The organism is Belnapia arida (genome assembly GCF_016773205.1).
Taxonomy (GTDB): Bacteria; Pseudomonadota; Alphaproteobacteria; order Acetobacterales; family Acetobacteraceae; genus Belnapia; species Belnapia arida.
This window is the reverse complement of record NZ_JAETWB010000013.1, coordinates 1-53,387: the sequence shown is the minus strand read 5'-3', so window position 1 is coordinate 53,387 and position 53,387 is coordinate 1. Positions and strand designations below refer to the sequence as shown.

At 70.4% G+C, this 53,387-nt stretch carries 57 protein-coding genes and 2 tRNA genes (1 of these 59 running past the window's edge); 26 read left to right on the top strand and 33 right to left on the bottom strand.

The window, feature by feature from the left end:
• From JMJ56_RS20410 to JMJ56_RS20400, 3 genes are all read right to left on the bottom strand, one after another.
• Positions 1–227, bottom strand: partial view of an MFS transporter gene (locus JMJ56_RS20410; protein WP_202833618.1) — the 5' portion only. The gene continues 1,375 nt to the left of window position 1, outside the view; 227 of the gene's 1,602 nt are visible here — the first part of the coding sequence; it begins with the start codon at positions 225–227; its stop codon lies off the left edge, out of view.
• 123 nt (positions 228–350) lie between these two features.
• Complete coding sequence (locus JMJ56_RS20405) at positions 351–2,432, bottom strand: HWE histidine kinase domain-containing protein (protein WP_202833617.1); 2,082 nt, start codon at positions 2,430–2,432, stop codon at positions 351–353.
• A 120-nt stretch (positions 2,433–2,552) separates the two neighbouring features.
• Entirely contained in the window at positions 2,553–3,263 is a 711-nt protein-coding gene (locus tag JMJ56_RS20400) for a glutathione S-transferase (protein ID WP_202833616.1), read from the bottom strand.
• Positions 3,264–3,372: 109 nt separating this feature from the next.
• On the opposite strand from JMJ56_RS20400, the gene JMJ56_RS20395 reads away from it, so the two are divergent.
• The 4 genes from JMJ56_RS20395 to JMJ56_RS20380 are packed head-to-tail and all read left to right on the top strand — an operon-like array spanning position 3,373 to position 7,488.
• Positions 3,373–4,593 (top strand): polyhydroxyalkanoate depolymerase, encoded by a 1,221-nt coding sequence (locus JMJ56_RS20395; RefSeq protein WP_202833615.1) that lies wholly within the window; start codon positions 3,373–3,375, stop codon positions 4,591–4,593.
• Between the two features lie 2 nt (positions 4,594–4,595).
• Positions 4,596–5,885, top strand: coding sequence for an NCS2 family permease (locus tag JMJ56_RS20390; RefSeq protein WP_202833614.1), 1,290 nt, complete (start codon positions 4,596–4,598; stop codon positions 5,883–5,885).
• 2 nt (positions 5,886–5,887) lie between these two features.
• Positions 5,888–6,541: a polysaccharide deacetylase family protein gene (locus JMJ56_RS20385; RefSeq protein ID WP_202833613.1), complete on the top strand. Its 654-nt coding sequence runs from the start codon at positions 5,888–5,890 to the stop codon at positions 6,539–6,541.
• Positions 6,538–7,488, top strand: a complete 951-nt coding sequence (locus tag JMJ56_RS20380) for a Bug family tripartite tricarboxylate transporter substrate binding protein (protein ID WP_202833612.1) — start codon at positions 6,538–6,540, stop codon at positions 7,486–7,488. Before JMJ56_RS20385 ends, JMJ56_RS20380 begins: the two co-directional genes overlap by 4 nt.
• On the opposite strand, the gene JMJ56_RS20375 is transcribed toward JMJ56_RS20380, so the two are convergent.
• The 5 genes from JMJ56_RS20375 to JMJ56_RS20355 form a co-directional block, all read right to left on the bottom strand.
• The gene (locus JMJ56_RS20375) at positions 7,489–7,908 is read right to left on the bottom strand and encodes a hypothetical protein (RefSeq protein WP_202833611.1); all 420 of its coding nucleotides are present in this window, start codon (positions 7,906–7,908) and stop codon (positions 7,489–7,491) included.
• A gap of 77 nt (positions 7,909–7,985) precedes the next feature.
• Entirely contained in the window at positions 7,986–9,158 is a 1,173-nt protein-coding gene (locus JMJ56_RS20370) for an aminotransferase (RefSeq protein ID WP_202833610.1), read from the bottom strand.
• Entirely contained in the window at positions 9,155–10,366 is a 1,212-nt protein-coding gene (locus JMJ56_RS20365; RefSeq protein WP_202833609.1) for a CaiB/BaiF CoA transferase family protein, read from the bottom strand. Before JMJ56_RS20365 ends, JMJ56_RS20370 begins: the two co-directional genes overlap by 4 nt.
• A gap of 93 nt (positions 10,367–10,459) precedes the next feature.
• Positions 10,460–11,881 carry a type I glutamate--ammonia ligase gene (gene glnA, locus JMJ56_RS20360; protein WP_202833608.1) on the bottom strand — a complete coding sequence of 474 codons (1,422 nt, stop codon included), beginning with the start codon at positions 11,879–11,881 and terminating at the stop codon, positions 10,460–10,462.
• 216 nt (positions 11,882–12,097) lie between these two features.
• Positions 12,098–12,436 (bottom strand): P-II family nitrogen regulator, encoded by a 339-nt coding sequence (locus JMJ56_RS20355; RefSeq protein WP_043334525.1) that lies wholly within the window; start codon positions 12,434–12,436, stop codon positions 12,098–12,100.
• Between the two features lie 569 nt (positions 12,437–13,005).
• On the opposite strand from JMJ56_RS20355, the gene JMJ56_RS20350 reads away from it, so the two are divergent.
• From JMJ56_RS20350 to JMJ56_RS20340, 3 genes are all read left to right on the top strand, one after another.
• Entirely contained in the window at positions 13,006–14,214 is a 1,209-nt protein-coding gene (locus JMJ56_RS20350; protein ID WP_202833607.1) for an aminotransferase, read from the top strand.
• Positions 14,215–14,261: 47 nt separating this feature from the next.
• Positions 14,262–14,334: transfer RNA gene (locus JMJ56_RS20345), tRNA-His, on the top strand.
• Between the two features lie 66 nt (positions 14,335–14,400).
• Positions 14,401–15,186 carry an SDR family oxidoreductase gene (locus tag JMJ56_RS20340; RefSeq protein ID WP_202833606.1) on the top strand — a complete coding sequence of 262 codons (786 nt, stop codon included), beginning with the start codon at positions 14,401–14,403 and terminating at the stop codon, positions 15,184–15,186.
• A gap of 19 nt (positions 15,187–15,205) precedes the next feature.
• Here JMJ56_RS20340 and JMJ56_RS20335 read toward each other — a convergent pair whose 3' ends face one another.
• Positions 15,206–15,562, bottom strand: a complete 357-nt coding sequence (locus JMJ56_RS20335) for a hypothetical protein (protein WP_202833605.1) — start codon at positions 15,560–15,562, stop codon at positions 15,206–15,208.
• A gap of 115 nt (positions 15,563–15,677) precedes the next feature.
• Here JMJ56_RS20335 and JMJ56_RS20330 point away from each other — a divergent pair, with 115 nt between their 5' ends.
• A complete protein-coding gene (locus tag JMJ56_RS20330; RefSeq protein WP_236038103.1) occupies positions 15,678–16,490 on the top strand; it encodes an aspartate dehydrogenase in 813 nt (270 codons plus the stop codon).
• Here the strand turns inward: JMJ56_RS20330 and yddG are convergent, their stop codons facing one another.
• On the bottom strand, positions 16,491–17,330 hold the full coding sequence (gene yddG / locus JMJ56_RS20325; RefSeq protein WP_236038101.1) for an aromatic amino acid exporter YddG: 840 nt from the start codon (positions 17,328–17,330) through the stop codon (positions 16,491–16,493).
• A 66-nt stretch (positions 17,331–17,396) separates the two neighbouring features.
• On the opposite strand from yddG, the gene JMJ56_RS20320 reads away from it, so the two are divergent.
• On the top strand, positions 17,397–17,738 hold the full coding sequence (locus tag JMJ56_RS20320; RefSeq protein WP_202833602.1) for a phage holin family protein: 342 nt from the start codon (positions 17,397–17,399) through the stop codon (positions 17,736–17,738).
• Here JMJ56_RS20320 and JMJ56_RS20315 read toward each other — a convergent pair.
• From JMJ56_RS20315 to phbB, 6 genes are all read right to left on the bottom strand, one after another.
• Positions 17,735–18,664, bottom strand: a complete 930-nt coding sequence (locus JMJ56_RS20315) for an aminotransferase class IV (protein ID WP_202833601.1) — start codon at positions 18,662–18,664, stop codon at positions 17,735–17,737. The two genes, JMJ56_RS20320 and JMJ56_RS20315, sit on opposite strands and share 4 nt — an antisense overlap.
• Positions 18,665–18,823: 159 nt before the next feature.
• Entirely contained in the window at positions 18,824–19,777 is a 954-nt protein-coding gene (locus tag JMJ56_RS20310; RefSeq protein WP_202833600.1) for a glycosyltransferase, read from the bottom strand.
• A 138-nt stretch (positions 19,778–19,915) separates the two neighbouring features.
• Positions 19,916–20,527, bottom strand: a complete 612-nt coding sequence (locus JMJ56_RS20305; protein WP_202833599.1) for a GDSL-type esterase/lipase family protein — start codon at positions 20,525–20,527, stop codon at positions 19,916–19,918.
• Complete coding sequence (locus tag JMJ56_RS20300; RefSeq protein WP_202833598.1) at positions 20,524–21,174, bottom strand: YciI family protein; 651 nt, start codon at positions 21,172–21,174, stop codon at positions 20,524–20,526. Before JMJ56_RS20300 ends, JMJ56_RS20305 begins: the two co-directional genes overlap by 4 nt.
• Before the next feature lie 54 nt (positions 21,175–21,228).
• Positions 21,229–21,471, bottom strand: coding sequence for a hypothetical protein (locus tag JMJ56_RS20295; RefSeq protein WP_202833597.1), 243 nt, complete (start codon positions 21,469–21,471; stop codon positions 21,229–21,231).
• A gap of 76 nt (positions 21,472–21,547) precedes the next feature.
• Complete coding sequence (gene phbB, locus JMJ56_RS20290) at positions 21,548–22,270, bottom strand: acetoacetyl-CoA reductase (RefSeq protein ID WP_043362177.1); 723 nt, start codon at positions 22,268–22,270, stop codon at positions 21,548–21,550.
• 147 nt (positions 22,271–22,417) lie between these two features.
• Between phbB and JMJ56_RS20285 the strand changes: the two genes are divergently transcribed.
• Complete coding sequence (locus JMJ56_RS20285; RefSeq protein WP_202833596.1) at positions 22,418–23,407, top strand: Bug family tripartite tricarboxylate transporter substrate binding protein; 990 nt, start codon at positions 22,418–22,420, stop codon at positions 23,405–23,407.
• A 4-nt stretch (positions 23,408–23,411) separates the two neighbouring features.
• On the opposite strand, the gene JMJ56_RS20280 is transcribed toward JMJ56_RS20285, so the two are convergent.
• Positions 23,412–24,014, bottom strand: coding sequence for a glycine zipper family protein (locus JMJ56_RS20280; protein WP_202833595.1), 603 nt, complete (start codon positions 24,012–24,014; stop codon positions 23,412–23,414).
• 88 nt (positions 24,015–24,102) lie between these two features.
• Complete coding sequence (locus tag JMJ56_RS20275; RefSeq protein WP_236038098.1) at positions 24,103–25,200, bottom strand: M20/M25/M40 family metallo-hydrolase; 1,098 nt, start codon at positions 25,198–25,200, stop codon at positions 24,103–24,105.
• 46 nt (positions 25,201–25,246) lie between these two features.
• Between JMJ56_RS20275 and JMJ56_RS20270 the strand changes: the two genes are divergently transcribed.
• From JMJ56_RS20270 to JMJ56_RS20250, 5 genes are read left to right on the top strand one after another with little or no spacing between them, the layout of a single operon-like run.
• The gene (locus tag JMJ56_RS20270; RefSeq protein WP_202833593.1) at positions 25,247–26,383 is read left to right on the top strand and encodes a pyridoxal-phosphate dependent enzyme; all 1,137 of its coding nucleotides are present in this window, start codon (positions 25,247–25,249) and stop codon (positions 26,381–26,383) included.
• Complete coding sequence (locus tag JMJ56_RS20265) at positions 26,380–27,480, top strand: alanine racemase (RefSeq protein WP_328702438.1); 1,101 nt, start codon at positions 26,380–26,382, stop codon at positions 27,478–27,480. The genes JMJ56_RS20270 and JMJ56_RS20265 overlap by 4 nt, the downstream gene beginning before the upstream one ends.
• An 11-nt stretch (positions 27,481–27,491) precedes the next feature.
• Positions 27,492–28,799, top strand: a complete 1,308-nt coding sequence (locus tag JMJ56_RS20260) for a dicarboxylate/amino acid:cation symporter (protein WP_202833592.1) — start codon at positions 27,492–27,494, stop codon at positions 28,797–28,799.
• Between the two features lie 49 nt (positions 28,800–28,848).
• The gene (locus tag JMJ56_RS20255; protein ID WP_202833591.1) at positions 28,849–29,256 is read left to right on the top strand and encodes a hypothetical protein; all 408 of its coding nucleotides are present in this window, start codon (positions 28,849–28,851) and stop codon (positions 29,254–29,256) included.
• Positions 29,247–30,143, top strand: a complete 897-nt coding sequence (locus JMJ56_RS20250) for a (Fe-S)-binding protein (RefSeq protein WP_268885050.1) — start codon at positions 29,247–29,249, stop codon at positions 30,141–30,143. The genes JMJ56_RS20255 and JMJ56_RS20250 overlap by 10 nt, the downstream gene beginning before the upstream one ends.
• Before the next feature lie 4 nt (positions 30,144–30,147).
• Here JMJ56_RS20250 and JMJ56_RS20245 read toward each other — a convergent pair whose 3' ends face one another.
• From JMJ56_RS20245 to JMJ56_RS20225, 5 genes are read right to left on the bottom strand one after another with little or no spacing between them, the layout of a single operon-like run.
• Positions 30,148–31,128, bottom strand: coding sequence for a Bug family tripartite tricarboxylate transporter substrate binding protein (locus JMJ56_RS20245; protein WP_202833589.1), 981 nt, complete (start codon positions 31,126–31,128; stop codon positions 30,148–30,150).
• 30 nt (positions 31,129–31,158) lie between these two features.
• Positions 31,159–32,124 carry a Bug family tripartite tricarboxylate transporter substrate binding protein gene (locus JMJ56_RS20240; RefSeq protein ID WP_202833588.1) on the bottom strand — a complete coding sequence of 322 codons (966 nt, stop codon included), beginning with the start codon at positions 32,122–32,124 and terminating at the stop codon, positions 31,159–31,161.
• A gap of 1 nt (position 32,125) precedes the next feature.
• Positions 32,126–33,088: a Bug family tripartite tricarboxylate transporter substrate binding protein gene (locus JMJ56_RS20235; protein ID WP_202833587.1), complete on the bottom strand. Its 963-nt coding sequence runs from the start codon at positions 33,086–33,088 to the stop codon at positions 32,126–32,128.
• A 50-nt stretch (positions 33,089–33,138) separates the two neighbouring features.
• Positions 33,139–33,765: a trimeric intracellular cation channel family protein gene (locus JMJ56_RS20230; protein WP_202833586.1), complete on the bottom strand. Its 627-nt coding sequence runs from the start codon at positions 33,763–33,765 to the stop codon at positions 33,139–33,141.
• Between the two features lie 9 nt (positions 33,766–33,774).
• Complete coding sequence (locus JMJ56_RS20225; RefSeq protein WP_202833585.1) at positions 33,775–35,010, bottom strand: MFS transporter; 1,236 nt, start codon at positions 35,008–35,010, stop codon at positions 33,775–33,777.
• Positions 35,011–35,090: 80 nt separating this feature from the next.
• Here JMJ56_RS20225 and JMJ56_RS20220 point away from each other — a divergent pair, with 80 nt between their 5' ends.
• The 5 genes from JMJ56_RS20220 to JMJ56_RS20200 all read left to right on the top strand — a co-directional run bounded on the left by JMJ56_RS20220 (position 35,091) and on the right by JMJ56_RS20200 (position 38,306).
• Complete coding sequence (locus JMJ56_RS20220) at positions 35,091–35,357, top strand: hypothetical protein (RefSeq protein ID WP_202833584.1); 267 nt, start codon at positions 35,091–35,093, stop codon at positions 35,355–35,357.
• Entirely contained in the window at positions 35,357–36,475 is a 1,119-nt protein-coding gene (locus JMJ56_RS20215; RefSeq protein ID WP_202833583.1) for a glutathionylspermidine synthase family protein, read from the top strand. Before JMJ56_RS20220 ends, JMJ56_RS20215 begins: the two co-directional genes overlap by 1 nt.
• Positions 36,472–36,870: a DUF350 domain-containing protein gene (locus JMJ56_RS20210; protein WP_202833582.1), complete on the top strand. Its 399-nt coding sequence runs from the start codon at positions 36,472–36,474 to the stop codon at positions 36,868–36,870. Before JMJ56_RS20215 ends, JMJ56_RS20210 begins: the two co-directional genes overlap by 4 nt.
• 158 nt (positions 36,871–37,028) lie before the next feature.
• On the top strand, positions 37,029–37,925 hold the full coding sequence (locus JMJ56_RS20205) for a CHASE3 domain-containing protein (protein WP_202833581.1): 897 nt from the start codon (positions 37,029–37,031) through the stop codon (positions 37,923–37,925).
• Positions 37,926–37,985: 60 nt separating this feature from the next.
• Entirely contained in the window at positions 37,986–38,306 is a 321-nt protein-coding gene (locus tag JMJ56_RS20200; protein ID WP_202833580.1) for a hypothetical protein, read from the top strand.
• 33 nt (positions 38,307–38,339) lie between these two features.
• On the opposite strand, the gene JMJ56_RS20195 is transcribed toward JMJ56_RS20200, so the two are convergent.
• The 3 genes from JMJ56_RS20195 to JMJ56_RS20185 form a co-directional block, all read right to left on the bottom strand.
• Complete coding sequence (locus JMJ56_RS20195) at positions 38,340–39,209, bottom strand: LysR family transcriptional regulator (RefSeq protein WP_202833579.1); 870 nt, start codon at positions 39,207–39,209, stop codon at positions 38,340–38,342.
• Positions 39,210–39,244: 35 nt separating this feature from the next.
• The gene (locus JMJ56_RS20190; RefSeq protein WP_202833578.1) at positions 39,245–40,072 is read right to left on the bottom strand and encodes a DUF2076 domain-containing protein; all 828 of its coding nucleotides are present in this window, start codon (positions 40,070–40,072) and stop codon (positions 39,245–39,247) included.
• A 107-nt stretch (positions 40,073–40,179) separates the two neighbouring features.
• Positions 40,180–40,605 carry a CoA-binding protein gene (locus JMJ56_RS20185; RefSeq protein WP_043362215.1) on the bottom strand — a complete coding sequence of 142 codons (426 nt, stop codon included), beginning with the start codon at positions 40,603–40,605 and terminating at the stop codon, positions 40,180–40,182.
• Between the two features lie 58 nt (positions 40,606–40,663).
• Between JMJ56_RS20185 and JMJ56_RS20180 the strand changes: the two genes are divergently transcribed.
• A tRNA-Ile gene (locus JMJ56_RS20180) sits at positions 40,664–40,736 on the top strand.
• A 4-nt stretch (positions 40,737–40,740) separates the two neighbouring features.
• Here the strand turns inward: JMJ56_RS20180 and JMJ56_RS20175 are convergent.
• From JMJ56_RS20175 to JMJ56_RS20160, 4 genes are read right to left on the bottom strand one after another with little or no spacing between them, the layout of a single operon-like run.
• Positions 40,741–41,586 (bottom strand): efflux RND transporter periplasmic adaptor subunit, encoded by an 846-nt coding sequence (locus tag JMJ56_RS20175; protein WP_202833577.1) that lies wholly within the window; start codon positions 41,584–41,586, stop codon positions 40,741–40,743.
• Positions 41,583–41,792 carry a DUF1656 domain-containing protein gene (locus JMJ56_RS20170; protein WP_202833576.1) on the bottom strand — a complete coding sequence of 70 codons (210 nt, stop codon included), beginning with the start codon at positions 41,790–41,792 and terminating at the stop codon, positions 41,583–41,585. The genes JMJ56_RS20175 and JMJ56_RS20170 overlap by 4 nt, the downstream gene beginning before the upstream one ends.
• Positions 41,789–43,792 carry an FUSC family protein gene (locus JMJ56_RS20165; protein WP_202833575.1) on the bottom strand — a complete coding sequence of 668 codons (2,004 nt, stop codon included), beginning with the start codon at positions 43,790–43,792 and terminating at the stop codon, positions 41,789–41,791. The genes JMJ56_RS20170 and JMJ56_RS20165 overlap by 4 nt, the downstream gene beginning before the upstream one ends.
• A 44-nt stretch (positions 43,793–43,836) precedes the next feature.
• Complete coding sequence (locus tag JMJ56_RS20160; RefSeq protein ID WP_236038096.1) at positions 43,837–44,409, bottom strand: carboxymuconolactone decarboxylase family protein; 573 nt, start codon at positions 44,407–44,409, stop codon at positions 43,837–43,839.
• A gap of 351 nt (positions 44,410–44,760) precedes the next feature.
• Here JMJ56_RS20160 and ettA point away from each other — a divergent pair, with 351 nt between their 5' ends.
• Entirely contained in the window at positions 44,761–46,440 is a 1,680-nt protein-coding gene (ettA, locus tag JMJ56_RS20155; RefSeq protein WP_202833574.1) for an energy-dependent translational throttle protein EttA, read from the top strand.
• Between the two features lie 8 nt (positions 46,441–46,448).
• A complete protein-coding gene (locus tag JMJ56_RS20150; protein ID WP_202833573.1) occupies positions 46,449–47,000 on the top strand; it encodes a GNAT family N-acetyltransferase in 552 nt (183 codons plus the stop codon).
• 222 nt (positions 47,001–47,222) lie between these two features.
• On the opposite strand, the gene JMJ56_RS20145 is transcribed toward JMJ56_RS20150, so the two are convergent.
• The gene (locus tag JMJ56_RS20145) at positions 47,223–47,861 is read right to left on the bottom strand and encodes an MlaC/ttg2D family ABC transporter substrate-binding protein (protein ID WP_236038094.1); all 639 of its coding nucleotides are present in this window, start codon (positions 47,859–47,861) and stop codon (positions 47,223–47,225) included.
• 24 nt (positions 47,862–47,885) lie between these two features.
• Entirely contained in the window at positions 47,886–48,704 is an 819-nt protein-coding gene (locus JMJ56_RS20140; protein ID WP_202833571.1) for an MlaA family lipoprotein, read from the bottom strand.
• Positions 48,705–49,058: 354 nt separating this feature from the next.
• On the opposite strand from JMJ56_RS20140, the gene metF reads away from it, so the two are divergent.
• Positions 49,059–50,027: a methylenetetrahydrofolate reductase [NAD(P)H] gene (gene metF, locus JMJ56_RS20135; RefSeq protein WP_202833570.1), complete on the top strand. Its 969-nt coding sequence runs from the start codon at positions 49,059–49,061 to the stop codon at positions 50,025–50,027.
• Here the strand turns inward: metF and JMJ56_RS20130 are convergent.
• Positions 49,999–50,967 (bottom strand): Bug family tripartite tricarboxylate transporter substrate binding protein, encoded by a 969-nt coding sequence (locus JMJ56_RS20130; RefSeq protein WP_202833569.1) that lies wholly within the window; start codon positions 50,965–50,967, stop codon positions 49,999–50,001. The two genes, metF and JMJ56_RS20130, sit on opposite strands and share 29 nt — an antisense overlap.
• Before the next feature lie 119 nt (positions 50,968–51,086).
• Here JMJ56_RS20130 and JMJ56_RS20125 point away from each other — a divergent pair, with 119 nt between their 5' ends.
• Both JMJ56_RS20125 and JMJ56_RS20120 read left to right on the top strand, forming a co-directional pair.
• Entirely contained in the window at positions 51,087–51,899 is an 813-nt protein-coding gene (locus JMJ56_RS20125; protein WP_202833568.1) for a phytanoyl-CoA dioxygenase family protein, read from the top strand.
• Between the two features lie 153 nt (positions 51,900–52,052).
• Positions 52,053–52,532: a DUF2171 domain-containing protein gene (locus JMJ56_RS20120; RefSeq protein WP_202833567.1), complete on the top strand. Its 480-nt coding sequence runs from the start codon at positions 52,053–52,055 to the stop codon at positions 52,530–52,532.
• Positions 52,533–53,387: the final 855 nt, after the last annotated feature.

Genomic DNA, 53,387 nt, shown 5'->3' with positions numbered 1-53,387 from the left:
TCGATGATATCGGCCAGCGCACCCGCCGGCAGCGCGAGCAGGAAGACCGGCAGCATGGTCGCCGCCTGCACCAGCCCGACCATGAAGGGAGAGGGCGAGAGGCTGGTCATCAGCCAGCCGGCGCCGGTGTTCTGCATCCAGCCGCCGATATTGCTGGCGAGCGTCGCCAACCAGAGCGTTCGGAACACGGAATGCCGCAGCGGCAGGAATGCACGGGGAAGAGCCATGCCGGCAGAGTGCCAGCGCCGCCCGGTCCTGCCGATAGCGAAACTCCCGTGACGCTCCGCCCAGGGCCCGGATGTCGAAATCCCCGTCCGGGGGCAGGGTCCACGAAAGCCAGGCGCAGGACGCTAGCCGGCGGCCATCACGCTCCTCTCGGTCATCACCGCACGGTCGAGCGGCAGGGCGATGTCGCAGATCAGCCCCGCCGGGGCCCAGTGCTGCTCCACTTGGCCGCCGAGCTGGGTGCGCACCGTCGCCTCGATGACGCGGGAGCCGAAGCCGCGCCGCACCGGCCGGGCCGCGACCGGCGGGCCGCCCCGCTCCTCCCAGCGCAGCCGCAGCAGGCCGGCGCTCCGGTCCTCGCGCCAGGACAGCCGCACCGCGCCGCCATGGGCCGAAAGCGCGCCGTACTTCACCGCATTGGTCGCAAGCTCGTGCAGCACGAGCGAGATCGGCTGCGCCGCCGTGGCCGCCAGCCGGACCGGCGCGCCCTCCAGCTCGGCACGCGGCGCATCAGGTGCCAGGGCAGCGCTCGAGAGGAAGGCGGCCATGGCCCCTTCCGCCAGGCTGCGCAGGTCGGCGCCGCGCCAATTGGCCTCGGCCAGCAGCACCTGCGCCCGGGCCAGCGCGCCGATCCGGGCCTCCACCGCTTCGGCGAAGGAGTGGGCATCCTCGCGTGGGGTGAGGCGCAGCGCCGCCTGCACCACGGCGAGGGCGTTCTTGGCGCGGTGATCGACCTCCCGCATCAGCAGGGCCTGTCGCTCCTCGGCCTCACGCCGGCCGGTGATGTCGATCGCGGCGCTGAGTCGCAGCCGCCGCCCGTCCGGCAGGGTGCCGACCGGGACATCGTGGAATTCCCAGACGCGCCGCTCGCCCGTGCTGGTCCGCACCGCCGCCTCGCCCGGCACCGCCGGGGCCGCGCCGGCGAATTCGCGGGCGAGGTTCGCAAGGCATGTCTCCGCCCCCTCGGCCCCGAAGGCGCGGCGCGCCCAGTCGGCATAGGTCGGAATGCTGGCGGGCCCATAGCCGGTGATGGCCGTCCAGGCCCGGCTGAGGGCTAATACCTCGCCATCCTCGGCATGCAGCATCATGGGGAACGGCGCGCCCTCCACCGCGGCGCGGAACCGCGCCTCGCTCTCGCTCAACGCAGCGGTGCGGGCGGCGACCCGCCGCTCGAGCCCGGCATTCGCCGCGGCAAGGTCGCGCTGCCCACGGCGAACGAGCAGGGCAAGGCCGAGCAGCGCCAGCGTCGCCGGCAGCCCGGCGGCCGCCAGCGGCAGCACCGTCCGCGCCCAGCGCCTCAGGATCACCGCGTGCGGCCGCGCCGCCGAGGCGTAGACCGGATAGCCGGTGACCCGGCGATAGGCGACCACCCGCCGCACCCCGTCGAGCCCGGAGGGGCCGCTGAACGAGATCCGCTCCGCCTCCTGCCGCAGCCCCGCCATCACCGGGCCATCCTGCGGCAGCCGTGTGCCCGGCCTGATGTCGAGCGAGCGGGCCAGGACCACGCCATCGGCGCGGACGAGGCTCATCACATCGCCATGGTGCTCCGAGGCCAGCCGGCGCAGTGCCGCGGCGACATCGCCCGTATAGACCGAGGCCGCGATCACCCCGTCATAGGCCCCAGGCAGCAGGCCGTTCCCGCTGCCCTCGCGCCGGCGGGACACGGCGAAGAAGGGTTCGCCGGTGATCCGGCCGACCTGCGGCGGCGTCACCAGGAAGGGCGGCGCATCCGGCTCGCGCAGGCCGGCATTGATCTCGCGGCGCTCCACCCCCTCGCTCCGCGGCGTCGGGAAGATGCTGCCGGTGATGAGGACCTGGCCTTCGCGGTCATAGACGAAGATGAAGGGTGCCCGCTGGTCCGGCGCCAGCGGCCCGGCGGCCGAGGCACGACGCAGCCGGGCATGCAGATCCGCCGCACCGGCCCGGATCCCGGCATCGGAGAGGCCGGCGAGGATGCCGTTGGCATGGTCGATGCGCAGCAGCAGCCCGTCGAAGACCCGCCCGGCATACTCGGCCGAGGCATCGGCGGCGTGGGTGACCTCCTGCTCCGCCTCCCGCCAGGCCTGCTGCCAGGCGAGCCAAGCGCCGGCCGCGGTGACCAGCAGGGGCAGGGCGATGGCCGCCGGCAGGAACAGCCGCAGCGCGCCGCCCGGACGGGGCCGGCCCGGTGCCGGCATCGGCCCCGCTGAGGGCGTGGCCTCGGTCATCCTGGCGACATGCCCGGCTCACTACTGCGCGCCGATGGCCGATCCATGACCCGCGTGGCGTGAGGGGTAACGAGCTGGCTGCGCCGAGGTCAAGCAGGGAATGACGGAATGGTGTGCAGCTCAGAATTCGGCGTCGAATTCCAGCTCGGTGATGCGGGCCTCGGGCTCCTGCCGCGCCGCCGCGATCCATTCCTGCACTTCGGGCCAGCCGAGTATGGTGCGTGCGTAGCCCTCGCAGGCCTCGTCCAGCGCCACGTCGTAGCTGCGGCAGCGCAGCACGACCGGCGCATACATCGCATCCGCGAGGCAGGGCCGGTCGCCGAACAGCCAGGGCCCGCCCCAATGCGCCAGGCAACCGCGCCAGAGGCTGAAGATGCGCTCAAGATCCGCCCGCGCCGCCGACCAGACGGTGAAGCCGGGCACATGGGCGCGGAGGTTCATCGGCAGAGAGGAGCGCAGCGCATGGAAGCCCGCATGCATCTCGCCGCAGATCGAGCGGCAGCGCGCCCGGGCCAGCCGCTCCGCGGGCAGCAGCCCGGCCTCCGGCCGCAGCTCGTTCAGGTATTCGGCTATGGCGAGCGTGTCCCACAGCTCCGCCCCGTCATGCCGCAGGCAGGGGAGCAGGATCGAGGAGGATTGCAGCAGCAGCTCGGCCCGCGTCGCCGGGTCGTCCGGCGAGACCAGCTCGGTCTCGAAGGGCAGGCCGGAGAGGCGGAGGATCAGCCAGCCGCGCAGCGACCAGGAGGAGTAGTTGCGGCTGCTGATGCGCAGCACCGCGCACGGCGCCTCGGGCTGCGGAGGGGCGGGCCTGCGACGCCTGGTCTCCGACATTCCGCTCTCCCCCGCTGCCCGTGTCAGGCTAGCAGCCGGTTCGCTGTTGCGAAACCGCGCTCTGCTGTCACCATGCGCCATCGCAGGCGAGGCGCGACAGGGACCGCCGATGATCTATCAGATGCTCCAGGCCGGGCAGGACATGCTCTCTCCCTGGCGGCTCCAGGCCCGGGGCTGGGCAGGCATCCTCTCGCGGATGCCGGCGCGGCACCCCGCCTTCGATGCGTTGCGCGTGCTGCGCGGCACCCTCGAGACCTTCGGCCATGCCGGAATCATCCATCGTCGCCCAGCCTTTGAGATCGGCCCGGTCCGCGTCGGCAACCGGCTGGTCGAGGTGGAGGAGCGCGTCGTCACTGCCACGCCCTTCGCCAGCCTCGTGCATTTCAGGAAGGAGATCGACATCCGCCTGCCGCGCGTGCTGGTGGTGGCGCCGATGTCCGGCCATTTCTCGACCCTGCTGCGGGGCACCGTGCAGGTGCTGCTGCAGGACCACGATGTCTACATCACCGACTGGCACAATGCGCGGGACGTCCCGCAGGCGGCCGGCCGCTTCGGCCTCGATGAGTTCGTCGAGCATGTGATGCGCTTCATCGAGGCGGTCGGGCCTGGCGGCCATGTGCTTGCCGTCTGCCAGCCGGTGGCCGCGGTGCTGGCCGCCGTCGCGCTGATGGCCGAGGACCGCAATCCCTGCTCGCCCCGCACGATGACGCTGATGGCCGGCCCCATCGACACGCGCCAGCACCCGACGGAGGTGAACCGGCTGGCCAAGGCCCAGCCCATCGCCTGGTTCGAGCGAAGGATGATCGACCGCGTGCCCTGGCGCCACCGGGGGGCGGGGCGGCGGGTCTATCCCGGCATGCTCCAGCTCGCTGCCTTCATGACGATGAATCTCGGGCGGCATATTGCGGCGCATCACCATCAGGTCTGGCACCTCGCCGATGGCGAGGTGGCGAAGGCCGCCATGCATCGCCGCTTCTACGACGAGTATTTCGCGGTGATGGACCTGCCGGCCGAGTTCTTCCTCGAGACCGTCGCCATCATCTTCCAGGACCACGCGCTGCCCCGCGGCCGTCTCACCTGGCGCGGCCGGCCGGTGCGGGCGGAGGCGATCCGCCGCACCGCGGTGATGACGGTGGAGGGCGAGCGCGACGACATCTGCGGCATCGGCCAGACCATGGCAGCGCTCGATCTCTGCCGCAGCGTCCCGGTGACGATGCGGCGCCACCACCTGCAAACGGGCGTCGGCCATTACGGCGTGTTCAGCGGAAGGCGCTATGCGCAGGCGATCTACCCGCGGGTGCGGGAAATGATTCAGGCACATGAGGGCTAGGGATGCTCGATAGGCTGTTTTCGATTGCCGCCCGCGGCAGCACGCCGCGGCGGGAGGTGCTAGCGGGGGCCTCCACCTTCCTCACCATGGCCTATATCGTCATCGTCAACCCGCAGATCATGGCCACCACCGGCATGGATGCCGGCGCCGCCTTCGTCGCCACCTGCCTCGCCGCCGCCATCGGCTCGGCGCTGATGGGGCTGCTGGCGAATTTCCCGATCGCCCTCGCGCCGGGGATGGGGCTCAACGCCTATTTCGCCTTCGCCGTGGTGGGCGGCATGGGCGTCTCCTGGCAGGTGGCGCTGGGCGCCGTCTTTCTCTCCGGCCTCATCTTCCTTGCGGTCTCGCTGCTGCGCGTCCGGGAGTGGCTGGTGAACGGCATCCCGCTCGGCCTCAAGCTCGGCATCGCCGCCGGCATCGGTTTCTTCCTCGGCCTGATCGGGCTGAAGGGGATGGGGCTGGTCGTGGCGCATCCGGCGACGCTGGTGACGCTCGGGCCGCTTTCCGAAACCTCGACGCTGCTCGCCTGTCTCGGCTTCCTGCTGATCGCCGGGCTCTCGGCGCGGCGGGTGCCGGGGGCGCTGGTCATCGGCATCCTGGCGACGGCGCTGCTTGGCCTGCCCTTCGGGCTGACGCAGTTCGGCGGCATCGTCAGCGCGCCGCCCTCGCTGGCGCCGACCTTCCTGCAGATGGACATCGCCGGCGCACTCGGCCTCGGCATCGCCGGAATCGTCTTCACCTTCTTCCTGGCCGACCTGCTCGACAACACCGGCACGCTGATCGCCACCACGCACCGCGCCGGGCTGATGAGGCCGGACGGCACCGTGCCCAATCTCGGCCGCGCGCTCTTCGCCGACAGCGGCGGGGCGATCCTGGGTGCCGCGCTCGGGACCAGCACGACGGTCAGCTACATCGAGAGTGCCGCCGGCATCCAGGCCGGCGGGCGCACCGGGCTGACGGCGGTGACGGTGGCCGCGCTCTTCCTGCTGACGCTCTTCCTCGCGCCGCTGGCGACGGCGATCCCCGGCTTCGCCACCGCGCCCGCGCTCGTCTTCGTCGCCTGCCTCATGGCCCAGGCGCTGCGGTCGGTGGAGTGGGACGAGATGACTGAATACGTCCCCGCCATGATCACCGCCCTTGCGATGCCCTTCACCTTCTCGATCGCCACCGGCATTGGCATCGGATTCATCACCTATGCGGCGTTGAAGCTGCTGGCCGGGCGGGCGGCCGAGGTGAGCGGCGCGGTCTGGCTGATCGCAGCGCTCTGCATCGCTAAATTCGGACTGGCCTGACCATGCAACCCATCTGCCTCAGCTTCGACAACGGCCCGACGCCCGGCGTGACCGAGGCAGTGCTGGAGGTGCTGGCGCGCCGCCGCATTCCGGCGATGTTCTTCGCGGTCGGCGAGCGGCTGCGTGACCCGGCCGCGCGCAAACTTGTCGAGCGCGCACGGGCCGAGGGCCATCCGGTCGGCAACCACACGCTGACGCATGGTGCGCCGCTCGGCCGTCGCGGCGGCACTGAGGCCGTTCATGAAATTCAGGAGACGGATGCGCTGCTCGGCCCGCTGCGTGAACCGGAGCGGCTGTTCCGTCCGAATGGCGGCGGAATGCTCGGGCCGCATCTGCTGAACGCTTCCGCAGCCGCGCATCTCCGGGCGGGCGGCCACACGGTGGTGCTGTGGAATGCTGTGCCACGCGACTTCGCCGATCCCGAGGGCTGGCCGGAGACCGCCCTCGCCATAGCCGGGGCTGCGACCGCGCCGCTACTGATGGTGTTGCACGACCTGCCGAACGGTGCCATGCGCCATCTCGACCGCGTGCTGGGCATGCTCGCCGATCATGGCGTCCGCTTCCTCGCCGAGCCGCCGGCGGAATGCGTGCCGCTCCGCGCCGGCCGGCCGATGCCCGGCTTCGCCGCCTGCGTCTCGGAGGACCCGATGCCATGAAGCGCCGCCTCCTCCTCGCCCTCGCCCTGCCGGCCACGGCCGCGCGGGCGCAGGCCTGGCCCGATCATCCGGTCCGGCTGGTCGTACCCTTCGCCGCGGGGACGACGACCGACATCCTCGGCCGCATCGCCGGCGCTGCCATCGCCCAAGGGATTGGCCAACTTGTTGTCGTGGACAACCGCAGCGGTGCCGGCGGCACGGTCGGCACGGCGGCGGTGGCGCAGGCGGCGCCGGACGGACACACGCTGCTCTTCGGCACCAACGGCACCATGGCGACCAACCCGGCGATCATGCCGAACCTGCCCTATGACCCGCTGCGCGACTTCGTGCCGGTCGCCAGCTTCGCCCGCACCTCCGTGGTGCTCGCCATCAGGCCCCAGCTCGGCGTGGCGAGCCTCGGCGAATTCCTCGCCCTGGCACGACGGCGGTCGTTATCGGTCGGCTCGGCGGGCACCGGCACGACAGGCCATCTTACCCAGGCCTTGCTGCAACTGCGCAGCGGCGTGGTGACGACGCATGTGCCTTACCGAGACGGGGCACGGGCGGTGACCGACCTGTTGAACGGCACGCTGGACGCAATGGTCTATCACCCGCTCGGCTTCCTGCCGCATATCCAATCGGGCGCGCTCCGGCCGCTCGCCGTCACCGGCCCGACACGGCATTTTCTCTTCCCCGAGGTGCCGACAATGGCCGAAGCCGGTCAGCCGGGCGTGGTGGTGGAAGGCTGGTGGGCCATCTTTGCCCCGGCGAGGACGCCGGCACCGCTGATCACAAGACTCAATGCCCTGACGAACACCGCGCTGGCGGCGCCTGCGACCCTGGCGGAACTGCGCCGCCAGGGCCTCGAGGTGATGGGCGGCACGCCGGAGGTCCTGGCCGAGCAGACCCGCACCGAAGTGGCGGCGCAACGGGAACTCGTCCTGGCCGCCGGCATCACCGCCGACTGATCAGCGGTTCTCCTTCAGCCGCCCGTCACTCTCCGGGTCCTTCACCCGCCCCTGGCCGCCATGCTCAACATCCTGGCGCCCATCCGTGGTGTGCTTGGAGATGCCCTGGTCGCGATTCTCCTTAAGGCGCCCGTCATGCTCTGGGTCCTTCACCTGGCCGCGCTGGCTAGTGTTGTCGGCCTGCTGGCCACCGCTGTGCTGGCCGCCGCTCTGGCCGCCCTCGCCGCCGCGGTTACCCTTGAGGCGCCCGTCGTGCTCCGGATCCTTCACCTGGCCACGCTGGCCGGTACTGTCGGCCTGCTGGCCACCGCTCTGGCCACCCTCGCTGCCGCGGTTTTCCTTGAGGCGGCGGTCAGTCTCGGGGTGCTTTACATCGCCCTGGCCATGATCGCCGTGACGGCCGTCCTGCTTCGTTGCCATGTCATCTACTCCCGTGGCTGTGTACCGAGCCTATCAACGGGCTGGCGCTGACACTGTTCGACGGGAGCACGAAAACTTCAGGCCCTTGCGAAGACGTCGTTGCTTACCCTGTCAGCAATCGCGCTGATCGCCGGCAACTCGACATTGGCGAAGGCGAGGCGCAGATGCCGCTCTTGCCCCGGGCCGAAGAAGGGCCCGGGCAGGCCGAGCAGCCCGCGTCCGGTCGCCAGCGCCTCCGCCGCCGGCATGGCCGATGGACCATCCTCCGGCAGGCGGAGATAGGCGAAATAGGCGCCGAGCGCGTCGAGCCGCCAGCCGGCCAGCCGCACCGCCACCTGCCTGAAAGCCTCGCCGCGTTCCGCCATGACGGCACGGTTGCCCGCCCGCCATTCGCGCAGCGCCGGCACCGCCCAGGCCAGCGCCGCCTGCGCCGCCCGTGGCGCGCAGATCTGCTGCGTGTCCAGCACCTTCAGCAGCGCCTCGCGGAAGACCGGCCCGCAGGCGATGGCGCCGACGCGATGCCCCGGCACGCAATAGGCCTTGGAGAAGCTGTAGAGATGCACGAGGCCTTCGCGCCAGGCCGGGTCGCGGAACAGCGCGTGCGGCGGGCAGGCATCCGCGGGGAGGAAGTCCCGGTAGGTCTCGTCCAGCACCAGCCAGGCACCATGCTTTCGGCAGAGCGCCGCCGCCTCGGCGATCAGCGTGGCGGGGTAGACCGCCCCGGTCGGGTTGTTCGGCGTCACCAGCACCAGCACGCGCCCGCCGGCCGTGAGCGCCGCCTCGATCCCCGCGGCCGTCGGGATGAAGCCGTCCTCCGCACGGCAGGGCAGGGGGATGGCCGGGATACCTGCCATCTCCAGTGCCATGCGATGGTTGAAGTACCAGGGCACCGGCAGCACCACCGGCCCGCCCAGCACCGCCATGGTCATGCCGAAGGCAAGGTTGCAGCCCGCGGTGATGGCGATGTCGGCCGCGGCGATGTCGGCGCCATAGAAACCCGCCATGTCCTCCGCCAGCGCCTCGCGCAGCGGCAGGTCCCCATCGATCGGCCCATAGCCGGAGGTCGCGCGGTCGCCCGCCAGCATCGCCAGCCGCGCCAGCAGATCGGGATGCGGCGGATAGCCCGGCACCGCCTGGGTGAGATCGATCAACGGCCCCGCCGCACCGGCATAGCGCGCGGCCCAGCCGCGCACGGTCGGGATGGCCGGCGCCGCCGTCGCCTGGATGCGGGGCGAGAGGGTGGGCGTCATGCCTGCCGGATCACCCTGCGCGCCTGCATGTCCTCGATCTCCTCCACGCTGAAGCCAAGCTCCTCCAGCACCTCCGCCGTATGCTCGCCGAGGCGCGGGGCGAGGCGGCGGATATTCGCCGGCGTCCGCTCGAATTTCGTCGGCGGCTTCGCCATGCGGATGCGCCCCTCGCTCGGATGGTCGTGCTCCTGGAACATGCCGACGGCCTTGAGGTGCGGATGCTCCGTCACATCCTCGACGCGGGTGAAGCCGGTGGCCGGGATGTCGTGCTGCTCGCAGAGCGCAAGCCACTCCGCCGTGGTCCTGCCCTGCGCGATCTCCGCCATCGCGGCGTAGACCGCGTCGATGTTGGCGTTGCGCTTCACCGGGTCGCGCACCGACAGCGTCTCGATCAGATCCTCCCGCCCGGCGATGGTGAAGAACGTCACCCAGTTGGCGGTGGAATAGGGCAACAGGGTGATGTGCCCGTCCCGGGTCGGCGCGGGCTTGCGGTAGCGGAGGCGCTTGTACCCGGCCTCGCCCTCGCGTGGCTCGAAGCCGAGGCCGCCCAGATGCTCGACGCTGAGGAAGGCCGTCAGCGTCTCCAGCATCGGCACCTCGACGAGCTGGCCCTCGCCCGTCCGCTCGCGGTGATAGAGCGCCGCCAGCACGCCGGAGAGCAGCTGCATGCCCGTCACCTTGTCGGCGATGAGCGAGGGCACGAAGACCGGCCGGCCCTGGTCCTCGCCGACGATGTCGGCGAAGCCGGACGAAGCCTGGATGATCTCGTCGAAGGCCGGCCGCGCCCTGTAGGGGCCGTCCTGCCCGAAGCCCGTGGCGACGGCGAAGACGAGGCGCGGGTTGAGCACCCGGCACTGCTCCGGCCCGAAGCCGAGCCGCGCCATGCCCGCGGGCCGGATATTCGTCACCAGCACATCGACCCGAGGAATGAGGCGCCGCAGCACCTCCGCCCCTTCGGGCGACTTCAGGTCGATGGCGACGCCGCGCTTGTTGCGGTTGATGCCGAGGAAGACCGAGGCCATGCCGCGGTTCCGGTAGACGCCGGAATTGCGCACGATGTCCCCGCTCGGCGGCTCTATCTTGATGATCTCGGCGCCCCAGTCGCCCAGCATCTGCGTGCAGAAGGGGCCGAGCACCACGGCGGTGAGGTCGAGCACGCGCAGGCCCTTCAGCGGGCCGGTGGCGTCCTTGGGCATCTCTTCAGGCATCGCATCTCCCCCATCCGCGGAGGATAGGGCGGCTGGCCCTGAATCGAAAAGGGCCGCGCCTTGCGGCGCGGCCCCCTTCGGATGTCGGTCGGCTCAGACCGAGTAGTACATCTCGAACTCGACCGGGTGCGGGGTGTGCTCGAAGCGATAGACCTCGCCCCACTTCAGCTCGATGTAGCTCTCGATCTGGTCCTTGGTGAAGACGTCGCCGGCGAGCAGGAACTCATGGTCGGCCTCGAGCGAGCCCAGCGCCTCGCGGAGCGAGCCGCACACCGTCGGGATGCCCTTCAGCTCCTCCGGCGGCAGGTCGTAGAGGTCCTTGTCCATCGGGTCGCCCGGGTGGATCTTGTTCTTGATGCCGTCGAGGCCGGCCATCAGCATCGCGGCGAAGGCGAGGTAGGGGTTGGCACCGGGGTCCGGGAAGCGGACCTCGACGCGCTTCGCCTTCGGGCTCGTCGCATAGGGGATGCGGCAGGAGGCGGAGCGGTTGCGGGCCGAGTAGGCCAGCAGCACGGGGGCCTCGAAGCCCGGGATCAGCCGCTTGTAGCTGTTGGTCAGCGGATTGGTGAAGGCGTTCAGCGCCTTGGCGTGCTTGATGATGCCGCCGATGTAGTAGAGCGCCTCCATCGACAGGTCGGCATAGCCGTTGCCGGCGAAGAGCGGCTTGCCGTCCCGCCAGATCGACTGGTGGACATGCATGCCCGAGCCGTTGTCGCCATAGACCGGCTTCGGCATGAAGGTCGCGGTCTTGCCGTAGCTGTGGGCGACGTTGTGGATGCAGTACTTGTAGATCTGCATGAAGTCCGCCTGCTGCACCAGCGGGCCGAACTTGGTGCCGAGCTCGTGCTGCGACTGCGCCACCTCATGGTGGTGCTTCTCGCCGGGGACGCCCATCTCGATCATGGTCGAGAGCATCTCAGCGCGGAGGTCCACTTCGCTGTCGACCGGGTTGACCGGGAAGTAACCGCCCTTCACGCCGGGCCGGTGGCCCATATTGCCTTCCGGGTAGTCCTTCATGTTGGCGCCCGGACCCTCGATGCTCTCGAGGGAGAAGTGGCCGAAATTGCCGCCCGTGCCGAACTTCACGCTGTCGAACACGAAGAACTCGGCCTCGGGGCCGAAGAAGGCGGTGTCGCCGATGCCGGTCGACTTCAGGTAGGCCTCGGCGCGCTTCGCGGTCGAGCGCGGGTCGCGCGAGTACATCTGGCCGGTCGAGGGCTCGATGATGTCGCAGAACAGGATCAGCTGCGGCTTGGCCGAGAAGGGATCCATGCAGGCATTCTCGGGATCCGGCATGAGGATCATGTCGGACTCGTTGATCGCCTTCCAACCGGCGATCGAGGAGCCGTCGAACATGATGCCGTCCTCGAACACCTCCGCCTCCATGGTGGAGACGTGCTGGGCGGTGTGCTGCCACTTGCCGCGCGGGTCCGTGAAGCGGAAGTCCACGTACTCGACGCTGTGCTCCTTGATCATCTCCATGACCTTGGAGACGGCGGCTGCCTTATCCGACATGCGCTTTATCCTGTATCGTTGGTCCCGAGGCGCCTTGCGGTGCCCCCATGATGCCCCCTGCCGCGCCACGAGCCGGGCCCGCCGCGCGACCCGGCCGGTTGGCCGGGTTTTCCACCGCCAGCCGCGGGTGCAACCCGGCTGCGGCTGATGGCCCGCACTGATGCACCATTCCGGCCCGTGACGAAATCCGGAATCCGTGATGCATCGACGTCTTGGCTAGACCGCGTCGTCGCCCCGTTCGCCAGTGCGGATGCGGATCACCTCCTGGATCTCGGAGATGAAGATCTTGCCGTCGCCGATCCGCCCGGTGCGCGCGGCCTGGGAGATCGCCTCGACGGCGCGCTCTACCAGGTCGTCGGTGCAGATCACCTCGATCTTCACCTTGGGCAGGAAGTCGACGACGTATTCGGCCCCCCGGTAGAGCTCCGTATGGCCCTTCTGGCGTCCGAAGCCCTTGGCCTCGACCACGGTCAGGCCCTGCAGGCCGATCTCGTGCAGCGCGTCCTTCACCTCGTCGAGCTTGAAGGGCTTGATGATGGCCTCGATCTTTTTCATCGGCTCCGCTTTGCGTTCCAGCGTTGAGGTCCCTGCCGGGACACCGACCCCCGGATCTCTCCGGCCTGACGTTTCCCGCGGCGGACACCCGCTGCGCCGTCGCCGTGGGCGATGTTTTGCACGGCCCGTGCCACGGGTTCAATCGGCCGCGGCCGGGGAATCCATCGGGTTCGAGCCTGATTGCGCCTTTTCGATGGGCAAACAGCCCAGAAAAAAGGCAAGCGTGTTTGCGACGAAGAGCGACACAGAAGCGTGGATCTTCCAGCACCCGGCCCGCGGACCGGGCCGGGACCGGGTCCGGCAGGGTGCAACCGGGCCTTGCTCTCACAAAGAACCCCAGTTCGGAAGGAGGCCCCAGGGGGATCTGGTCCGGCGGCGTCCCGCAATCGGCCGGGACCGTAGCGGAGTATCAGGGACAGACCGGAGGAGGCGGCGCTGCGGCTAGCGAAGGTCAGCGGCAGACGCCGGACATGGCGATTCCCCGCCTTGCGCTGAACCTGCAACGAGCGTCATCGCTTGCCGCAAGCGAGGGGTGTGCCCAATATGCGAACCATCTAGGGAACCGCTTGATGAAGCCGCAAAACGACCTGCTCTCGGCCACCGGCACGACCATCTTCACCGTCATGTCGGCGCTCGCCGTCCAGCACGGCGCCATCAATCTCGGCCAGGGCTTCCCCGATTATGACGGGCCGGAGGATGTCATCGAGGCCGCTGCCGCAGCGTTGAAGGACGGGCGCAACCAGTACCCGCCGCTGACCGGCGTACCGGAACTGCGTGTAGCCGTCTCAGACCACAACCGCCGCTTCTACGGCATCGAGGCCGACCCGAACGCCGAGGTCATCGTCACCTCCGGCGCCACCGAGGCGATCACCGCCTGCCTCATGGCCGTCCTCAACCCGGGCGACGAATGCGTCCTGATCGAGCCGCTCTACGACACCTACCTGCCGGTGGTGCGGATGCTGGGCGCCATCCCCCGCCTCGTCCGCCTCTCTCCCCCGAAATGGGAGCTGCCACGCGCCGAGCTGGCCGCTGCCTTCGGGCCGAAGACCAAGGCGATCCTGCTCAACTCGCCGATGAACCCGACCGGCAAGGTCTTCACCGCCGCGGAACTCGCCTTCCTTGCCGACCTCATCGCCCGGCACGACTGCTACGCCATCTGCGACGAGGTCTATGAGCATCTGACCTTCGACGGCTGGAAGCATATCCCGCTGATGACCCTGCCGGGCATGCGGGAGCGCTGCATGCGCATCGGCTCGGCCGGCAAGACCTTCAGCCTGACCGGCTGGAAGGTCGGCTACATCACCTGCGACCGCACGCTCGCTCCGAACGTCGCCAAGGCGCACCAGAACCTTACCTTCACCACCCCGCCCAACCTGCAGCGGGGCGTCGCCATCGGGCTGGCGAAGGAGGATGCCTATTTCGCCGGCCTCTCCGCCAGTCTCCAGTCCCGGCGGGACCGGCTGGCGACGGGCCTCGCCGAGCTCGGCTTCGGCGTGCTGCCGACCCAGGGCAGCTACTTCATCACCACGGATTTCCGGCCGATCATGTCCCCCTTGGGCTTCAACGGCGACGACGTGGCCTTTTGCCGCCTGCTGACCGAGGAGGCGAAGGTGACGGCCATCCCCGTCACCGCCTTCTATGCCAGTGCCGAGGCGCCGGGCCACTATGCCCGCTTCGCCTTCTGCAAGGGCGAGGCGGTGATCGACGCGGCGCTGGAGCGGATGCGCAACTGGCTTGCCTTGCGTGGCGGCCGGCAGTTGACGGCAGTGGCCGGCTAGCTCTATCTCCTGCCTGCGCCGCGGTGCCAGCCGCGGCGTTCGATGTGGCGGCCTTAGCTCAGCTGGCAGAGCGTCGGCTTGTGGTGCCGAATGTCACGGGTTCGAGCCCCGTAGGTCGCCCATCCCTTTCCCCTTCCTCACGGCCGGCGCAGGATGCGCCCTGACGGGACACGGGGAAAATGCTCCATGCAACTGACACTCGACGGCCGCGCCGCGCTCATCACCGGCGGATCGAAGGGGCTTGGCCTGGCCATGGCGAAGGCGTTCGCAGAGGCGGGCGGCCATGTCGCCATCGTCGCCCGCGGCCAGGCGGCGCTGGACGAGGCCACGGCCGCTATCCGCGCCGCCGCGCCCCAGGCCAAGGTCGCCGCCATTGCCGCCGACGTGGGGACCGCCGAGGGCTGCGCCGCCGCCTTCGCCGCGGCGGAGCGGGCGCTCAGCCAGGTCGATATCCTCGTCAACAATGCCGGTACCAGCCAGCGCGGACCCTTCCTCGAAGTGTCCGACGAGCTCTGGCAGAACGATCTCGACCTGAAGCTCTTCGCCGCCATTCGCCTGGCACGCCTGGCCTGGCCGGGGATGCAGGCCCGTCGCTGGGGCCGGATCATCAATGTGCTGAACATCGGCGCCAAGGCCCCGCCCGCCGAGGGCGCGCCCACTGCCGTCTCCCGCGCTGCCGGCATGGCGCTGACCAAGGTGCAGGCGAATGAGGGAGCGAAGCACAACATCCTGGTGAATGCGATGCTGGTCGGCATCATCGAGAGCGACCAGTGGGTCCGCCGCCACGCGGCCGACCAGCGCAACATCACCTGGGAGGAGTGGAAGGAGGAGATGGGCAAGCCCGTGCCCGTCGGTCGCCTCGGCAAGCCGGAGGAATTCGCCGGGCTCGCCCTCTATCTGTGCAGTCAGGTCGGCGGCTATGTCACTGGCACCGCCATCAACGTAGATGGCGGGCGCAGCCCTGTGGTCTGAGCCGCGCCCGCCGCCGGGTTTACCGGCGGGCCGGATAGGCGCCGGAGGTGTTGGAGCCGGTGGCGCGGTCATAGGCGCGCTCCGCCGCCGTGCCCGGCGGGTTGCCTGGACGGCCATCGGCCTGGCGCGGATAGGCGCCGGAGAGATCGGTGCCGGCGGTGCGGTCCACGGCGCGCTCGGCGGCGGTGCCGCTCGGGTTGTTGCCGCGGCCATCGGCGGAGGTGCGCGGGCTGTCCGTCGCCCGGTCATAGGCGCGCTGCAGGGCCGTGCTCGGCGGGTTGCCGGCAGTACCGTCGCGCGGGCCGCTGCTGCATGCGGCGAGACCGGCCAGCATGGCGGTCGCGGCGAGGGCGGGCAGCAGGCGAGGGAATGTCATCGGACTGGCTCCTTGTGGTTGTGTCGTTGCGCTAAAGCAGGGGACACCCGCGGGTTCCGTACCGATCGCGCTTCCGCTACAGCGCGATGACGAACGATTTCGGGAGGGCATGGACATGGCAGGCAGCTTGCGCGTGGCGATCGGCGGTCTCGGCGCCATCGGCGGCCATCTGGCCCGGGCGCTGGATGGGGGGGTGGAGGGCCTAAGCCTCACCGCCGTCGCGGCGCGGGACCAGGGCAAGGCCCGCCAAGCCATTGCCGGCTTCCGCACTCCGCCGGCGGTGGTCCCGCTCGCTGACCTCGCCACCGAGGCCGATGTGGTGGTCGAGGCCGCCCCCGCCGCCGTCTTCGAGACCATCGCCGAGGCCGCCATCGCCCGCGGCCGCATCTTCGTCCCGAGCAGCGTCGGCGCCCTGCTGCCACGGATGCACCTGATCGACCGCGCCCGGGAGACCGGCGCCCGCATCATCGTCCCGACCGGCGCCCTGCTCGGCCTGGATGCCGTCCGCGCCGCCGCCGAAGGGCCCGTCACCAGCGTCACCATCGAGACGAGGAAGCCGCCCCGCGGTCTCGAGGGTGCGCCCTACCTCGTCGAGAACGGCATCGAGGTGCTGGGCCTGACGGCGCCGCGCCTCGTCTTCAAGGGCAATGCCTTCGACGCCGCCCGCGGCTTCCCGGCCAATGTGAACGTCGCGGCCGCGCTGGCGCTGGCCGGGATCGGACCGGAGCGCACCATGGTCGAGATCTGGGGCGACCCGGGCGTGACGCGCAACACCCACACCATCCGTGTCGAGGCCGCCGCTGCCCGCCTGACCATGACCATCGAGAATGTGCCGAGCGAGGAGAACCCCCGCACCGGCAAGATCACCCCGCTCTCGATCCTCGCCTGCCTCCGCGGCCTGACCAGCACGCTGAAGGTCGGGACCTGATCAGGCGCGGGCGGCCAGTACCCCGCCGCCTGCGACCAGCCCCGCCGCCGCCGCGACCTGCCAGGTAAGCACCCCCTCGCCGAGTGCGATCAGCAGCAGGGTGGAGGCGATCGGCGTCGCATAGGCCAGCGTGCCGAGCAGCCGCGGATCGCCCCGCTTCATCCCAATATCCCAGAGGAAGAAAGCCGCTCCCATCGGCCCAAGCCCCATCAGCATCACCGCCAGCCATTGCCGCGGCCCCGGCATGGCCAGCGCCTCGAAGCCGAGATGCGCCGCCAGCGCCAGCAGCGCCGAGACCAGGCAGAACCCCGCCACCGCCTCGGTCGGCACGCCCAACAGCCGGCGGGACAGCACGGAATAGAGCGCCCAGGTCAGTGCCGCCCCGATGGCGCAGGCGAAGCCCGCCACGGCCTCGGCCGGGAACCGTGCCCCGCCGGCCAGCAGAACCGCAGCCCCCGCCGCGCCCAGCACCACCCCGGCCAGCCGCCGCGGCCCGAGCGGCAGCCCGAGGATCGGCGCCGCCAGCAGCACGATCAGCAGCGGCCAGAGATAGTTCAGCAGATTGGCCTCGAGCGGCGGCGCTAGGGCGAGGGCGGCGAAATAGAGGGCATGGTACCCCGCCAGCCCGCCCACCCCATGCGCCCAGGCCAGCGGCGACTGGCGCAGCGCGCCGAGTCGGCCTCGCGCCGCCAGCACGGCCAACCCCAGCACCCCGCCTGCGGCAAAGCCGAGCGCGGTCAGCAGCAGCGGCGGCAGCGGCTGCGCCAGCCGGGCGAGCGGCGCAAGGAAGGCCCAGAGCGCCAGGGCGGCGCATCCCGCGAGCGTGGCATTGTTCGACAAGTTGAACGGGTTCCCAAAACGCGGCGGCACCATATGCTGCGCCACAGCATTTGCGGAGACGCCTCCATGGGATTCCTCGCCCACTTCGTCATCACCGCCTTCGCCCTCTGGTCCGCGACGCAGATCGTGTCCGGCATCGCCGTGCGCGGCATGCCGAGCCTGCTGCTGGCGGCGCTGATCTTCGGGCTGGTGAATGCGGTGGTGCGGCCGGTGCTGGTGCTGCTCTCCCTGCCGCTGACGATCCTGACCCTTGGCCTGTTCCTGCTGGTCATCAACGCGGCAATGCTCGGCCTCACCGCCGCGCTGCTGCCAGGTTTCCGGGTCGATGGATTCTGGCCGGCGCTGCTCGGCTCGATCGTGGTCTCGCTGGTGAGCTGGGCGGCGGCACGGCTCTTCGTTGGGTCCTAGTCGCCGAAGGTCAGGTCGAGCGCCGGATGCGGCTCCCGTCCCTCGCAGGCGTCGAGGTAGCGGAGCAGGATGCGGTCGAGCACCGGGGAGGGGCCCATCGGCCGCTCATCCATCGAGCCGATGACGGTGATGTCGTTCAGCGTGCCGACGGCGGCGATCTCATCGGCGATGATGAGCTCCGTCCGCTCGATCGGCCGCCGCTCGAAGCCGATGCCGAGATCGGCGCAGAGCGACGCGATGATGTCGATGGTGATGCTTTCGAAGGCACCCTCGCTCGCCGGCGGGGCGCAGACCACGCCGTCCCGAACCATCACTAGGCCGGAGCCGATGAACTCTGCCACGCGCCCCTGCTCGTTCAGCAGCACCATCTCGGGATAGCCACGGCTGCGTCCCTCGATCTTGGCGAAGCGGGCGGCGAGGTAGTTGAAGCTCGACTTGATGCGCGCCGGCACGGCGTTGTCCGCCGCCCGCCGCCAGGTGGAGACGCCGGTCGCCATCCGCGGTGGCACGCCTCGCGGATAATGGTAGGCGGCCAGCACCAGGTCGGTGCTGTCGCCGATGCCCCAATGCCCCTCGACCAGGAAGAGGGTGGCGCGAATCCACATGTTGCGTGCCGGCTCGCGCTGGCAGGCGGTGATGGCGTGGCAGGCGGCGTCATACGCCTCGAAGCTCATCTCGAAGGGCATGTGCATCAGCGCGGCGGAGCGCTTCAGCCGCCGGTAGTGGCGCCGCATCGCCAGCAGGCCGAAGCGCCCGTCCGGCTGCCAGAACCCCTTCAGCCCCTCGAAGACGTTCATCCCGCGCTGGCACCCTTCGGAGGTGACGTGCAGAACCGCCTCCTCCCAGGGGCGCACCCGGCCAGCGGCATAGATCCAGAGTGGCCGCTGCAACTGCGGCTTGGGCAGGAGGGCCGGTATTTGGTTCATGCTTGTGTCCGCACGCTGCGCCACATGGCCTTTTCGGAACGCGACCGAGTCTAACCAAGGCTTCGGCGGCCTGGGACACACTTATCCGTTCATTACAGAATTGCCATGGATCGGGCCGACGCATCAAGGCCAGGCCAGCAACTCCCGGCCTGGTCTTGCCTACCCTGCCGCACCATGCAGGCGACGCAGCGGCGCGGCGGTGAAGGGGCTGTCCGCGGCCTCGATCGCCGGGTCGAAGCGGAGGCCGGCGAGCAGTCCGCGCAGGATGATGCCGGCCTTGGCGAATTCACCGGCGATGGCGAGGTCGAGCGCCTCCAGCCCCTGCTGCCGCAGCAGCCGCAGCATCGCCCGCCGGCCCTCGAAGCGCCGCCTGAGGAAGACGTCGTTGCGGATCCTGTAGAAGTGGTAGGCGATCCGCACCGGGTCGCGCTCGGTGTGGATGTCGAGCGCGCCGGCGATCCGGCGGAGATGCAGCGCGCAGCTGTCGCCGACGATGAAGCCCGGCCGGTCCCGCGTCACCCGCAGCGTGAACTCGGTATCCTCGCCCCAGATGAACATCCCGGCGATCGGCAGACCATGCCGCTCCAGCGTCTCACGCGGCACCAGGTCGGAGACCAGCGCGGTGCGGATGACGGGCAGGAGCCGGTGCTCCAGCAGGTCCGGCCAGTTCTCGTAGGCGAGCGCGTTCCGCCGCCGGTCGACCTCCGGCACGTTCATCGCCTGGCCGTCCGGCGCCCGCACCACGGAGCTGAGGAAGGCCGGCGTCACCTGCCGCTCCGCCAGGAGCGCGGCCGCGGCCAGCAGCCGCTCGAGCGCATCCGGCTCCGGCAGCACGTCATCGTCCATCACCCAGACATAGTCGGCGCCCGTCTGGTAGCCGAGCCGCATCATCAGGTTGAAGCCGCCCGCCGCGCCGATGTTGCGCTCCAGCACATGCGCTTCCACCTGGCCGAGCCAGGCCGTCTCCAGCATGGCCGGGGTGCCGTCGGTGCTGGCATTGTCGAGGACGATGATGCGGTCGCAGGGCCTTGTCTGCGCCGCCAGCGCGGCCAGGCAGCGGCCTAGCAACTCCTTCCGGTTGTAGGTCAGGACCACCGCACAGACCTGTGCCATGCCGAGGCATCTCCGCATTCCGCTCATGGAGATGCGCATGCCGTTTCGGCCGCGTCCAATATCCTCTCGGTGAGGCGGAGCCAGCTCCGATCACATCGCTTCATCCGGCCGGAGGCATTCGCTCGCCGTGGCGCCGCCCTAACCGCCGGTCAGCCTTCGCCAGGGCTCCCAGGCCTCGATCAGCGCCGCCATGGCGGCGTAGCCGGCGCTGTCGGGGTGGATGCCGTCGCCCTTCGCCGCGCCATGCCGCCAGGCGCCGTTCGCCGAGAGTGGCCCATGCAGCGGCAGGAAGGGCGCCTGCACCGCCGCCGCCACCGCCGCGAGCTCGGGCGAGAGGGCGGCGGTGCGCGCATCGTGCCCGGCATCGTGCAGCGCCGGCGGCGGGCCCAACATCAGCGTCGTCCATCGCGCCGCCGACCAGCCAAGCATCGCCGCGGCATTGTCGAGCGTCGCCTCCAGCGGCACCCGCGGCATGCCGTCCTCGAAGGTCACGTCATTGGCGCCGAAGCAGAACACCACTGCATGGGTGTCGCCGCTGGCGGCGAGCAGCCGGGCCAGCACTTCCGCCTCGGCCCGGCGGCGGATGTCGGCGCTGGTGTCGCGGCGGATGCCGAGGTTGTAGGAGGTCGTCGCAACGCCGCGTCCCCAGGCCGCGGCGGTGATGCGCCCGACATAGCCGAGCGCCGTCTCGTCGCCGGCACCGGCGGTGAAGCTGTCGCCGACGAAGCAGATGCGGAGGTCGTGGCTCATGCCGCGCCCGGCAGCTTCCGGTAGGGCAGCGGCGCGAAGCGCGTCGGGTGGAGGGCGATGTCCTGCCACACGCCGCCGGTGACATAGGGATCCTCCGCCAGCCAGGCGCGGGCCGAGGCTTCGTCCGCCCTGGCGATGACGGCGATGGAGCCGATCATCCGCCCCTCCGGCGCATCGAGGATGGCGCCCCCCATGGCGAGCGTTCCATCCTCCGCCATCGGCCGAACCCGCTCCATATGCGCGCCGCGCACGGCGAGGCGCCGCTGCTCCGCCCCTGCATCCCGCCCGTCCATGGCGAGGATGACCATATGGGTGGGGGCGCTGGCGATCGGCGCGCCGGGCTGCGGCAGCGGCCGGTAGGGCAGGGGAGCGATGCGGAAGGGATAGGTTTCCACCTTCTGCCACACGCCCTCGTGGTGGAATGGCTCGGCGGCAAGATAGGCATCGAGCCCCGCCCGGTCCGGCACGTCCAGCACCATCAGCGAGCCGGCGGCCCGCCCCGCGGCGGTGAAGAGCGGCACGCCGAGCGCCAGCCGCCCATCCGCCGCCCAGGCCGTAACCACATCGAGATGCCGGTCCCGCACAGCCATGCGCCGGGCAGATGCGCCCTCGTCATCGCCGTCGAAAGCCAGGACTGCGTAACCCATACCGGAATCCTCCCGCGTCGAGGATGGCGTGCGGGGCGCGGGAAGACCAGAGCGCTATTTGTTGGTGCGCCCCACACGGTTCGGCGTGACGGCGCCGGAGGGGCTGACATCGTTCAGCACATCGCCCTCGATGGTGTTCTCACCCTCGATCACCTCCGGGTCGGCGCCGATGCGGGAAAAGACGCCCTTGGAGTTGCCGATGCCCGGGTTGCGCTCCAGGTCGTCCGGCGGGCGCGGCGTGTCCACGCTGCGGCCGTCGCCGGGATTGTCGGAACCGATATTGTGCTTGCTGCTCACTGGCATCTCCCCTTGTCCAGAAGATGCCCTGAACGGCCGGCGGCGGATGCTGTTCCCCGCCGCCGGACGCCACGCATCAGTACATGTGCTGGCCACCGTTGATGGAGAGCGTCGAGCCGGTGATGAAATCCGCGTCGTCCCCGGTCAGGAAGACGACGCCGCGGGCGATGTCCTCCGCCGTGCCGAGCCGCCCGCGCGGGATGCGGGCGATGATCTTCTCGAGCACATCGGCCGGCACCGCGCGCACCATCTCGGTGTCGACATAGCCCGGCGCGATGGCGTTGACGGTGATGGATAGCCGCGCCCCCTCCTGCGCCAGGGCCTTGGTGAAGCCATGGATGCCGGACTTGGCCGCAGCGTAGTTCACCTGGCCGTACTGCCCGGCCTGGCCATTGATCGAGCCGATATTGACGATGCGGCCGAATTTCCGCGCCGACATCCCGTCCCAGACCAGCTTCGCCATGTTGTAGCAGGAGCCGAGATTGGTATCGATGACGCTGTCCCACATCTCGCGGGTCATGCGCTTCATCGTGCCGTCGCGGGTGATGCCGGCATTGTTCACCAGGATGTCGACCGGCCCCACCTCGGCCTCGATCTTCTCCACCGCTTCGGCGCAGGAGGTGAAGTCCGAGACGTCGAATTTGTAGCAGGGGATGCCGGTGCGCTCGGTGAAGGCGGCGGCGGCCGCGTCATTCCCCGCATAGCTGGCGACGACCGTGCGGCCGGCGGCCTTCAGCCCCTCGCTGATCGCAGCGCCGATGCCGCGTTGCCCGCCGGTGACCAGTGCGACCCGTGCCATGAACATTCTCCCTGTGTTTGCTTGCGCCCCTAGGTCAACGCGGAAAGCGGCGAAGGATCAAGCACCAATGATGCAACGAGGCCGGTATTGCCCCGGCCGGCTGGCGGGTCTAGGCCATGCATGCGCGAACTGCCCGGGAAGCCCGCCATGACCCTCCCTGTCCGCCGGAGCCTCCTCCTCGGCCTCGGCGCTGCCGGCCTGATCCGCCCAGCCCTCGTCCACCCTGCCCGTGCCCAGGCGGGGCGCGCGGTCACCGTCGTCGTGCCCTATGCGGCCGGCGGCGGCACCGACATCACCGCCCGGGAATTCGCCCAGATTTTCGCCCCGGAGATCGGCCAGACCGTGGTGGTCGACAACCGCGGCGGCGCGGCCGGCCAGGTTGGCTCGGTCAGCGTCGCGCGCGCGCGGCCGGACGGGACGACGCTGCTCTTCGCCGTCTCCACCAACATCGTCGTCAACCCGCATCTGCAGAAGGGCGAGCGCCTCGACCTCGCCACCGCGCTGCAACCGGTGGCGCAGGTGTCCTCCTACCAGTATGTACTGGTGGTGCATCCGGACGTGCCGGCGAAGACCCTGCCGGAGCTGCTGGCCTTCATCCGCGGCCGGCCGAAGGGGGAGCTGACCTATTCCTCGGGCGGCATCGGCAATGCCAACCACTTGGCCGGGGTGCTGTTCTCCGAGGCGGCGCAGGTAGAGATGGAGCATGTCCCCTACCGTGGCACCGCCCCCGCCCTGCTCGACGTGGTGGCCGGGCGGGTGACGATGAACTTCTCCTCGCCCCCGCCGGCGCTGGCCCTGGTGCGGGAGGGCAAGCTACGCGCCATCGCCGTGACCGGCGAGCGCCGCATCGCCGCCCTGTCGGATGTGCCGACCCTGACGGAGGCGGGCCTGCCCAATGCAGTCATCACCGGCTGGCACGGCGTCTTCGCCCCGGCCGCCACGCCGGCGGACCTGATGAGCCGCATGGAAGCCGCTGCCCGCCGCGCCGCCGCCACCCCGAAATTCGCGGAGCGCCTGACACATGACGGGCTGGAGCCCGCACCGGACCGCCCTCGCGCCGCCTTCGCCGCTGCAGTCCGCACCGAAAGCGATTACTGGGCCCGCAAGGTGAAGGAGCTGAACCTCCAGCTCGAATAGGCGCCTACCAGCGCCGCAAGCCCCAGGGCCGGCCGTAATAGCCACGCCCACCATAGAAGCCGAAGGACACGCTCGGCCCCCAGTAATAGGGATAGGCCGGGTAGGCGTAGGGCACGGCATAGCCATAGCCATAGGCCGGCACGGAATAGGCGGTGATGGCCGGCTGCGGCGCTTGCATCGTGTTGCCGGCACTGGTCATGCACTGGGCATAGGCCATGTCGTAGCGCCCTTGCAGATTGCCGGACGAAGCCTGGGCATTGTTGGCGCCGACCGCGGAGCCGGTGAGCAGCCCGGCGCCGGCGCCGATCGCCGCCCCGGCTCCCGCCGCCCCGCCCGCCGAGCCGATCAGCGCCCCTGCCGCGGCACCGAGCGCCGTGCCGACCGCGGCGCTGCCGACGGCCGACTGGTTCGCCGCCTGGGCCGGCGTGGCGCCGCCGATCGAAGCCTGGGCGTAGTTCCGGCAGCCAATGTCCTCGTTCTGGAACTGGGCCAGATCCTTGCCCTTGGCCGGCATGGCATAGAGGCTTGGCCCGCTCGGCGGCGCCACCGCGCAGGCGGCGAGGGAGAGCGGGAAGATCAGCGCGAGGCTGGCGCGTGCGGGGCTCATCGTGGCTCGTCTTCTTCAGCAGGGACCATTGGTTCAGATATATGGAGCCGCCGCCGGATTGCCGCACCGTTCGTTACATTTCAAGGCGTTAAGACCCTTGTGAACCCTCGGTGAGCAGCCGGGCGAAGAGTGGCACCGCCGCCTCCAGCGCCGCCAGCTCCACGCATTCCCGCGGCGTATGCGCCGAGCCGATCGCGCCCGGCCCGAGCACGACGCAGGGGGCGAGGGCCTGCAGTTCCGAGGCGTCCGTCCCGAAGGCCGCCGTGCGCGCCGGCTGGCCGGCCAGCCGCACCGCCTGCCGTACCAGCGGATGGTCCTCGGCCAGCTCCGGCGGCGGCCCCTCGGCCGCCATGGCAAGCTCCACCCCCGACCGCTCCGCCGCCGCGCGGATCTCGGCGAGGATCGGCTCCCGGTCCAGGCTGCGGCTGGCGCGGAACTTGATGCGGCAGGTGGCCAGCGGCACCGTCACGTTTACCGCCGTCCCGTGGTTGTCGATCACCAGGTTGAAATCGGTGAAAGGCGGATCGTAGGCCGCATCCCGCAGGGCCGGGTCCTCCCGGAGCCGCAGATGGATCGTCCGCATCTCGGCGAGGAAGGGAATCAACGCCCAGTTCGCGTTGCGCCCCGCCGCACCCGAGGAATGCGCCTGCACCCCAAGCGCACGGGCGGTGATGTTGACGGAGGAGCGGTGCCCCCGCACCGGCACGAGGCCCGTCGGCTCCGCGACGACGATCCCCCTGAGGCCGAGCGACCGCGCCAGCGCGCTGCCGGCCACCGCCCGCGCCCCGGCCTTGGTCGTCTCCTCGTCGGTGGTGATGAGGAGCGTCGCCGGCACGCCCTCCGGCACCGCCCGGGCCGTCAGGATGCAGGCGGCCACCGCCCCCTTCATGTCGACGCTGCCGAGCCCATGCAACACGCCGTCTTCGATCCGTGGCGCCCAGGGGTCCTCCGTCCAGCCCGTCTCCGGCACCGTGTCCATATGGCCGGAGAGGGCGAGCCCCCCCGGTGGCCCGCGATGGGCGACAAGCGCCCGCTTCGCCACCCCCGCGGCATCGGCGTAATCCAGCCGCTCGACCTCGAACCCGCCCAGCTCCGCCTCGATCCGTTCGGCGATGGCATGGTTCGAGACCGCAGAGCGGCTGTCGATGGCGATGAGGTCGGCGGCGAGGCGGTGCAGGCTTTCCATGCCGCCGAGCCTTGCCGCGGACGGGCGAAAGGGCAAGTCTCCGCCCATGGAAGCCCCCACCGAAACCCTGGCCTATCTCGACCCGCGCACCGGCCGCACCTGGCCGCTCGGCGCCCCCCGCTGGTGCGGCGACAACCGGGAGCCCCTGCTCCTCACCGACCTGCCGGGCATCGGCCGCGACCAGGTGGAGGCCGGCACCCGCAGCCTCTGGCGCTATCGCGCCGCCCTGCCGCCGTTGCAGGGCGAGCCCATCACCATGGGCGAGGGCTGCACGCCGCTCATCCCCCGCACCATCGGCGGGGCGACCGCCCTGCTGAAATGCGAATGGTTCATGCCGACCGGCAGCTTCAAGGACCGCGGCGCCTCGGTGATGCTCTCCCTGCTCCGCGCCGAGGGCGTGCAGGCCGTGCTGGAGGACAGCAGCGGCAATGGCGGCGCCGCCATCGCCGCCTATGCCGCGGCCGGCGGGATGCAGGCGAAGATCATGGTCCCCGCCAGCACCTCGCCCGCCAAGACGGTGCAGAGCCGCGCCGCCGGCGCCGAGATCGAGCTGGTCCCCGGCAGCCGGCAGGACTGCGCCGATGCCGCGCTGCGGGAGGCCGGCAGGATCTTCTACGCCAGCCACAACTGGCATCCCTACTTCCTCCAGGGCACCAAGACCCTCGCCTATGAGCTTTGGGAGGATCTCGGCTTCCAGGCGCCCGACAACGTCATCATCCCCTGCGGCGCCGGCTCCAACGTCCTCGGCTGCGCCATCGGCTTCAGCGAGTTGCTGCGGGCCGGCAGCATCGACCAGCTGCCGCGCATCTTCGCCGCGCAGCCGGCGAATTGCGCGCCCATCGCCCGCGCCTTCCTCGACCTCGACCCGGAGCCGGCGCGGCCGACCATCGCCGAGGGCACGGCGATCGCGGCCCCGCTGCGGCTGCCGGAATGCATCGGCGTGCTGCGCCAGACCCAGGGCGGGGCGGTGATGCTGGGCGAGGAGGCAATCGCCGCCGCGACGCTCGACCTCGCCCGCACCGGCATCTATGTCGAGCCGACCTGCGCCCAGGCGGCGGCGGCGTTTGCCAAGCTGCTGGAAGCGGGGACGATCCGCCCGGCCGAGCGGACCGTGGTGGTGCTGACCGGCACCGGGCTGAAGGCGACGTCCCGGATCGCCGAGCTGATGGGAGTGGCGCTGTGACCCTCGATGACCTGCCGACCCCTTGCCTCGTTCTCGACCTTGGCCTGCTGAAGCGGAACCTCGCCGCCATGCAGGCGGCCGTCGCCCGTCATCCCGGCCTGGTGCTGCGCCCCCATCTCAAGACCGCCAAGAGCCGCGAGATCGCCCGCCTCGCCTCGCCGGATTTCGGCCCGATCACGGTCAGCACCCTGGCCGAGGCGCGCTACTTCGCCGAGGCGGGCTGGCGCGACCAGATCTACGCCGTCGGCATCGTGCCGGCGAAGCTCGACGCCGTCGCCGCGCTGAACGAAGCCGGCGCCGCGGTGAAGGTCATCACCGACGACCTCGACGTGGCCCGCGCCATCGCGCTCCACCCCGGCAACATCGAGGCACTGATCGAGGTGGATGTCGGCGAGGGCCGCGGCGGGATCGCGCCCGAGGACCCGCTGCTGGAGGCGATCGGCGCCGCGCTCGGCCCGCGCCTCGCCGGCGTGCTCAGCCATTCCGGCCACAGCTACAACGGCCGCTCGCCCGAGGACATGGCCGCCGTGGCGGAAGCGGAGCGGGCCGGCATCACCCTGGCGGCGGAGCGGCTGCGCGCGGCGGGGCTGCCCGTCCCGATCGTCTCGCTCGGCTCCTCGCCCACCGCGCTGCATGCTAGGCGGATGGACGGCGTCACCGATGTCCGCGCCGGGGTCTACATGTTCGGCGACCTGTTCCAGGCCCAGCTCGGCACCCATACGGTCGGCGACATCGCGCTCACCGTCCTCGCCTCCGTCATCGGCCGCAGCTCCGTGCGCAACACGCTGCTGCTGGATGCCGGGGCGCTGGCCCTCTCCAAGGACCGCAGCACCCAGGCGGCACCGCGCGACTACGGCTTTGGACTGGTGCTGGACCAGCTCGGCCGGCCCAGCCTCGGCGAGGCCATCATCGCCCGTGCCTACCAGGAGCATGGCGAGGTCCGCAACGAGGCACCGATGCCGGCGTTGCCCCTCGGCACGCAGCTCCGGGTGGCGCCCAACCACTGCTGCCTCACCGCTGCGGCGCATGACCGCTACCACGTTGTGGATGGCGACGAGCGGGTGATCGCGGTTTGGGACCGGGTGAACGGCTGGTAAGGAAACGCAAGATGGCGAAGCGCTGGCTCTCCCTGCTTTATGTCCAGGTGCTGGTTGCCATCGTCCTCGGCGTCACCCTCGGCGCGATCTGGCCCGAGACCGGCGCGGCGCTGAAGCCGCTCGGCGACGGCTTCATCAAGCTGATCAAGATGGTGATCGCCCCGGTCGTCTTCCTCACCGTGGTCCACGGCATCGCCAGCGTGAAGGACGCCGGGCGCATCGGCCGCGTCGGCATCAAGGCGCTCGTCTACTTCGAGGTGGTCTCCACCTTCGCCCTCGCCATCGGGCTGATCGTCGCCAAGGTCTTCCAGACCGGCTCGGGCTTCAACATCGACCCGAGCCAGCTCGATGCGAAGGCGGTGCAGGGCTACGCGCAGCGCGCGCAGGCCGACAGCGTGGCCGACCACTTCATGCACATCATCCCGGACACCTTCATCGGCGCCTTCGCCGGCGGCGACCTGCTGCAGGTGCTGTTCCTCGCCGTGCTGACCGGCTTCGCCATCAACGCCCTGCCCGAGCGCGCGCGGGATGCTGCGAGCCATGCCGTCGACAGCCTCAGCGCCATCTTCTTCGGCGTGGTCAAGATCGTGGTGCGGGCGGCGCCCGTCGGGGCCTTCGGCGCCATGGCCTTCACCATCGGCGCCTATGGCTTCGGCTCGCTGATCCGCCTCGGGGAGCTGGTGGCGACCTTCTACCTCACCTCCATCCTCTTCGTGCTGGTGGTGCTCGGCAGCATCGCCTGCTTCTGCGGCTTCTCCATCATCCGCTTCGTCGCCTATATCCGTGAGGAGCTGCTGATCGTCCTCGGCACGTCCAGCAGCGAGAGCGTGCTGCCTCAGATCATGCAGAAGCTCCGGCGCCTCGGCTGCTCGCCCAATGTGGTGGGGCTCACCGTGCCGCTCGGCTACAGCTTCAACCTCGACGGCACCAATATCTACATGACGCTGGCGACGATGTTCCTCGCCTATGCGACGAACACGCCGCTGACGCTCGGGCAGGAGCTCACCATCCTGCTGGTCGCCATGCTGACCTCGAAAGGCGCCTCGGGTGTGACCGGCGCCGGCTTCGTGACGCTGGCGGCGACGCTCTCCGTCATCCCCGACATTCCGATCACGGCGTTGGCGGTGCTCGTCGGCATCGACAAGTTCATGAGCGAGTGCCGCGCCCTCACCAACCTGATAGGCAACGGCGTCGCCTGCGTCGCCGTCAGCCGCTGGGAGGGCGAGCTGGACTCCACCCGCCTTGCCGCCGAGCTGGCGCGCGGGCCGAACACCCATGCGCTGGAGGATGCGGCGCCGATCCGCGCGCCGGCGGAATAGCTTGCAGGCGGCGGCGCGCCGGGCGAGGCTCTGCCCGGAGGTGCCCTGCATGAGCCTCGCCGATCATATCCGCGCTGAGAGCGCCCGCCTCGCCGCGCTCTGCACCGCCTGCGGCGACTGCGTCAGCGCCTGCCCGATGACGCCCTATGCGCCGGGCGTCGCGGAGGCCGGGCCCGCCGCCGTCGCCGCCGGCCTGCGCGACGTGCTCCTCGCCGGCCCAGGCACCCCCGCGGCCCGCGCCTGGATCGCCGCCTGCACCCGTAGCGGCGTCTGCACCCCCGCCTGCCGCGAAGGGATCGACCCTGCCTTCATGCTCCGCCTCGCCACTTGGCGGGCCAAGGGCGCGCTGGGCGACGGGCCGCTGATCGCGGTGAAGGAGGACACGCAATTCTCGCCCAAGGTGAAGGCCTTCGCCCGCGTCACCCTCACCGAGAAGGAGCAGCGCGAATGGCTGTAGGCAATCCCGGACCGGCCGATTCAGGCCTTCGGGCTGCGCCCTCCGGTCATCGGACGGCCGAGCGGGCCATCTTCTGGTATGGCTGCAACATGACCCGCCATGGCGAGGTCATCCGCGCCACTTCGCGCCTGCTGGAAGCCGTCGGCGTTGAGGCCGCGCCGCGCGGCGGCCCCGCCTCCTGCTGCGGCAGCCCGAAGGATGCCAATGCCCGCATCAACGAGGGCATGGCCCGCCGCACCATCGAGGCCTTCAACGCGACGGGCCGCGGCACCGTCGTCACCTGGTGCCCGTCCTGCCACATGAACATGCAGGACAGCATGGCCCCGGTGACGCCCACGAATTTCGAAACCGTCCACGTGACGGAAGTGCTCCACGCCCGGCGCGAGGCGCTCCGCCCGTTGCTCAAGCGCCCCATCCCGGCGCGGGTGCTGCTGCATGCCCATCTCGGCTTCGACGGCCGCGTGCCGGTGAACGATCTGGTGCCGGACCTGCTTCGCCTCGTCCCCGGCCTCGATCTGGTCGAGCACCGGTGCCGCGTGCCGGGCCACATGTGCTCCTCCCTCGCCGCCGTCCCCGGCGCGCTGGCCGATGCCCAGCGCGCGACGCTCGCCGCCATGGCGGAGACGGGCGCCGACACGCTCTGCACCATCTTCCATTCCTGCCACCGAGAATGCGTGGCGCTGGAGCAGAACCACCCGGTCCGGGTGGTGAACTGGGTCCACCTCCTCGCCTGGAGCGCCGGCTGGGAGGCGGAGGACGGCTACAAGGCGATGCGCAATGCCGCCGACCCACGCGCCGCCCTCGGCGAGGCGTTGGTCGATGCCGCCGGCGAGGTGCCCTTCACCCGGCTGGTGGAGCCGGAGCTGCGCAAGCCGCCCGCGATCTGAGCCGCTACTCCACCTGCATCCGCAGCTCCGCCACGAGCGGTCGGACCTGGGCCAGCTGGGCCCGCACGGCGGCACCGAATTCCTCGGCCGAATTGCCGCCCGGCTCCGCCCCCAGGTCGGCGATGCGGCGCGCTACCTCCGGATGCCGCGCGGCGGCCGCGACCTCCTGCTGCAGCCGCGCCAGGATCGGCGCCGGCGTGCCGGCCGGGGCGAAGAACCCGTTCCAGCCCAGCAGCTCGATGCTCGGATAGCCCTGCTCGCGCGCCGTCGGCACCTCCGGCAATGCGCTGGCGCGCTGGGCGGCGAGGGTGGCGACCGGGCGCAGCACCCCGGCCCGGATATTCGCCAGCGAGGAGGACAGCTGGTCGCCGCCGAACTGAATTCGTCCCGCCAGCAGGTCCTGCACCAGCGGCGCCGCGCCCCGGAAGGGGATGTGGTCCATGCGGATGCCGGCGTCGCGCTTCAGCACCTCGCCCACCAGGTTGATGGTGCTGCCCGGCCCGGTGGAGCCGTAGAACAGATTGCCACGCTCCTTCGCCACCGCGACGAACTCGCGCAGGTCGCGCGCCGGCACCGACGGGTTCACCAGCAACATCATCGGCACGTTGGCGCCCATCGAGACCGGCGCGAAATCCTGCTCGATCCGGTGCGGCGCGCGGCCGGCGAATTCCAGCGCCGCCGTCGTCGTGCAGAAGGTTAGGTTGTGGAACAGCAGCGTGTGGCCATCGGGCGCGGCCTTCGCCACCACATCCGCCCCGATCGAGCCGCCGCCGCCGCCACGGTTCTCGACCACGACGGATTGCCCGAGCGTCTCCGTCAGGCGCTGGGCATAGAGCCGCGCCAGCAGGTCGGTCGTGCCGCCTGCTGGGAAGGGTACGATGATGCGCACCGGCCGCGCCGGCCAGGCTTCCTGCGCCGTTGCACTGCCGGCCAGCGCCGCGGCCAGCCCCCCGAGCACTCCACGCCGTCCCATACGCACCGTCATGGCCTCCTCCCTTGGGATCGTCTCAAAGCCTCAGCCCTCGATGCTGAGGTTCAGCCGCTCGGCGATCTCTGTCCATTCCCGCAGGTTGCGCGCGATCTGAGCCCGGAAGGTGGCCGGGTCCTGGTAGCTCGGGATGGTGTCGATCGCCAGCAGCCGCTGATGCGTCTCGGGCTTCATGGCGGCCAGCCGGAAGGCTTCGACCAGCCGGTCGAGCACCGGCTGCGGCGTCCGCGCCGGCGCCAGCAGGCCGGAGAAGCCGCTGAAGCTGAAGCGGCTGGAGAAGCCCAGCTCCTTCAGGTTCGGCACATCCGGCATGGAGGGGACGCGGCGGTCGCCGCTCGCGGCAAGGGCCCGGATGCGCCCGGCCTTCATCATCTCGCCGGCCGCCGCCATGCTGTGGAAGCCACCATGGATGTTGCCGCCCAGCATGTCCTGCAGCATCGGCGTCTCGCCGCGATAGGAGACATGCGTCATCTCGAGCTTCGCCTCCTCCGCCAGCATCAGGGCGAAGGCATGGCCGGTGCTGCCCGGCGCATAGGAGCCGAAGGAGAGATCCCGCCCGCGCCCCCAGTCGGTGAACTGCGCCATGGTCCTGACCTCGGCCGGCACCTTCGACCCGACGCAAAACAGGATGGAGGTGGTGCCGAGCCGCCCGATCGGCGCGAAATCCGCGACCGGGTCGTAGGGAAAGCGCCGCATCACCACCGGCGTCTGCACATGGGTGGTGATGGTGAAGAGCAGCGTATAGCCATCCGCCGGCGCCTTGGCCGCAACCTCGGTGCCGATCAACCCGCCGCCGCCGCCGCGATTCTCGATGACGACGGGCTGGCCGAGCTCGGCCTGCATCCCCTCGGCTGCGATCCGCGCCCAGGTATCGGTGCCGCCACCGGGCGGGAAGGGGACGAGGAAGCGGATCGGCCGGTCGGGATAGCCGCCCTGCGCATGGGCGATGGCGGGCAGGGCCAGCAGGCCGGCCAGGGTGCGCCTATGGATCATCTCAGCCATCCACGCTGAGGTTCATCGACGTCGCCAGCTCCGTCCATTGCCGCAACTGCATCGTCATCTCCGCCTTGAACTCGGCCGGCGGCAGATAGCCGGGGATGGTGTCGATCTCCAGCAGCCGGCGCAGCACGGCCTCGTTCCGCATCGCCCCGGCGAAGCTCTCCGCCAACCGCGCCAGGATCGGCGGCGCCACGCGCACGGGCGCGAAGAGGCCGATGAAGCCGGAATTGCCGAAGGCCTCCGGATAGCCGAGGTCGATGAAGCTCGGCAGGTCCGGCATGGAGGGGATGCGCCGCCGCCCGAGCGTCGCCAACGGCCGCAACCGGCCCGAGCGGATATAGTCCCCCGCCGCCGTCATGCTGTGGAAGCCGCACTGGATGCGCCCGCCGAGAATGTCGGTCAGCATCGGCGCCTCGCCGCGATAGGCGATATGTGTCATGCCGAGCTTCTCCACATCGGAGAAGAGCTGGGCGAAGGCATGCCCCGAGGAGCCGGTGGCGTAAGAGCCGAAGGAGAGATCCTTGCCGCGCGCATAGGCGACGAATTCGGCGAGCGTCGTCGCCGGGATCTCCGGCCGGATGCAGAAGGGCAGGGGCGTCGTGCCCATCTTGCCGATCGGCGCGAAATCCTCGAGGGGCTGGTAGGGCCAGCGGCGGAACACCACCGGCGACTGGATCAGCGGGCTGATGGTGAAGAGCAGCGTATAGCCATCCGTTGGCCCCTTCGCCACGTACTCGGCACCGAGCATGCCGCCCGCGCCGCTGCGATTCTCAATGACGATGGGCTGGCCGAGATCGGCGCCCATCGACTCGGCGGTCAGGCGCGACCAGATATCGGTCGCCCCGCCGGCGGGGAAAGGGACGATGAAGCGGATCGGCCGGTCCGGATAGGCGCCCTGCGCCAGCGCAGGCGCGGCGAGCAGCGCAGCCCCGAGTGCGGGCAGCTTCCGGCGATACATGGCGGTCCCTCCATCTTTTGGAGGCAGAGTGGCCGAGCTTCGCCGCCGCTTCAATCCCGCCGCGCCGCATAGGCCGGCAGCGACCACCCGCGGGCGATGGCCGCGGCGCGGATGGCGAGGCAGAGCGCCATGCCGGCTAGCAGCGCCGTGTCCCGCCAGATGCCGTGCATCCGCAGCAGCACGAAGGCCGCGGCGCCGGCGAGCGCGGCCAGCGCATAGACCTCCTTGCGCAGCAGCAGCGGGATCTCGTTGCAGACCACGTCCCGCAGCACGCCGCCGAATGTCGCCGTGGCGACGCCGAGCAGCACCGCCGCCCAAGGAGCGACGCCGCCGACCAGCGCGATCTCCGCCCCGAGTACGGCGTAGAGCGCGAGGCCCACCGCATCCGCCCAGAGCAGGGCGCGGAAGCGGTTCTCGATCCGGTGCGCCGTGAAGAAGACCAGCACGCCGACGGCGCTGGCGACCGCGAGCAGCGCCGGGTCGCGCAGCCAGAAGACCGGGGTGCGGCCCATCAGTAGGTCCCGCACCGTGCCGCCGCCGAAGCCGGTGACGGCGGCGATGAGCATGAAACCCACTAGGTCCAACTGCTTGCGCGAGGCGACCAGCGCCCCCGAAGCGGCGAAGACCGCGATGCCGGCCAGGTCCAGCCAGCGCAACAGGGTCTCGAAGCCAATCACGGCGCGCGTCTATTCCGCCGGCACCACCTCGGCCCGCGCCGCAGCCGCGCTCCCCCTCGCGCTGCTCGCGCAGAGCAGCGAGAGGCCGAGCAGCCCGGCGACCACCGGCAGCACCAGCCCCGGGTAGCCGAAGTCGATCAGCATCCCCATCGGCACCGGCGTGATGGCAGAGCCCAGCGGCAACCCGGCCGAGACGAAGCCGAAGACCTTGCCGACCTGCCCTGGCGGGCAGGCATCCTTCAGCATCACGTCGCGCGGGGTGCGCGAGGTGCCGAGCGCCAGCCCCGCCACCACGGCGACGACCGGCAGCAGCGCCTCCGGCATGGGCACGACGCCGAGCGATAGCAGCAGCGCCATGGCGGAGAGGGTCAGCACCGTCACCATGCCGAGCAGGTTGCGCTTCGACGTGTCGGCGATCCAGCCGCCGACCAGCGTGCCGCAGGTCGCACCCACCATGTAGCCGGTGAGCGCCCCGGAGGCGACGAGCACCGGCGTCCCCCAGAGCTTGCCGAGCACCGTCACCAGCCAGGCCTGCACGCCGGAGCCGGCCATGGAGGAGAGCAGGAAGAAGGCGAAGAACAGCAGCATCGGCCGCGACAGCAGCACCTCGCGGCTGGAGAGCGATGCCTCCGCCTTGGCGGGCTTCGCCTGATCGCGTAGCACGCCGCTCTGCAGAAGGATCGCCACCACCACCGGCACGCCGAGCAGGCCTACGGTCAGCAGCGCCCCCCGCCAATCCATCACCCCAAGAAGCAGGGCGATGACCGGGGGCGCGAGGGCGAAGCCAAGGTTTCCGGTGAAGGTGTGCAGCGCGAAGGCCCGGCCCATGAAGGACTTGTTCACGCTGCCCGTCAGGATGGCGTAGTCCGCCGGATGGATGACGCTGTTGCCGATGCCCGACAGCACGGCCAGCGGCAGGATCATCCAGAAGGCCGGCGCGAAGGCCATGGCGGAGACGGAGAGCGCCATCAGCAGCGTCCCGCCAATGAGGAAGGGCCGCGCCCCCCAGCGATCCACCCAAAAGCCGACCGGCGTCTGCAACACGGCCGTCGTCCCGCTCATCAGCGCCACCGACAGGCCGAGCATGGCGTAGGAAACGCCGAATTCCTCCCGCCATTGCAGGAAGAGCGGCGGCAGGCAGAGCATGTAGAAATGCGACAGGAAATGCCCGGTGCCGATCAGCGCGACGATGCGCATGTCTCGGCCGCCGGCGGTGCCGGCTTCGGGTTCAGGCAGGCGGGTCATGAGCAGGCCCCGATCAAGTGTCGCCGCGCCGTTCCGGCCGGCGCTGGCAGTGTCCGGCCAGTCCGGGTTAGCCTTCCGTCATGCGGCGTGCAACCGGGATTGGCCTCGTCCTGCTGGGCGGAGGCATCGCCTTCGGCTTCAGCCAGTGCGACAACACCTCGGAGCAGTGCCGCGAGGCCCGCGCGCAGGGCCTGCCCAATGCCGAGGAACTGTGCCGCAGCTCGCGAAGCGGCGGCCATTCCTCGTCCTCCACCTCTTCGTCCTCGCGTGGCGGCAGCTCGGCCACCACGGCCAGCGCCCGCGGTGGCTTCGGCAGCTCGGCCAGCCATTTCAGCGGGGGCGGCTGATGCAGCGCCTCGCGCAATCCCCCCGCCCGGACCGGCTGGAGCGCGCCCGCCGCATGGGCTTCGCCTTCGCCGAGATCGAGGGCGAGCCCTATTGGGACGAGACCGTCTGCTACGCCTTCACCGCCGCCGAGATCGACACGCTGGAGGCAGCGACCGCCGAGCTCGAGCGCCTCACCCGCCTCGCCTGCGCGCATGTGGTGCGGGAGGATACCGGCCGCGCCCTCGGCCTGTCGGATGCGGCCTGGACGCTCGCCAAACGCTCCTGGCTGCGTGGCGAGCCGAGCCTCTACGGCCGCATGGACCTCCGCTGGGACGACACCGGCCCGCCGAAGCTGCTCGAATACAATGCCGATACCCCGACCGCCCTGTTCGAAGCCTCGGTTGTCCAATGGGAATGGCTGCAATGCACCGACCCCGCCCTCGACCAGTTCAACAGCCTGCATGAGGCGCTGATCGCCGCCTGGCCGCGGCTCGGCCTGCCGGCCCGGGTGCATTTCGCCTGCGCGAAGGACTCGATCGAGGACCGCGGCACGCTCGACTACCTGCGCGACACCGCGATCCAGGCCGGCCTCGCCGCTCCGGCGCTGACCATGGACGAAATCGGCTGGGACGGCCGCCGCTTCCGCGACACCGAGGAGCAGCCGATCGAGGCGATCTTCAAGCTCTACCCCTGGGACTGGCTGCTGGCCGAGGATTTCGGCACCCATATCCCCCGCGCCCCAACCCGCTGGATCGAGCCCGCCTGGCGGCTGATGCCGGCCAGCAAAGCCTTCCTCGCCCTGCTCTGGGCGCTCTTCCCCGACCATCCCAACCTGCTGCCCGCCCATCTGGAGCCCGGCCGCTGCGGCGGCCCGGAGATTGCCAAGCCCTTCTGGGGCCGTGAGGGCGCCAACATCGATGCGCCCGGCGGTGCCACACCCGGTGCCTATGCCGACCAGCCGCGGGTCTGGCAGCGCTATGCCGAGCTGCCCTGCTTCGCCGGCCGCTACCCCGTGCTCGGCAGCTGGGTCGTCGCCGGCGCACCGGCCGGCCTCGGCATCCGCGAGGATGCGACGCCCATCACCCGCGACAGCAGCCGCTTCGTCCCCCACTGGTTCCGGCCGGAGAGCCCCGCATGACCAGCCTCGCCGCGCTGCCGGCCTTCCTCGCGCATTTCCTGGCCGGGCTGGCGCTGCTTGGCGCCGCCTTCCTGGTCTTCACCAGGCTGACGCCGCATGACGAGGTGGCACTCGTCCGTGCCGGCAACCTGCCCGCGGCCGTGGCGCTCGGTGGCTCGGTGATCGGCGCGGCGCTCGCCATCTCCTCGGCCGTCTCGCATTCGGCAAACCTGCTGGATGCGGTGGTCTGGGCCGTCGTGGCCCTGCTTGCCCAGCTCGGCGCCTTCCTGGCGACCTCATGGCTGCTGCCGGAATGGCGCGCGGCGATCGAGCGCGGCGAGATGGCCACGGCGGCCCTGAAGGCCTCGGTCGCCGTGGCTGTTGGCCTGCTCAACGCGGCGGCGATGGTGCCCTAACCCGGCCTTCTACGCTCCCCCACGAACTGGTGTCTGTCGGAACCACTTCAGTGCCAGGGCATAAGCCTGTTTTAACCCCGGCAGGTACAGGGTCGCATCGAAGTACGGGTCCGTGGACCGCATTGCGCAGAAGCCGAGCCGCCGAAGGAAGCCTGCCGGTGCCCAGGACCACCGCCGCAGACCGGACCGGATTCTCCGGCTCGGGTACCAAGGGCCTGAGCATCGGCCTCAGGCTGGCCCTGACCCTCTCGGTCGTCGTCATGGTCTCGGCCGCGTCGGCCGGCGGTGCCTGGTTCGGCTTCAACGGAATCCGATCTTCGGCGACCTGGATCAACCATACCCACCAAGTCATCGGCGGGACGAATCAGGCGATGGCGGCCATGGTCGATCAGGAGACCGGGCTGCGCCGCCACCTCCTGAACGGGAGCCAGGCCTTCCCCGAACCCTACAGATCCGGCCAGGACAGCTTTCGGCTTGCTCTTTCAAAGGTCTGCCGGCTCACCGCCGACAACCCGGTGCAGCAGGCCCGCCTCAACGAGCTCGATCAGGCCGCCCGCAACTGGACGGAGGACCATGCCGGCCGCCTGCTGGCGCTGATGGCCAGGGGCGACAACGCCTCCCGCTCGCAGGCACAGCAGCTGGAGGAGGGCGGCGCCGGCAAGGTGGTCATGGACCGTGTTCGCGCCACGGCGGAGGCGATGTCGGCCAGCGCCGCCCAGGCCAACGGGCAGGCGGGCGACGTGGCCCGCGCTGCGGAGTGGGCCCGCGAGAATGTCGGCACCGTCGCCGCCGCGGAGGAACTCGCCACATCGGTCAGCGAGATCACCCGTCAGGCCGCGGAATCCTCCAAGGTCGCCGGCCTGGCGGTGACGGAGACCCGGCGCACGGACGAGGTCGTCCACAGCCTCGCCGAGGGCGCCCAGCGGGTCGGCGATGTCATGCAGCTCATCACCGACATCGCCAGCAAGTCCAACCTGTTGGCGCTGAACGCGACGATCGAAGCGGCTCGTGCCGGCGAGGCCGGCAAGGGCTTCGCCGTCTTGGCCTCGAGGTGAAGAGCCTCGCCAACCAGACGGCCAAGGCGACGGAGGCGATCTCGGTGCCGGGTCACGGCCGTGCAGTCGGCGACGGCCGAGGCGGTGACCGCCATCCGCGCCATCCAGCAGCGCATCGCGGAGGTGAGCGAGATCTCCTCCGCCATCGCCGCCGCGGTCGAGGAGCAGGGCGCGGCCACCGGCGAGATCGCGCAGAACGTCCAGCACGCTGCCCAGGGCACCGAGGAGGTCACCCGCAACATCGGCGCCGTCAGCGACATCACCGCCGAAACCAGCACTTCGGCGGGCGAGGTGCTGAAGGCCGCCGGCGAATTGTCCCGCAACTCCGAGCGGCTGAGCGCCGGCGTCGGCCCCTTCCTCGCCGGAGTCAAGGCTGCCTGACCTCGGCGGAAGAACCGGGGATGGCGGCCCGCCTCAGGCCGCAGCCGCCATCCCCGGCCCTTCCAGGCTCTCGCGGATGAATCGCATCAGCGGCTCCGCCAGCGGGTTCTGCCCGGCCGCATCGCCGAAGACGCACATCTCCGCCGTCCCCAGCGCCGGCAGCCCCGGCACCTCCACCAGGCCGGGCGGCATCCCGCTGCGGCCCAGCACGCTCAACGCGAAGCCCGCCTGCGCCGCCGCCGCCACGCCGAGGAGGCTGGCCGAGACATAGACCACCTCGAAGGCCATTCCCGCCCGTGCCAGCGCCGCCAGCGCCCGGTCGCGGAACATGCAGCCAGGCGGCAGCATGGCGAGCGGCAGGGGCCGGCCGGCGGGCGCCGCCCAGTCGGGCGCCGCGACCCAGACCACGGCCTCGGTCCAGATCGGCCGTCCCTCCGTCTCGCCATCCCGCCGCTTCCCGAGCACGAGGTCGAGCGCGCCCCGCTCCTGCGCCGCCCGCAGCTCATGGCTGCGGCCGACCTCCACTTCCAACGCGACCTCGGGATAGGTCCGGGCGAAGCGCGCCAGCAGCGGCGCCAAGTTGCGCGGTACGAAATGATCGGCGACGCCGAGCCGCAGCCGCCCGGCCACCGGCGGCGCCACCATCCGCCGCACCGCCTCGTCATTGAGCGCCAGGATGCGTCGCGCATAGGCCAGCAGAGTCTCGCCATCGCGCGTGAGCACGACGCTGCGGCTGGTACGTTCCAGGATGCGGCGCTGCACCACCTCCTCCAGCCGCTTCACCTTCAGGCTGACGGCCGATTGGGTGAGGCCGAGCGCCGCCCCCGCCGCGGTGAAGCCCCCTCGCTCCACCACGGCGACGAAGCAGCGGAGCAGGTCGAGATCGAGATCGGGGATGCGCATGGGCGGAGCTTCCCTCAGCCCATGCGCCGCTTCAATCAGACCTCTTCGTCATAGCCGCCGCCGGCATCATCCATGCCGCCGCCGGTGTCGTAGTTGCTCGTATCCGTGTCGTAGCCGCCGCCGGTCGCGTCCTGGGTGGAGGCATAATCCTGGCCGCCGCCGCCCCAATCGCTCTTCTGGCCGCCATCGCCGCCCCAGCCCTGGTCGGCCGCCGCCGTACCCGGATCGGTCCAGGGCGAGGAGGCCGGCACCGCTTCCTGCCCGAAGGCACCGCCCCCGGTCGCGTCGGACGCGGTGGCCGCCGCCGCCGACCCATGGCTGCCGGAGAAGGCGTTCATCAGCATGTTGCCGACCACCATGCCGCCTGCCACGCCCGCCGCCGTGGTCAGCGCCGTGCCGAGGAAGCCGGAGCCACCGCGCTGCGGCTGCAGCATTCCGGGATTGTAGCCCGGCGGATAGACCGGCTGCGGGGGAGGAGGCATCTGCGGCGACTGCCGGTTGGCACCGCCGCTGCCGAACATGCCGCCGAACAGCCCGCCGCTGCGCGGCTGCTGCGCCGCCTGGGCCTGGGTGCGGGCATTCTGCACCTCCCATTCCAGCTGGCGGATGCGGTTCTGCGCTTCCACCAGCGCCGCCTCTTGCACGAAGGCGGTCTGGGTGATGCGGTAGCGCGCCTCCGGATAGCGGGCGAAGAGGTCGCTGATCAGCGAATCCGCCTCACGGTCGACCGGCGGCAGGGGCGGGCGCGACTGGGTCGCCGGCACGCTGCTGCCGCCCCATGGCCCCGGCGCGGGCGCGGCGGGCGATGCGCCCGCGATCCGCTCCACGAACTGGCTGATGATCCGGCGTTCCTCGTCGTTCATGGTCCTCGTGTCTCCCTGGCCCCGTTCCCGGCGGCCGCCGCCCTGTTGCCGGGCTGGTCCGGCCATCGGTGCCATAGCCGGCGAAGTGGTCCGGCACCCGAACCGTTTCAAGCGGCGTCGATGCGCCCCGGCAGGCCAAGCCGCCGCCATTCGATCACCGGGCAGCGATCCTGCACGAAGCGCAGCCCGGCCGCCCGCGCCCGCTCCCCGGCTGCGTCATCCCGCACGCCGAGTTGCAACCAGACGCTGCGGGCGCCGAGGCGGATCGCCTCGTCCACCACCGCCCCCGCCTCCTCGCTGCGGCGGAAGACATCGACCATGTCGAGCGGCCCGGCCGCGTCGAGGCTCGGCGCGACCGCCGCGCCGTGCAGCACCCCGCCGGCGAGGCCGGGATTGACCGGCGTCACCGCATAGCCGCGCCCGACCAGGAAGCCGGCGACGCCGTAGCTCGGCCGCTCCGGCCGCGCCGAGGCGCCGACCACGGCGATGCGCCTCGTGGTCAGAAGGATGTCGCGGATCTCGTCATCGCTCATGGACCTCGCCTCCGATGCTTGCCTTCCGCCGCGCCGCCCGGCATTCCTGCACGGGCGAGGGCCTGTAGCTCAATGGTCAGAGCGGACCGCTCATAACGGTTTGGTTGCAGGTTCGAGTCCTGCCGGGCCCATCGCTCATTCGCCGATACTCACAGTGGCCGTCCGTCCCGGCAACAGCCGAACCCCCTGCGGCACGCTGTCGATGGCGATCCGCACCGGCACCCGCTGGGCCAGCCGCACCCAGCTGAAGGTCGGGTTGACGTTGGCCAGGAGGCTGGGCCCGGCCGCACGATCGCGGTCCTCGATGCCCCCGGCGATGCTGCCGACATGGCCGCGGATGTCCGCCCGCTCCCCCATCAGCCGCACCCGGGCCGGGGCGCCGGGGGCGATGCGGGGCAGCTTGGTCTCCTCGAAATAGCCCTCGATGCGGATGGTGTCCCGGTCCACCAGCGCCAGCACCGCGCGCCCCGCCGTGACGTAGTCCCCCGGCCGCAGCTCCAGGTTGGCCACCGTTCCGCTGACCGGCGCCATGACCCGCGATCGCTCCAGGTTGAGTCGCGCCAGGTCCCGCTCGGCGATTGCCTGGGCATAGGCCGCCGCCGCCTGGTTGGCGTCCGAGACCGCCCGCTCCTGCGTCTGGACCGAGACCACGCTCTGATCGAGCCGCGTCACCCGCCGGGCATCCCGCTGCGACTGCTGCAACGCCTCCCAGCGCAACTGCGCCGCCGCATCCGCCTGCTGCACCGCCAGCTCGAAGCGCGCCCGGTCGATCTCGAAGAGCAGCGCTCCCCGCTCCACCACCTGGTTGTCCTGCACTGCGACAGCGGCGACGAGCCCGGAGACATCCGGCGCGACGCCGACCACATCCGCCCGCACCCGCCCGTCCCGCGTCCAGGGAGCGAGGATGTAGTAATCCCAGAGCTGCCAGCCGACGAGGCCGGCGAGCGCGACGGCGAGCAGGGTCAGGGCAAGGCGCTTCATGAACCGATCCCATGGGCCAGCACGACGATCCCGCCGAGCAGAATGAGGAAGAGCGCCGCATCGAAGAGCGGCGCGTGCCAGACATGCCGGTACAGGCCGGCCCGCCGCAGCCCGCTCCGGACCAGCGCCGCCAGCAGCAGCGCCAGCAGCACCCAGGCGAGCAGCGCCGGGATGAAGACGCCGAGGATGTCGAGCTCCGCGATCATGCCGCCAGCGCCACCGACCCCGGCAGCACCGGCGGCGGCGCCTCCGGGAACAGCGCCATGCGCAGTCCGCTGAGCGCCAGCGCCGCCGCCCGTGCCGGCGCATTGCCCGGATGGAGGGTGGCGAGCAGCGCCGCATCGATCCGCGCCAGCGCCGCCTCTGGCGGCACGCTGCCGCGGATCAGCCCCGCCGTCGCCGCGATCGCCGCCTTCACCGCCCCTTGGTCCGCCGCCTCCAGCACCGGTTCCGCCGCACGCAGCCGCAGCAAGTTGAAGGCGGCGCGCAGTTCAGCGAGCTCGCGCCGGCCCATCGCCGCCGCGTCCGCCGCGCCAAACCGGGCCGAGAGCGCCTCGAACCGGTCGAGCATGGCGGCCGCGATGCGGCGTAGGTCGGCTGGCTGCCGCCCCTCGGCCAGCCGCACCAGGTCGCGCCGATCGGCCTCCACCAGCCGCTCCACCCGCCAGGCGACGCCCGCCCCGCGCACGAGGCGCGTCACCGTCAGCGCCACGCCGAAGCCGAGCATCATGGCGATCCCGCCCTCGAGGAAGCTGTCGAACTCCGCCCCATAGGTCGACTGCAGGGCAAGCAGCGCGAAGCCGTTGATGGCGACGGGCGCCATCCGCAGCTGCAGGGCGGGCATGGCCAGCAGCGCGCCGACCGGCAGGTAGAGCGCGCCCAGCACCAGCAGCAGCGGCACGAAGCCGTCCACCATCGGCAGCACGGCGAAGAGCATGAAGCCCGCCATGGCCACCGCGACCAAGGTGCCCTCCATGAAGCGCAGGATGGCCGGCGCGGGGTCGTCGAGCTGGGCGAAGAGGCTGGTGCCCACCGCCGCCATCATCGCCGCCGTCGCCCCGCCCGGCCAGCCAGCGAAGATCCAGAAGGCGCAACAGAGGATCACGGCGAGCGCCGCGGCGAGGCCCGACAGCCCGATCAGCAGCGGGTCGGCATGGCCCGGCAGCCCGGCCGGCACCGCCGGCACCCGCCCCGCATGCCTCGAGGCGATGCGCGCCGCATGGGCCTGGCAGGCCACCCAGGTCGCCAGCAGCTCCCGCAGCCGGGCGAGCAGCCCCTCGCGCAGCAGGCCCGGCCAGCCGCCTTGCGCCGCCGCCTCCCGCTCCGCCGCGGCGAGCCGCTCGTCGAGCGAGCGCCGCTCCGCCTCGGCGATCCGCGCCCCGATCGCCGCCGCCACCTCCCGCAGCAGCGGCTCGGCGCGGGCGAGTCCGGCCGGATCGGCCGCCCGCAGCCCCGCCACGCGATCCGCCGCCGAGCTCGCCAGCACCGGCATCCGCCGCGCCTCGCCCCGCAGCACCGGCAGCCAGCGCAGCGCCGCGCGCCCGCCATCCTCGTACCGCGCCTGCTGGAACAGCACGTCGAGTGCCGTCCCGTCGATTGCCAGCCGTCGCCGGTCCTCGGCCAGGCTCGGCAGCTCTCCGCGCAAGGCATCGGCGGCAAGGCGCGCGACCGCCGCCGTCCAGGCCTCCAGCTGCCGCAGCAGCCGCGGCGTTGCCGGGCTCGGCAGCAGCAGCGCATGCAGTGCCCAGGCGCAGGCGATGCCGAGCCCGATCTCCTCCACCCGGAGGAGCGCGGTGGTGAAGATCGCATCCGGCGCGTCCACCGCCGGGAAGCCGATGATGGCCGCCGTGTAGCCCGCCAGCATGAAGCCATAGCTGCGCGGCGTCGCATCGAGCAGCGCTGCGGCGAGGCAGGCCCCCACCCAAAGCGCCATGGCGAGCACCAGCAGCGGCGGCGCGTTGACCAGGTTCGGCACCGTCAGCACCGCGAAGGCGGCTCCGGCGAAGGTCCCGCCGAGCCGCCAGATCCCCTTGGCCCGCAGCGCCCCGGCCGAGGGCTGCGCCGTCACGTAGACGGTGGTCGCCGCCCAGTAGGGCCGCTCCAGCCCGGTGCCGAAGGCGATGAAGAGCGCAAGGGCCGCTGCGGCGGAGGTGACGAGCGAGTACAGCCACTCCCGCCGCCCAGGCAGCCATTGCTCCAAAGCCATCCCCCCGCGCCGCCAGGCCGGCAACGCGGCGTGGGTGGGGCGGTTCAGCGCCGCTCCGCCTCCGGCACCGGCACGTCGAAGCCGTTCAGCGTCACCGAGACCATGCAATAGAGCCCGACCAGGTAGATCAGCTCCGCCGCCCCGTGCTGGCCGAATGCCTCGACCGCCTGCTTGTAGCTCAGCGCCGGCAGCACCCCACCGTTCACCAGGGCAGAGGCGATGTCATAGGCAATCGCCTGGTCGCGCGGCAGGTCCCCCGGTCGTTGTCCGGCGACGATGGTCGCCAGCGTGTCGTCGGCGAGGCCGCGCTGTTCGGCGGCGATGACATGCGCATAAATCTCGTAGGCCGAGTGGAAATGCGCCCCGGTGACGAGGATGGCGATCTCCCGCACCGGCTTCGGCAGGCTGGTGGAGAAGGAAAGCGCCTTGGTCAGTTCCCAGATCGGCCCACCGAATTGCGGCTCGTGCAGCCAGGGGTTCCACGGGCCGAGCAGGGCGCCGTCGCCGTCGATGGTGGCGAAGCCCTTGAAATTCTTTTCGATGCCGGCCCGCATGTCGGCATAGAGCGGCTTCTGCTCCTCGGTCAGCGTATCGGGCTTCATCAGGGGGAGGCGCATGGCGGAATCCTTGTGGCTGCAGCGCCGGCGCGGCCCGGGCAGCGGGCCGCGCGGCCGACCATTCATGGCAGGCGGATGGGCGCCTGCCCACCCGCCCGCAGGTGCCTCGTGCTCACTACGGGACCTGCCGCGCGGTACCGGCACCGCCGCGGTCGCTGCCTCATCCATCCGATGCCCTCCACAGGTCTCGTTGGCTGGGAAACCGGGAGCCATGGCGCGGCCTGCACGGCGGAATGACGTTCGGATGCCATTACGGCTGCGCCGCAAGGCCCCGCGGCAGCCCTCGCCGCTTTCCCTGGGCCGCCCCCGGCGCTAGAACCACGACCAAACGCCCCCGCAGGACCGATGCCCATGGCCTCCTACCAGTACGCCTATGTGATGAAAGACCTGACCAAGTCCTATCCGGGCGGACGCGAGGTCTTCAAAGGCATCACCCTGTCCTTCCTGCCAGATGTGAAGATCGGCGTGCTCGGCCCGAACGGCGCCGGCAAGTCGACGCTGATGCGCATCATGGCCGGGCAGGACAAGGAGTATGGCGGCGAGGCCTGGGCGGCCGAGGGCGTGCGCGTCGGCTACCTGTCGCAGGAGCCGCATCTCGAGCCCGACCTGACGGTGGGCGAGAACGTCATGCTCGCCTTCAAGGAGATGAAGGCGCATCTCGACCGCTTCAACGAGATCTCGCTCGCGTTCGGCGAGGAGATGTCGGACGACAAGATGAACGACCTGCTGGCCGAGCAGGCCGACCTGCAGGAGAAGATCGACGCCGGCGGCGGCTGGGAGATCGACCGCACCGTCGAGATCGCGCTCGACGCCCTGCGCTGCCCGCCGGCCGACAGCCCGGTGACCACCCTCTCGGGTGGCGAGCGCCGCCGCGTCGCCCTCTGCCGGCTGCTGCTCGAGAAGCCCGAGATGCTCCTGCTCGACGAGCCGACCAACCACCTCGATGCCGAGAGCGTCTCCTGGCTCGAGAAGACGCTGCGCGACTATACCGGCGCCGTGCTGATCGTCACCCACGACCGCTACTTCCTCGACAACGTCACCAACTGGATTCTGGAGGTCGATCGCGGCCGGGGCATTCCCTACCAGGGCAACTACTCCGCCTATCTCGAGCAGAAGCGCAAGCGCCTCGCCCAGGAGGAGAAGGAGGAGAGCACCCGCCAGCGCCAGCTCGCCGAGGAGCAGGAATGGATCGGCCGCAGCCCCTCCGCCCGCCAGGCGAAGTCAAAGGCCCGCATCCAGGCCTATGAGGAGTTGCTGCTCCGCAGCCAGGACCGTGCCCCCGACCCGACCGAGATCCAGATCCCGCCCGCCCCGCGCCTCGGCAACACCGTCATCGTGGCGGACGCCATCCGCAAGGGCTTCGGCAACCGGCTGCTGATCGACGACCTCTCCTTCAAGCTGCCGCCGGGCGGCATCGTCGGCGTCATCGGCCCGAACGGCGCCGGCAAGACCACGCTGTTCAAGATGATCACCGGCGTCGACAAGCCCGACAGCGGCACCATGACGGTCGGCGAGAGCGTCCAGCTCGGCTATGTCGACCAGAGCCGCGACAGCCTCGACGACAAGAAGACCGTTTGGCAGGAGATCTCCGGCGGCCAGGACCAGATCGTCATGGGCAAGCGCTCGGTGCCGAGCCGGGCCTACTGCGCCGCCTTCAACTTCAAGGGCGGCGACCAGCAGAAGCCGGTCGGCGTGCTCTCGGGCGGCGAGCGCAACCGCGTCCACCTGGCAAAGATGCTGAAGACGGCGCACAACGTGCTGCTGCTCGACGAGCCGACCAACGACCTCGACGTCGACACGCTCCGCGCGCTGGAGGAGGCGCTGGCCGATTTCGCCGGCTGCGCCGTCATCATCAGTCATGACCGCTGGTTCCTGGACCGCCTGGCGACCCACATCCTCGCCTTCGAGGGCGACAGCCATGTCGAGTGGTTCGAGGGCAACTTCCAGGCCTATGAGGCCGACAAGCGACGCCGCCTCGGCGCCGCGGCCGACCAGCCGCACCGGATCAAGTACCGCCCCCTGACCCGGTAGGGCAGGGCATGGGCCATGCGCATCCCGTGCCCTTGCCGGCACGGCTGGTCCGCACGGCGCGGCTGACCCTCGCGCCGCCGGGCAGGGAGAACCTGCCGGACCTCATTCGGTTGAAAGGTGACCCGCGCGTCTTCGAGCTGATGCTGCACGGTGTCCGCACGGTGGAGATGGCCCGGGCGGAACTCGAAGACGACATGGCCTTCTGGGCCCAGCGCGGTTACGGCACCTGGTGCGTCTTCCATACCGAGAGCGGCGAGTTCCTCGGTATCTCCGGACTGATGGAGCGCCCCGACGGCCGCGGCATCGCGCTGCGCTTCGCCCTCTGGCCGGAATGCCGCGGCCATGGCTATGCGCGGGAGGCGGCGAAGGCCGGGCTCGAATTCGGCCACCGCGCCGGCCTTGCCCGCATCATCGCCGTCGCCTGGGAGCAGAACCATCCCTCCCGCCATGTCCTGACGGATATCGGGATGACGGAGTGCGACGCCTTCGATTATCGCGGGCGCCACATGATCGTCTACGAAAGCTGTCAAACCGGGTCGGCCCAGCCACCGCCTCGCTGACGGATAGTCGGGCACTGGAGCCAGACCCGATCAGGTGGCTTCGCCTGACCGGGGGTGCTCGCCCCGTCGGACGACAAGGCAGGGCGCGTCCGCGAGTCGGTGAAAGAGGGAAACCGCCCTAGAGCGGTTGCCGCTCGCACTGGCTCACGGAGCCCGCTCTAAATTACTGTTTGGTTTGAGCAAGTTACTCGATCCATGACTCCATCTGATCGGAAGTTTGCCCTAACGCGCCTGCTCGCGCTGCGCCAACTGCTGGATCTGCCCGCGCATCGCCGTCAGCAGCGCCGCGACCGATCCGTTGTTGCGCTGGATCACGCTGGAATACTCGCTCCGCTGGGTCAGCCGCAACGAGGTCCCCTCGGCGATCACGTCGACGACCTTCGGCTGCCCGCCGACATCGGCGACGCGCCAGTCGAGCGAGAAGGGGGCGGTGTTCGGCCGCTCGATGACGGTGTTGACCAGCACGTCGTCCTCCGTCCGCTGCTGCGTCCGGCCGAGCGAGAAGCGCACGCCCTGGTATTCGCCGAAGCGGGCAGACAGGTTGCGAATGAGCGTTTCCTCGAAGAGCTTCAGGTATTCCTGCTGCTCCTGCGGCGAGGCCTGGTTCCACCAGCGGCCGAGGATGAAACGGCCGACGCGCTCCACTTCGACGGCGCGGCGCAGGACGGCGGCCACACGCTGCCGCCGCGCCGGCAGGTCGCGGGTCTGGTCGTTGATCGCCGCCACCAGCTCCTGGCCCGTGGTCTGGATGAAGTTGGCGGCGCGGCCGATATCCGCCTGGGCCAGCGCCGGCCTGATGAAGCCCGCCGTGGTGAGGAAGAGGGCCGTGCCAAGAAGGGCGCGGCGGTCGAGGTCATGCATGGTCATCTGTCTCCCGGATCGGCCTTACCTGCGCTGCTGATCCATGCCGGTGCCAACGCCGAATCCCGTACTGGTTGCCGCTGCAGGCGCAATCTCTCCTGCATTGCTGATCTCCGCGGCGCGGCGCTGGCGGTAGGCGCTGCGCAAGGTGGTGTAAGGGTCGAGTGAGGTGCGGTTCACGTCGTCGATCGTGTTGATCAGGCTCTCGCGGGTATCGACCACGGTCACGCCGGCGCGGCCATAGACCAGAGCATCCACCACGGCGCCCTGGCCGAACCAGCTCAGCGGGTCGGAGACGATGCCGAGGCCGAAGCCCAGCAGGTCACGCGGGTTGGAGGGGCCGATGACGGGGATGAACAGGAAGGGCCCCTCGCCGACGCCCCAGCGCGCCAGGGTCTGCCCATAATCCTCGGCATGGCCCCGCACGCCGAACCAGCTCTCGGCGACGTCGAAGATGCCGGCCACGCCGAGCGTCGAGTTGATGACGAAGCGCCCGAGCGTGTCGCCCGCACGGCGCGACTCACCTTGCAGCATGTCGTTGGCGAGGATCACCGGCGTCCGCAGGTTGCCGAGCACGTTGCGGACGCCCGTCCGCACCGGCTGCGGCACCACGGCGCGGTAGCCGACCGCCACCGGCCGCAGCGCATACTGGTCGATCGCCTGATGGACGGCGAAAAGCCGCCGGTTGGCCGGCTCCGCCGGGTCGTTGTTTTGCCGGTACTCGGCCACCGCATCGGGGTCGGAGGCCGGTGGGCGCGTCGCGCAGCCAGCGAGCAGCACGGCCGCCAGGAGCGGGGCGGCGAGGGCAGCCCGGGGGAGGCGAAGTCTGGTTGGCTGACGCATCGGTCCGGTTGCCCTCATCGGTCTTGGCATGGTTGCGGAGAAGGTAGGGATTCATCGGCAGGATGCCATGCATCCCCATGCCGTGCCGATAGGCCCACCGCTGGAGCATGATCGCGTGAGACGCAAATCATGCGACAAAACAACTAGCTAGAACAAATCTCAGACGAGCGGAATCACCCGGGAGGGGAGAATTTGCCCGTTCTTACAACAATCCGGAGTGATCCCCGCTGGCCTGGCCGCGCGAAGGTCGCTCCGGAATGCGTATAACATCGATCCGCTGTAACCGGTAACGCTGCAAACTGTTTCCTTGCGTGACGCTTGCGGAGGTGGGCGTCAATGGGCAGATACTCCGCCATGGACCATGCCCTTCCCGAAGTTCCGCCGCAGGGAACCCTGCAACGCTGGCTCACCGGCCCCCGTTTCGGCGGCCTGCCGAACTTCGCGGAATTGCCGCCGCCGAAACTCTCCTTCGAATTCTTCCCGCCGAAGACCGATGCGCTGGAGGCCCAGCTCTGGTCCTGCATCCGCCGGCTGGAGCCGCTGCGGCCCTGCTTCGTCTCGGTCACCTATGGTGCGGGCGGCACCACCCAGGCCCGCACCCATGCGACCGTGGCGCGGATCGTAAAGGAAACCAGCCTCACCCCGGCCGCCCATCTCACCTGCGTCGGTGCCTCGCGGGCCGAGGTGGACGAGGTGGCGCGCGGCTACTGGGATGCCGGGGTGCGCCACATCGTCGCCCTCCGCGGCGACGCGCCAGCCGGTGCCGAGCGCTACGAGCCGCATCCGGAGGGCTATGCCTATGCCGCTGACCTAGTGGCCGGCCTCACCCGCATCGCCCCCTTCGAGATCAGCGTCGCCGCCTATCCGGAGACGCATCCCACGGCCCTCTCCTCCGACCATGACCTCGACAACCTGAAGCGGAAGATCGATGCCGGGGCGACCCGGGCGATCACCCAGTATTTCTTCGACAGCGAAATTTTCCTCCGCTTCCTCGACCGCTGCGCCGCGGCTGGCATCACCCTGCCGATCGTCCCCGGCATCATGCCGGTCTCGAATTTTAACCAGATGAAGAAATTCTCCGCCATGTGCGGGGCTGGCGTCCCCACCTGGATGGGCCGGCTGTTCGAGGGGCTGGACGAGGACCCGGAGACGCGGCGGATGGTCTCCGTCATCATGGCGGCCGAGCAGGTCCGCCTGCTCCAGGCCAACGGCGTCGACGAGTTCCACTTCTACACGCTGAACCGGCCGGACCTGGTCTATGCCATCGCCCATATCCTAGGCGCCCGGCCGGAGCCTATTCCACCCGGATTCCCTCGGCCCTGATCAGCTCTCCCATCCGCTGCCGCTGATCGGCGAAGAAGGCCCCGAACTCGTTTGGCCCGCTGCCGACCGGGATCATGCCGATCTCACCCAGGCGCTTGACTGCGCCGGGGTCCCGCATCCCGGCCGCCGCGGCCTCCGCCAGGCGGTTGACCGCGAGCTCCGGCGTCCCCCGCGGCGCGTAGAAGCCGAGCCAGTCATAGATGTCGAAGCCGGGGAAACCCTGCTCGGCGACGGTCGGAACCGCCGGCAGGTTCACCAGCCGCTCCTTGGTGCTGACGGCGATGCCGCGCAGCCGGCCGTCGATCACCAGCGGTGCTGCCTGGGGCAGGGTGGAGAAGACGAATTCCGCATCCCCCGCCAGGATACCCGCCACCGAGGCCGCGCCACCCCGGTAGGACACATGGTTGGCCGACAGCCGCGCCTGCCGCAGCAACATTGCCGGCGCCAGATGCGTCGCCGTCCCGGTGCCGGATGAGGCGTAGGGGATCTGCCCCGGCGCCGAGCGCAGCCGCGCCAGCAACCCCTGGAGGTCCTTGGCCGGATGGTCGGGTCGCACCACGCAGATCAGCGGCGACTTCACCATCTGGCTGATCGGCAGCAGCGCCGCGGCGAAATCATAGGGCAGGCCTGGGATGAGCAGGTTGTTCACCGCTCCGGCCGCGGTATCGGCCAGCGCCGTATAGCCGTCCGGCGCCGCCTGCGCGACCACCCCGGCCCCGACCGAACCGCTCGCCCCCGCCCGGTTCTCCAGCACGACCGGCTGGCCGAGCACCTGCTGCATGGCGGGCGCCGCCAGCCGCATCGGGATGTCCGCCCCGCCCCCCGGTGGCCAGGAGATGACGATCCGCACCGGCCTGGTCGGCCAGGCCTCGGCGCGGGCCAGATGCGGCAGGGCGAGCGCCGCCGCCAGCAACGGGCGACGGGGGATGCGGTGCGGCATGGCGGAACCTCCCTTGGCGTTGCGGCCCATCCTGCCGGCAAGCACCGCCACCCGAAAGGCTTTGGGCGCCGGCCCTGGCCGGGCCTACACTCCGCGCAACGCCACAGGAGGAAACGGCGATGCAGCACCAGGGCCCGCTGAATGCGGAACAACTCCGCCAATTCGAGGAGGAAGGCTGGCTCTTCCTCCCCGAGACCTTCAGTCCGGAGGAGGTCGCCGTCCTCGCTCGCGAGGCGGAGGCGATCTATGCCGAGAACCGTCCGGAAATCTGGCGCGAGAAGTCGGGCGCCCCGCGCACCGCCTTCGCCGCCCATACCTTCAACGAGGCCTTCCGCCTGCTCGGCGCCCATCCGCGCCTCATCAACCCGGTCGAGCAGATCTTCGGCGAACGGCTGTACATGCACCAGTTCAAGATCAACGCGAAGGCCGCCTTCACCGGCGATGTCTGGCAGTGGCACCAGGATTACGGCACCTGGAAGCGCGACGACGGCATGCCGGAGCCCCGCGCCATGAACATCGCCGTCTTCCTCGATGAGGTGATGCCGATCAACGGCCCCCTCATGCTGATCCCGCGCAGCCAGGCGCATGGCACGCTGGAGGCCGGGCACGACACCAGCACCACCTCCTACCCGCTCTGGACCCTCGACGATGCCATGGTGACCCGGCTGGTGCAGGAGGGCGGCATCGTCGCCCCGACCGGCAAGCCGGGCGGCGTGCTGATGTTCCACGGCAACCTCGTCCATGGCTCGGCGCCGAACATCACTCCCTACCCGCGGAAGATCGTCTACCTGACGCTCAACGCCGTCTCGAACCACATCCGCACCCCGACCCGGCCGGACTGGATCGCCCATCGCGACTTCACCCCGATCGACCCGGTCCCGGCCGAGGCGCTGACCGATTACGCCCGGCGTTGGAAGCAGGCGGCCGAATAGGCATCCCGCACGCCGCTCCGCCGTTCCTGCCCTGGAGCGGGATCCGCGATCATCGGGTCACCGATCCCGCTCCGGCTTGTTGTCATGTCGCATGATTCACGCCTCCGGCCGTTCCAGCCTCCGGCGATCATGTCCCAACGAGAGGAGGCAGGAATGTCGGGATCCGGCGAGATTCGTCCGCATATGGAAGTGGTTGGCGCCGATGGCGTGCATGTCGGCACAGTGGACGGGCTGGAGCGCGGCCAGATCAAGCTGACGAAGCAGGACGACCCTGACGGCAGCGGCCGGCACCATCATCACATCCCGCTCGGCGCCATCCGCATGATCGAGGGCGACCGGGTTTGGCTGACCATGCCGGCCGGCCAGGCCCGCGCCATGGCCGTCGGCGGCCAGTCACCCGAGGACATGGAGGAGGGCAGCGTCGCGACCGACGAGGCGGGCATCGCCCGGCCGGACCGCACCGGCGTCTCACCGATGGAGGGTGGCGGCACCGGCAACATCCATGGCGGCGGCACCATGGCGCCGAGTGGCGGCGGGACAGGGGGCACCGCCTCCTACAGCCAGGGCAGCGGCGGCGGCATCGCGCATGACCCGAACATGGACCCGAGCGGCCGCGGCGACCCGGACTTGTAGGCGGAAGGGGCCGCCGGGCGGCGGCCCCGTTCATTTGGGACCGAAGGAGGCAAGTTTGTTTGGCAAACCACGCTGACGCCGCAAATCACCAGCACCGATGGCTGGCGACCCTTGCGAACCAGCCGTCGACGCTCGCTGGATCGCCAACACTGGCATCGGGCATCAGCTTGATGACTGGATCAGGCCTATCCCTTGCCCTTGACCAGCGTGTTCGAGGTCATCGATGCCGTTATGAATGCGTGGAACAGTGAGGTATGAAAAGCAGGCTATGTCTTTGTACTGGATGGCTTCGAGCTTCATCCCAACATTGTAGAGCATGACGCAGCAGTGGCCGCGCTACAGCCAATGATATCGGTTTGGTAGTTTAGTTTGATTTCCCGCTCAGGTTGCGCATAGTGGAGGTATGCAGACTACTGACGCACCGCTCCGCGCGCCCCCAGTCGAGGACATCTTCTGGCGTTGGCATTGGGTTCGCGACGCCTCCGGCCACCTGCGGGTCGCAGAATGGCTTCTTGGGAAGGGCTGGCTTTGGGGCGGCCTAGGACCAATGTTGCTAGGTTGGACCTATATCATGCGGGCTACCGTCGAAGATAGCTGGAACGGTTAAGCAAATGGTTGACGTTCCTGCTTCTGACGTAATTCAAGCTGCGAATGGATGGCTTTTTCTTCGTAAAGGTACCAACGACTTAGAAGCGCAGCACACAGGTCGCATTCTTTATAAAGAGAGTGATTTGCGAGCTATGCGACATGCTCTGACGGTGCGAGCCGAACGCTCGCGCTTAGACCCCGTTTGAGAATGCGCGATTGGCGGTGGTTTGGGCTCTGGCCCGGCCCAAATGAGCGGGATGTGGACCA

Bases quoted from the DNA above. Each gene is read 5' to 3' on its own strand.
- JMJ56_RS20125 (WP_202833568.1), top strand. From the start codon at position 51,087: ATGCAGCACCAGGGCCCGCTGAATGCGGAACAACTCCGCCAATTCGAG.
- phbB (WP_043362177.1), bottom strand. From the start codon at position 22,270: ATGGCACGGGTCGCACTGGTCACCGGCGGGCAACGCGGCATCGGCGCT.
- JMJ56_RS20300 (WP_202833598.1), bottom strand. From the start codon at position 21,174: ATGGGTTACGCAGTCCTGGCTTTCGACGGCGATGACGAGGGCGCATCT.
- JMJ56_RS20395 (WP_202833615.1), top strand. From the start codon at position 3,373: ATGATCTATCAGATGCTCCAGGCCGGGCAGGACATGCTCTCTCCCTGG.
- JMJ56_RS20285 (WP_202833596.1), top strand. From the start codon at position 22,418: ATGACCCTCCCTGTCCGCCGGAGCCTCCTCCTCGGCCTCGGCGCTGCC.
- JMJ56_RS20335 (WP_202833605.1), bottom strand. From the start codon at position 15,562: ATGACATTCCCTCGCCTGCTGCCCGCCCTCGCCGCGACCGCCATGCTG.
- JMJ56_RS20320 (WP_202833602.1), top strand. From the start codon at position 17,397: ATGGGATTCCTCGCCCACTTCGTCATCACCGCCTTCGCCCTCTGGTCC.
- JMJ56_RS20370 (WP_202833610.1), bottom strand. From the start codon at position 9,158: ATGACGCCCACCCTCTCGCCCCGCATCCAGGCGACGGCGGCGCCGGCC.
- JMJ56_RS20260 (WP_202833592.1), top strand. From the start codon at position 27,492: ATGGCGAAGCGCTGGCTCTCCCTGCTTTATGTCCAGGTGCTGGTTGCC.
- JMJ56_RS20190 (WP_202833578.1), bottom strand. From the start codon at position 40,072: ATGAACGACGAGGAACGCCGGATCATCAGCCAGTTCGTGGAGCGGATC.
- JMJ56_RS20220 (WP_202833584.1), top strand. From the start codon at position 35,091: ATGCGGCGTGCAACCGGGATTGGCCTCGTCCTGCTGGGCGGAGGCATC.
- JMJ56_RS20160 (WP_236038096.1), bottom strand. From the start codon at position 44,409: ATGCGCCTCCCCCTGATGAAGCCCGATACGCTGACCGAGGAGCAGAAG.
- JMJ56_RS20255 (WP_202833591.1), top strand. From the start codon at position 28,849: ATGAGCCTCGCCGATCATATCCGCGCTGAGAGCGCCCGCCTCGCCGCG.
- JMJ56_RS20385 (WP_202833613.1), top strand. From the start codon at position 5,888: ATGCAACCCATCTGCCTCAGCTTCGACAACGGCCCGACGCCCGGCGTG.
- JMJ56_RS20315 (WP_202833601.1), bottom strand. From the start codon at position 18,664: ATGAACCAAATACCGGCCCTCCTGCCCAAGCCGCAGTTGCAGCGGCCA.
- JMJ56_RS20245 (WP_202833589.1), bottom strand. From the start codon at position 31,128: ATGACGGTGCGTATGGGACGGCGTGGAGTGCTCGGGGGGCTGGCCGCG.
- JMJ56_RS20355 (WP_043334525.1), bottom strand. From the start codon at position 12,436: ATGAAAAAGATCGAGGCCATCATCAAGCCCTTCAAGCTCGACGAGGTG.
- JMJ56_RS20175 (WP_202833577.1), bottom strand. From the start codon at position 41,586: ATGAAGCGCCTTGCCCTGACCCTGCTCGCCGTCGCGCTCGCCGGCCTC.
- JMJ56_RS20310 (WP_202833600.1), bottom strand. From the start codon at position 19,777: ATGGCACAGGTCTGTGCGGTGGTCCTGACCTACAACCGGAAGGAGTTG.
- JMJ56_RS20400 (WP_202833616.1), bottom strand. From the start codon at position 3,263: ATGTCGGAGACCAGGCGTCGCAGGCCCGCCCCTCCGCAGCCCGAGGCG.
- JMJ56_RS20340 (WP_202833606.1), top strand. From the start codon at position 14,401: ATGCAACTGACACTCGACGGCCGCGCCGCGCTCATCACCGGCGGATCG.
- JMJ56_RS20250 (WP_268885050.1), top strand. From the start codon at position 29,247: ATGGCTGTAGGCAATCCCGGACCGGCCGATTCAGGCCTTCGGGCTGCG.
- glnA (WP_202833608.1), bottom strand. From the start codon at position 11,881: ATGTCGGATAAGGCAGCCGCCGTCTCCAAGGTCATGGAGATGATCAAG.
- JMJ56_RS20120 (WP_202833567.1), top strand. From the start codon at position 52,053: ATGTCGGGATCCGGCGAGATTCGTCCGCATATGGAAGTGGTTGGCGCC.
- JMJ56_RS20280 (WP_202833595.1), bottom strand. From the start codon at position 24,014: ATGAGCCCCGCACGCGCCAGCCTCGCGCTGATCTTCCCGCTCTCCCTC.
- JMJ56_RS20270 (WP_202833593.1), top strand. From the start codon at position 25,247: ATGGAAGCCCCCACCGAAACCCTGGCCTATCTCGACCCGCGCACCGGC.
- JMJ56_RS20240 (WP_202833588.1), bottom strand. From the start codon at position 32,124: ATGATCCATAGGCGCACCCTGGCCGGCCTGCTGGCCCTGCCCGCCATC.
- JMJ56_RS20170 (WP_202833576.1), bottom strand. From the start codon at position 41,792: ATGATCGCGGAGCTCGACATCCTCGGCGTCTTCATCCCGGCGCTGCTC.
- JMJ56_RS20150 (WP_202833573.1), top strand. From the start codon at position 46,449: ATGGGCCATGCGCATCCCGTGCCCTTGCCGGCACGGCTGGTCCGCACG.
- JMJ56_RS20275 (WP_236038098.1), bottom strand. From the start codon at position 25,200: ATGGAAAGCCTGCACCGCCTCGCCGCCGACCTCATCGCCATCGACAGC.
- JMJ56_RS20145 (WP_236038094.1), bottom strand. From the start codon at position 47,861: ATGCATGACCTCGACCGCCGCGCCCTTCTTGGCACGGCCCTCTTCCTC.
- JMJ56_RS20215 (WP_202833583.1), top strand. From the start codon at position 35,357: ATGCAGCGCCTCGCGCAATCCCCCCGCCCGGACCGGCTGGAGCGCGCC.
- JMJ56_RS20225 (WP_202833585.1), bottom strand. From the start codon at position 35,010: ATGACCCGCCTGCCTGAACCCGAAGCCGGCACCGCCGGCGGCCGAGAC.
- JMJ56_RS20405 (WP_202833617.1), bottom strand. From the start codon at position 2,432: ATGACCGAGGCCACGCCCTCAGCGGGGCCGATGCCGGCACCGGGCCGG.
- JMJ56_RS20130 (WP_202833569.1), bottom strand. From the start codon at position 50,967: ATGCCGCACCGCATCCCCCGTCGCCCGTTGCTGGCGGCGGCGCTCGCC.
- JMJ56_RS20140 (WP_202833571.1), bottom strand. From the start codon at position 48,704: ATGCGTCAGCCAACCAGACTTCGCCTCCCCCGGGCTGCCCTCGCCGCC.
- JMJ56_RS20305 (WP_202833599.1), bottom strand. From the start codon at position 20,527: ATGAGCCACGACCTCCGCATCTGCTTCGTCGGCGACAGCTTCACCGCC.
- JMJ56_RS20390 (WP_202833614.1), top strand. From the start codon at position 4,596: ATGCTCGATAGGCTGTTTTCGATTGCCGCCCGCGGCAGCACGCCGCGG.
- JMJ56_RS20380 (WP_202833612.1), top strand. From the start codon at position 6,538: ATGAAGCGCCGCCTCCTCCTCGCCCTCGCCCTGCCGGCCACGGCCGCG.
- JMJ56_RS20365 (WP_202833609.1), bottom strand. From the start codon at position 10,366: ATGCCTGAAGAGATGCCCAAGGACGCCACCGGCCCGCTGAAGGGCCTG.
- JMJ56_RS20210 (WP_202833582.1), top strand. From the start codon at position 36,472: ATGACCAGCCTCGCCGCGCTGCCGGCCTTCCTCGCGCATTTCCTGGCC.
- JMJ56_RS20195 (WP_202833579.1), bottom strand. From the start codon at position 39,209: ATGCGCATCCCCGATCTCGATCTCGACCTGCTCCGCTGCTTCGTCGCC.
- JMJ56_RS20165 (WP_202833575.1), bottom strand. From the start codon at position 43,792: ATGGCTTTGGAGCAATGGCTGCCTGGGCGGCGGGAGTGGCTGTACTCG.
- ettA (WP_202833574.1), top strand. From the start codon at position 44,761: ATGGCCTCCTACCAGTACGCCTATGTGATGAAAGACCTGACCAAGTCC.
- JMJ56_RS20185 (WP_043362215.1), bottom strand. From the start codon at position 40,605: ATGAGCGATGACGAGATCCGCGACATCCTTCTGACCACGAGGCGCATC.
- JMJ56_RS20350 (WP_202833607.1), top strand. From the start codon at position 13,006: ATGAAGCCGCAAAACGACCTGCTCTCGGCCACCGGCACGACCATCTTC.
- JMJ56_RS20330 (WP_236038103.1), top strand. From the start codon at position 15,678: ATGGCAGGCAGCTTGCGCGTGGCGATCGGCGGTCTCGGCGCCATCGGC.
- JMJ56_RS20375 (WP_202833611.1), bottom strand. From the start codon at position 7,908: ATGGCAACGAAGCAGGACGGCCGTCACGGCGATCATGGCCAGGGCGAT.
- metF (WP_202833570.1), top strand. From the start codon at position 49,059: ATGGACCATGCCCTTCCCGAAGTTCCGCCGCAGGGAACCCTGCAACGC.
- JMJ56_RS20235 (WP_202833587.1), bottom strand. From the start codon at position 33,088: ATGTATCGCCGGAAGCTGCCCGCACTCGGGGCTGCGCTGCTCGCCGCG.